Below are 57,671 nucleotides of genomic sequence, written 5' to 3' on the forward strand. Positions count from 1 at the left end.
TAACTTCATTTTCAGCATTTAAAGGCTTAACCTCTTTCTTATTTCTTTAGCAAACTTGTGCTTAAATTCATTTTTCAAGCGCGCTTCTCGTTTGAAGCGGGTGCAAAAGTGAGGGTTTTATTTGGACTGTGCAAATATTAAATGAATAAAATTTCACCCATAACATTTAACACACTGATATTAAGTGAGAAAAATTAACTTATTCTATAAACAGTATTTTTCATCGGAATAATTCAATTTGTAAAAAATAAAAAAGCTTGCCGTTTTTAACGACAAGCTCTTTTCAAATAATAGTTCGGAATCTTTTTTAGAAGCCTCTTAAAGCTAAATGCTTTTGCTCCGAAGTTCTCATTTCTAAAGCATCTTCCTCTGTTTTGTCTTTTAGACCACATAAATGAAGTACACCATGAATAATTACTCGATGCAATTCATCTTTGAAAGATGTTTCAAATTTGTTTGCATTATCTTTTATTCGATCGATGCTCACGAAGATATCTGAATCTACTTTATTTGAATCTGGTTCAGAATTATCAAAAGTAATGATATCTGTATATGTATCATGATTTAGATACTCTACATTAATATCGTATAGGTATTCGTCTGAACAGAATATGTAGTTTATCTCTCCAACTGCTTTGTCGTAAGCTTCAAAAGTTTGAGTTATCCACTCTACGACTTTCTCTTTATCTTCTAATTCAAAGTCTATTTGCTCTGTAAAGAAGTTTATTTCTGCCATTCTCTAACTATTCAGGTAAAATACTAAGGAAACTTTATTACCTGCATCTGAAAATTTAACCTCATCGGCCAAGTTCTTTATTAAAAAGATTCCTCTACCTCCTGGTTTTTCAAGATTTTCTGGTGCAGTAGGGTCTGGCAAGTTTTCGTAATCGAAACCTAGACCTTCATCTTCTACTACAAAAGAAAGGTTTTCCTCATTGAGTTCTACAGATAAATGGACATTTTTTTCTTTGTCACTTTTATTCCCGTGAACTATTGCATTGTTGACAGACTCTGTAACAGCAATCATGATGTTACCATATACGTCATCATTGAATTTGTAGTATTCACGAGCATGGTCTATAAAACTCTCTACTATGCGTATGTTATCAGTTAAAGACGGAATCTTGAGCTTTAATGGCTGTTGCATTACTTCGCTGCAATTATGGTTATTTTCTTATTTTCTTGAAATATTCATTAACCTCATTCTTGTAATACTGTTTCAAAGAGGTCGGTATTGTTCGGAGTAACTCAACTTGCATTTCTTTTTGCTTGAGGTACTCATCAAAGTTTGCATCTGGAGATTCACGATCTTTCTCTTTCGCAGTTTCTCCTTTGCGTTCTTTATCTAATTCTCTTTCTTTCTCAGATTTCTCTGACTCAAGTAATCGAGTTAGGATTTCTTTCTGGCGTCTGATGGTTTCTTCGGTTAGTTGTTTATTAACCAAATCTTCCTCAGTTTTCTCCATTTTCTGAAGGATTTCTTTGTAAGGATCTCCCTCTTCACCTTCAGCCTCTCCGTTACCAGATTTTTTTCCTTGCATTTGCTTACGGCCTTTCCCCATACTTTGTTTCAAAGCATTGCGAATCATTTCCTGTTCGGCAGCAAGTTTTGCTAATTGCTCGGATAATTGACGACCTGATTTCCCACTTTTTTTCAAATCTTGGATTTTCTGATTCAACTGTTTTTGCAAATCACTCATGCTCGGAGCTGATGAATTGTTTTTCTGATTCATTTGCTGCCCTGCCATAGACTGAGACATTTGCTGTTGCATCTGATCTAAGATATCATTGAGTAAAAGCGCAAGATTATTAACCGAAGTCATGGTAAACTGTTGCTTGCTCGATGCAATTTCTGGAATTCTTCTTCGGATAGCATCCAAAGATTCATCCATATACTTATTCATCTGAGTCACTTCACGAGTTACGAAAGATTGAATCTGAAAGACTCTTTTTGAAAGTGACATCAAACTGTCTTCAATAAAGCCTGCATCTCCTTTTAGCTTCAATTGTTCTTGAGAAAGCTTGACAAATTTAGGGTCTATTTTTCGAATATGACGAAATTCTTTCATCAATTCTTCTTGATTGAAGGAAAGCATCAACAAATTGTCAAGTATTTGACGAAGATCTTCGTAGTTTTCTTGCATCTGCATTTGCTGAGCTGACTGCATCATGCTTTGAAGCTGTTGTGACATCTGTTGCATTTTTTGTCCTGCTTTCTTCTGTGATTCTGATGCTTTCTGTTGTTGCTGCTGCTGAAGCTGCTCGCTGGCATTCTTTTGTTCTTCGGAAACTTCTTCGCGCTGCTCATCGAGATTATCCATGTTCTGAGAATTTTTCATTTCCTCATTCATCTGGTTCATCTCATCCATTTCTTTCTGAAGTTCCTCAAACTCCTTATTCAGTTCTTCTTGCTTTTCTTGAAGTGCTTTTTGTTCTTCTTCACTCAAACCTTCTTTATTCTCTCCCTCTTTGTTGTTTTCGCCACTTTCTTTATTACCGTCATTTCCGTCTTCGCTATTTTCACTATCCTTATTCTCTTTCCCCTCTTCCCCTTTTTCGTCTTTAGAAAGTTCTTCGGTTTCTTCTGCTAGCTCATTTTGTTTTTTTGCTAACTCTTCAAGCTCACTAGCCACTTCGTTAGCTTTGTTTTCAAATTTGAGTTTTTTGAAAAGCTCCAAAGCTCTATCCAACTCCTTTTGAAGGTTCTTTTGTTTGAACTCCATCTCATCCAAAGTCTCTTGCAGATTTTGGTTGATATAATTTTGTTCAAGGAGTTTATTTAGTTCATCGTAAAGCTTTTTGGTATCCTCATCCAAAAGTTCATCCATCAGCTTTTGTAACTGTTCTGCTTTTTGCTGAAGCTCTTTTTCTGAGTTACCAAATTTATTCTGTTTCTGATTGAGCTGTTCATTTTGCTCTTGAAGCTGTTGAATTGTTTTTGAAAGCTCTTCTTTATCCTTCAGTATCTTCTCTAATTCTTTTTTGTCTTGCCAAGAAAGCTGCTTTTTCCCTTTGAGTTTATTCTGAACATCTTCTAAACTCTTATTCAGCTCATCTGCTTGTTTAAGGGCTTTATCTATTTTGCTTTCTGTTTTTGTGGTTTCTGCTTTCAAGCTTTCTTTGAGTGCCTCTTTAGAAGGTAAGTCAAAACGATAAACTCCTGTCTTACTTCTTTTTCTCCCATTAAAACCATCATTGTCCCAAACTTCTACATAATATTCTAGTGTTTGCCCTGCCTTTAAATTGAGGCTAGCGACATCCATTTTGTAGAAATAACTCTGATTAATAGCTTGACGATTAAATGGTATTTTTATTGGTTTGAATTTTTCTTTAGAAGTTTGTCTTTCGTCCGTAACTCGATATTTAAGGTTCAATCCAGTAATTCCGTAATCATCACCGATATTTCCTCCAACAATCATATAATCAAACATGACTGTATCTCTATAATTCTGAAGATTGATGGAAGGGTGTTCGTCGGGAACAACATTCAAATAGTATTCTATTTTCTCTTTGTTCTGAGCAAACTCATTTTTCAAAGCAATTTCATAGTCTGTTGCAGCTTTAGCTGTTTTCTCAATCTCAAATAGATTTTCTTCATTTATTTGTGCTTCTTCTGCAGACGAATCATTTAAGAAAACCATTTTGACTTCATCAGCATGCTGAGTTTTGAATTGCCAAGCTACTTTCGTTCCCTCTGGTACGAGTAGGTTTCCTACATTACTCAGAGTCTCTGATTTTTTCCCTAAGTATTTCGGATAATCAAGTCTTACATTGAAGTTGGCTAGGTTGGGTCTATATCTGACAGCGATCAGGTTCGTTGAGGACTGATAGCCCGAACCATCGAAAAAGAAATTGACATCTTTCTGAATATTCTTGAAAGTATAAACAAACTCGCCTTCTCCTTCTTTGATCATTCGGAGCTTTCTACCTTCTGCCGTAACAATACTCACACTACTTGGTAATGCACTTCCTTGAGTTTTTAAGCGAAGCTCAAAATTGTCATTTCTGAAAGCTAATAATTCTTGATTCTGGATTTCGAAAGTAAAAGGGGCTGTAGGTATAAACTCTTTATCGTAGTTGATAATCTTATGTGTACTTTCTGTAAAGAAAGAAGGGGCTAAGAAAACTACTGCTAGAATAATAAGAATGGGAAAAACTAAATACCGTAGATAATGTAATGAGTTTCGATAGCTTATTGCTGTAGAAAAGTCCGTAGAAGAAAACTTAGCTGAATTTTGCTCAATACTTGCGCTAATTAGGTCACTACTCCCATAAGTTGACTTCTGAATCTGAAGTGTATTCAACAAACTATCCTTTACATCAGGAAAACTGCTTCCTATCTGCTTGGCTGCTTCTTCATCCGAAATTTGCTTTGAAGTTCTGAAGATATCAACAATTGGTTTGATGACTCCAAATACCAATGCCAATCCAAAAATCAGTACTGAACCAAAAAACAATATCCCTCTTGTTTGCTGATTGAATGATCCCCAATATTCGAGTCCATTGACAATGAGGAATACACTACAAATCAGTGTCACGGCAATGATACTGCTTTTTAATAGAATGTTTCGGTATAGCTTTTTCTTATATGCTCTGATTTTATCTTCTAGCATGATATTTCTTCTTGGTATCTGGGATAATTGAGCGTCTTAGTTTACTCTAAATTTTTCTACATAGAAAAATAGTATATCCAAACTAAGCAATGTTTAGCTTATAAGGTAGAGAAGACTAATAGGCTATCAAAATAATTTTAGTGCAATTTCAGTTGTAATCTATGATTCAAAAAACAGATTAAAACTAATGTCCTACTCGTTCTCTAAAACTTCCCTAAAGTACCGACAGATGTAAGCGATTGATTTAGTTCGATATTTTATAAACAAAAAAATAGGGCATTGTGGTATAATGCCCTATTCTTTTTAAGAAATTATAATGTAATAATATTTGTATTCGTCTTAAAATAAAAGAAGTACATAACCTAAGACAGCTCCTACAGCTACCGTAACCAATGCACTTTTCTTCCAATAGAAAGTCAAGACTGCGCCAACTGCTGCTACCACAAACGCTTGCCATTCTACCAAGGTATGAATACTTAAATCTACAGTCACAGCTAGCATCAAAGCAACAGCTCCTATATTTACACCATCTAAGAATAAACCTGCCAATGGATGTTTTCTGAGTTTTGGAACAATCGGATTTAAGAAATACACCAAAACAAATGATGGAAGAAACATTCCTAATGTTGCCCATAAAGCTCCCTGCCAAGACATCAATTGGTATCCGACAAAAGTAGCTGTTGTCAGAAGTGGCCCCGGCGTGAATTGTCCTATCGCAATAGCATCCAACAATTGAGACTTTGTCAACCAACCTAATCTTTCTACCAATTCTGCATCCAAATACGCAATCAGAAGGTACCCACTACCGTAAAGTACTAGGGCTATTTTTAGGAAAACTCCGAAAATACCCATTGCCGATATCGCTCCTCCAATCGACCCGATTCCATTTATAAATAAGAATGGTACAACTGACTTCAGATTTCCGCCTTCTTTTTTCTTCTGATTAAAAGAGAATAATAGAATACTTAAAAGTCCAGTTCCAAGAATTACGATAACCTCATTCAATCCAAACCAATACGCTCCGAATGCTAGTGCTCCCAAAATCCCTAGCTGATAATTTTTCAAGGCTTTCTTTCCTAGCTTAATTAAAGCTGAAACGATGATTGCTAAAACGGCAGGTTTAATTCCGTAGAAAAATTGAGCGACATCAGGTATGTCTCCAAATTCGATATACACCCAAGCAAAAGCAAGTGTCATAGCTGTGGCAGGTAAGATAAATGCCAAGCCTGCTACTGTCAGTCCTAAAAACCCAGCTCTTTCTTTTCCACAGTGCAGAACCATCTGTGTAGAGTTTGGTCCTGGTATAAGGTTAGTAGCCCCTACCAAGTCCAAAAAATGTTCGCGACTCATCCATTTTCTTTTCTCAATCACCTCATCTTCCAACATCGCGATGTGTGCTGCAGGTCCTCCAAACGCTAAACATCCTAGTTTGAAGCAGACTGCAAAAATCTCTTTAATTTGATCCATATATGTTTGTACAGTTATTCGCTCTTTAGTTGATACAAAGATACTTCGCCTAGATTACCTTTTTATGGTACCAATTTGAATATTTATGGTATAAATGAAATTCCTATACTTTTACTGAATCATGCTTGCTGCCATGTTATTTAAATCTACATAACAGCTAGCCTCTTTATATTTGACAATTGCCTATATTTAAGTCTTCACTTTTTATTTCTATCTATGAAAATCTATTTATTACTGATAAAAGCCTCCATCAGTGGATTCTTTCAAAAGAAAAAGCTGATTACGAGTATTCTTACTTTTATCTTATTTACTGCCCTTGCCGTTTTCTATGGGGGAATAGCAGGAGCACTTACCAATGAAGCCTTCTTATCCGAATGGCAAAATGATACAGAAGTTCAACAGCAAGGACGTTTTATGCTGATTTGGGCTAAATATGGAGAAGCAGGTTTTTTCCATGTTCTTGGTATTTTTATGGCGCTGACCTACTCACTCCGAATTCTTTTAAATCCTAATAGAAATCGGGTACAAATCACTCAAGTGTTTCAGCCTGTTTCAAAACTAAGAAGATACAGCCTACAGCTTACTATTGAACTTGCTGCTTTTGAGACTTGGTTACTGTTTCCATTTATCATCGGAATTTTTGTTGGGGGTTACTTCTTCAACATCGTCACAGATTCTCCTACTTACCTCAATTGGTATCATCCGTTGGAAATGACTTCTTGGCTACTTTTCGCTTTCTTCTTTAGACGATCTGTACTAAAACTTATCAACTTCGATTTGCCTAAAAGCAGTAAATGGAAAGTATTATTAGCTTTTGCCTTATTAATTGGTTCGGCTTTACTAGGGCTTAGCTTTGGTTTGCCTATTCAGTTTATCGGGCTTGTTCCTGTTTTAGGTTCTGCTCTATTTGTGGGTATCGATTATTTCTTACTTGAACCTAAGCAGTTGGAGAAAAAGAAAAATGCCGAATCGACGTTCAAACACCCAATTCTTCAACTTTACTTAAACAATAAGAAATTTAAGCGAATGGGATTGATGTCTATTTTTATGGGACCAGCTATGACATTATACTTTAGCTTTTTCCTTGATAGCAATCCTGCAGGAGAATATATTTCTTACCTGTTCCTTTCTTCCTTACTTGTATTCAACTATTGGGCAGCAAATATCTGGGCAATCTTCCCAAGCTATTGGTTGAGTTTACATCTGAGCTCTTCTCCGAATCGACTTTTAAGAGAATATGTAAAACTCATCTCGCCCATTCTACTGATGCAAGCAATTGTGATGGTGATCGCTATTTTCTCTTTAGATCTTATTCCTACAAAATATATTGGAGGATTTGTATGGTATTACATTCTTGGTTTGCTCCTCAATTTCTCGATAGGAACTTTAACCGCTGTCAGATTTGCTGTACAGATAAAGTCTAAGATGAAAATGAATAAAATGGTCAACCCTTGGGTTAGCATTTCTTTTATGTTGATGAACGGAGGACTTCTTTCTATCATTTTCTATCCTCTGATCCGAATCCCTGCCGTAATCTTGATCGGTCTCGGATTCATTATGGTTCTGACCAATTTCAGAAGTTTTTATCAGAAGGATAAATACAAGTTGTTTGAAGCAATTATGAAATCATAACCACCACTTTTTTAGTTAAAACAAGACATCATATGGCACTAGATATAAATTCAGTTTCTAAAAAATTTGATAAACAAATCGTCTTAGATAATATCAGTCTTCAAATTCCTGAAGGAAGCATTTTGGGCTTATTGGGAAGAAATGGAATCGGGAAATCAACACTCATCAATAGTATGATCGATTTACTACCACTGGATAGCGGAACGATTAGTTACGATGGGAAAAGTTTGATTGAAGATGAACTAGAAGTAAAAAGAAATCTAGGTATTGTAGGCGAACAGAATCAGTTGGTCGAAGAGTTTTCAGGAATCAACTACCTCAATTTTGTAGGAGAACTTTATAAAGTTCCTTCTTCAGAATTGAAATCAAGAATTGAGAGTTTGGTCAGCTTCTTTTTTACCGATAAAGATGTTCTGAAAAAACGCATTAGCTCTTATTCTACTGGGATGAAAAAGCTGATTGGTGTTTGTGCTGCTGTTTTGCATACCCCAAAATACCTTTTGATGGATGAGCCTTTCTCTGGGCTTGATGCTGTAGCGACACAGAAACTCGTGCAGTTTATCAAAAACTACCAGAATGGAGATCGTGTGATCTTGATTTCTTCTCACATCTTATACCATTTGGAGAAAGTAGCGACAGATATTGCGGTACTCAATGAAGGGAAAATCGTTTATCACAATAGCTTAGATGCCTTTACTTCTGAAGGAAAAGCCGAATTGGATAAAGCATTGCTTGATCTTTTAGTTGTAGAAGATGTGCAAATGGATGATCTTTCTTGGATTCAATAAACCTCAAAAACAAAATACCCTCTCCAAAAAATGAAGAGGGTATTTTTTCCTAACTATTAACTTTTTCCAATTATTTACCTAGTTATCTTACACGCTAGAACTCGGATAGAAGTTTCAGATTAGGTCTTATAAAAAGTTAAAGTCTATTGTTTTGTCTTCTCTTCTATATATTTCTCTATTTCCTCTAGCTGATCAGGGTGAAACCAAACTGTATCATGATTTCTTCTGAACCATGTAAGCTGACGTTTGGCGTATCTGCGAGAGTTTCTTTTTAGTAATCTGATAGCCTCTGTCTTATCGTGTACACCATCCCACCAATCAAAAATTTCTTTATAACCTACAGTCTGAAGTGCATTCAGGTGTTTGTATTCTTTTAGCGCCTCAACTTCTTTCTCCAATCCATTTTCAAGCATCAAGTCTACTCTCAAATTGATTCGATCATAGAGTTCTTCCCTGTCTCTGTTCAGACCAACTGTAATAATCTCAAACGGACGTTTAGCTTTTTGCCCAAGTCGCATTTCTGTAAATGTCTTCCCCGAAGTTCGGATGATCTCAATTGCCTTCTGAATTCGTTGAATATTCTGACGGTCTACAACCTCATAATATTCGGGATCTTTTTCTTTCAGTTCTTCTACCAAAGGTTCCAAGCCAGATTCATTGTACTCCGCTACAATCTGTGCTCTTATTTCTTGATCGGCAGGAATATCGTCCATGCCTTCACAAACTGCCTGAACATACAAACCCGAACCACCCGAAAGAATAAGGATATCGTGTTTCTCGAAAAGTTCATTGATTTTTTGGAGGGCATCACGTTCAAAATCGCCTGCACTATAATCGTCAGTGATTGAAAGGAAATCAACAAAATGATGCGGAATTCCATCCATCTCATCGGGAGTTGGCTTTGCCGTTCCTATTTCCATTTCTTTAAAAAACTGTCGGGAATCGGCATAAATAATTTCTGTATCGAAATGTTTTGCCACTTCCACACAAGTGCTTGTTTTTCCAACGGCTGTTGGCCCGACTATGACGATCAAATACTTCTTCTTCATCGCTTCTCCATGCTTATTCGTTTACAAAACAACATCATTCATCGAGAAGATGCCACAGTAAAGGAGATTTTTATGGGAAGACTCATGTTTTGGAAGAAAGAAAACCTAACTGACTTTGAAACCGATCTTCGAAAAATATATTCTCAACCGACTTCCAAATGATAAACACCTGCATTTTCTATATGGGCTGATTATCGTTTTACTTCCTTTTTGGACAGCTTGGTTCGGACTAGCTGTTTGCATCTGCCTTTCTGTTATCAAAGAAATCTATGACTATTATAAAGACAATGGCTGTTTTGACATCTATGATATTTTGGTGAGTGTAGGTGCTGGAGGGCTTGGTGTTCTACTGAGAATTTGGGCATAGAAAAAGCCACCCCATTTGGAGTAGCTTTTAGTTAGAAGAAATCTCACAATCTTCAACTTAATTATATACGACGTTCTTTTTCTCTTTTATTGCTCGTTTTTTGGCTTTAGGCTTTTTCAATAACATGATTAATCCTAAAAAGGCCACAAGGAAATTACCTAAGGCAAAAAATGACATGATACTATCTCTTGTTACTTTTCCCATAAAATCTAGGAAATGATATTTATGAAAATAAGCAAAAAGGAATCCTGAGAATGCTGCTGAATCTTCAATTTTAGCACCTAATCTTCCTGTGGCAGTTTCTACATATAGCCTTTCATTTCCAGTGCCCTTGTATTGTACTTTCTGAACAGGTAATAGCTTATTGATAAAACCGTATTCGTGTTCAAACTTAAAGATCGGATTTACAGAAACAACCTCCTTAGTCGTATGATTTCCGTAAGTATTGGCTAAGAAAACAGCATAAGCTTGATCGCCATTTTCTAGTTCCTTCTTTGTATTTATATTGAAGTATCTTTTTTCAACTTTTCTTCCCTTCTTCTCAAAACGTTGGAGGTAAGTTTCTCCATTAAATTCTGCCAAAGAAAGATTTGTAACTGCAATAGTAGAGTCTGATAATGCTTCTAGTACTGAAAAGTCAATGTTCTCACTCTGATAAGTCTGATGATTATTGAATTTTGATCGGTCAAACTCATTATATTTTGGGAGCATATGTGCTATGGCTGAGCATGCGAACATGAGTAGGGCAAAAGACATCAGTAAGCCAAGATTTCTGTGCCATTTTCGAGTAGCGGTTCCTCTACTTTTCTTAATGTTTTCCCACATTACACCATACACGAGTACTCCCGAAATAGAAGCCAATAATGCTGTGATGGCAAAGAAAATCATTACTGAAATTCGGAGCGGAACCGATACATTGAGAAATTCCCAACTATGCGCCCATTTGAATATTTTCTGGAAAGTAATTCTCAAATCATTGGTTGCAGAACCCAATCTGTCTGAAGAGGTATCCACAAAAACAATCAGTCCATCTGCTCTATTGAAAGCAATTCGGTAAGCGGGTAAAAGTCTAGAGATTTCTACATACTCATGATCGAAAGAAGTTACCACTGAAATATCTTTTACCTCTCCTGCATTTTCACCTGCAAAAGTATAAGCCAATTGTTTTGCATAAAGCTGATCACCATTTGGGAGAAATGCTCCTGTTTGGGCATGAAAATACATCAGCTCATGATTTCCTTCTATTCTTAACTGATAATAAAGCTGATTGTCATAATTGACGAATCGGAAGTTTTGAAAACTTTCAATATTATTCTGAGTCAAAACACTATCCAAATCCAATTGCACTTGAGCCGTATTCAGTGGTTTTGGAATCAGAAACTTCTTCGCTAATTCGGGTTTGAAGTTAGACATGAGTGGGTGCATTACACCACTCAACGTCCAAAGTAATACAGGTACTAAAGCGACAATGCTTAGCTTTCTGTGCCATTTATAGATATTCCTTCTGATCATGATCTTCTGTATTTTTGATTAGAAAGAATAACCTAAACCCACTTGGAATGTACGAGGCGCACCAACATTGTAAGCATAGCCCCACGATGTTCTGCTCGCACGAGTTGCATACATCGTATCACCTAAGTTCATCATGTTCAACCACAGATCGAAACCTTTGTAAGCATAACCCAATCGAAGATTCAGCAAGTCATAACCACTGTATGAAACGGTATTTGCCTGATCCATAAAATATGGGCTTACGTGTTGCCATTCCAATGCAATTCTAGCCCCTTTCAATTGTGATGGTCTATATGTAATTTCTGAGTTAGAAATAAACTTTGGAGCATAACTCATATCGTTTCCAGAAAAGTCTGTACCTTTTTCTACAAATTCTTCATAAACGTGCGTTGCACTTGTTCCTCCAAAACGTAGTTCCAAATCACGCACAGGGAAAATCTTCAAGGAATACTCGATTCCTTGGTGTAATGTTTCTCCAGCATTTTGATTGACTGCATTTCCTTCGGTATCAATCACAGACACAATTTCATCTTCGCCAATCATCTGATAAAGTGCCATTTCAAAATAACCTAAGTTATTCGGCAATTCGTACCAAGCTCCTACTTCATAATTTGAATAAGTTGCTGGATCTAATACAGGAACTTTCACTCCTCTATATAATTCTGAAACTTGCGGAGGAACAAAACCTACGCTGTAATTGGCATAAGCACCAATTCCTTTTCCAAAATCATAAGTCAAACCTAGCTTTGGCGTAAATGCTTCAAAAGTGTCCTTCGAGTCTGGCGCTCCTGAGAAAGCTTCTGCTGATAAATTATTTTTATAATCGTAAGTGAAATGATCATATCTGAGTCCTGCTACAATCTGTAGATTTTTCACAGGATTCATTTCATACTGAAGATAGGCAGCTTTGTTTGTTAGCTTGACATCATAATTGGTTAACTCAATGCCATTTTCTGAATAATCAATGTATCGACCACTTTCATCTCTAGTCACATCAATTTGATTTGCCCAAAATGTTGTCGGACTATAATCAAGACTCAAACCAGCTCTTAAAGTAGAATTTAAGAATGCTAGTTTTTGATTGTGTTGAACAATGGCACCGTAGCTTTCAAAAGCACTTTCATTTATTTCTCCTGTTGCGACAGTCAAATCTGACCAATTGTTCTTTACACGATAACTCGGAATCTGCCCCAATGTGTTACTTCTGTAAAAAGCCTTCGCAAAAGTATTGCTACTTTCTGACCAAGTATGTTTTAGGGTAGCTGAAGTTCTGAACACATCCAATACTCTTTCTGTAAAAGTATGAGAGGATTCATAATTTCGCTCATAGAAGTTGGTACTATCTACCGAAGACCCCATATCCGATCTGTAGTCAATATAAGTAGTATTCGTCTCCAGTACAGTTTGCTCACTGATTTGATAATCTAAAGCCAAAGAAACAGCCAGTTTATGAAAATCTGAATGATCTAAAAATCCATCATTTCTTTCAGCATAATAGGTTCCTAAGCTGTAGCCTAACTTTCCGTCTTTTGTCTTTCCGCTTACACGTCCATCTGTTCTCAAATAACCTTGATTATCTCCTCTCACTGAAAATGCACCTTCAAAATCGCTTGTCGGACGTTGAGAAATAAAGTTCATTGCTCCACCAATGGCTTCACTTCCATACATAGACGATGCAGGACCACGAATTACTTCTACTCGATCTAGCATTGCCATATTCATTTCGATAAGGGCATTATGGTTAAAAATACCATTCGGACGAACAGGTAATCCATCTTCCAGATACAAGAAAAGGCTTTTGGTAGAAATTGGCTGACGCACTGCCATCATGTGTTGTTCACTACCAAGGTCTACCATCAAAACGCCAGGCGTTTTACTCAATACTTGATCTAAAGAACTTGCTTTTGTCTCGTCTAATAATTGAGCTGAAACTGTAGAAATTGCGACAGGAATATCTTTACGCAATTGAGCATCTCTACTGGCAGAAACTACCACTGTATTCAACTCTCTTCGATCTTCTTCAAGTGTAATCGTTAGTTCTTTTCCGTTGAAAATTATTTTTTGAGCGATAAACCCTACTGAAGAAATCTGTAGTTCGTTTCCTTTTTCAACTTCTAGACTAAAAACACCATCAATATCTGTTGTTGTGCCTTTTTCTGTAGCCGAATTAATAATGGTTACTCCTACCAAAGGGTTATTTGATTGATCTGTAATTGTTCCTTTTACAAGCTCTTGAGCGAAAGAAATAATACTTGTAAAGACAAAGAGTATGATGAGATTTAGAGATTTCATAGTTGTGCTTAAATTTTGGCAATAGTCTTCCACCCTCACTTTAGATAGCTCAAAGTGAGAATAGGTTCTAGAAAAATTTTATTTGTACTATACCATGATACCGTCTCATAACCTAAAGCTCTATTTTGAGAAGGATATAAGTACTCACACTCCCTTTTCTTTTTGCACTTAACGGATTAAGGAACGACAATTATTTTCTGTAATAAAACCATAAGATATTACAGAGTTTCTCTAAGTTTTATAGAAAAACTAAGACATAAATCGTTTCCTTTTTTCAGAGGAGAAAAAGGGTACAATAAGACTTTGAAAAGTAAAATGGTATAAATTCGCTATAGAAACTAAGCGATCCGAGGAGGTTCTAGAATTCGGGCTTCGTAGGTAGAAAAGCCCAATTCATCATAAACAAAGAAGTGCTTTTTAGGATTGAATTCTGTTTGAGGTTTTGTACTTAACAACTCACTTCGTTCAACATACAGATCTAAAACAGGGCTTTCCTGCACATTTTCATCTGTATTTGTTTCTTGAGCTTGCTTCAAATTGTCTTTGAGCTGACAACTTCCCGCACAGGCCAATTCAATCTTATTTTTATTTATACAAAGCACTTCCGCATAATATTCTTTCCGAATCTGATAATCGGCAAAGATGATATGCGTAGCAAATGCATTCACTAGCATGACTAGTGTTAGCAGATACATTCCGTATGTCTGAACTTTAGTTTTCAAGAAGCTAAATGTGTGCTTTGTTTACAGGCACAAATATAGATGCATAACTTATATTTACAAAGAAATATTAATTGCATTCTTACAAAAAATAATTTTGTATTATTTCTACATTCTAAAAATCTACTTTCTACTTGCCCAAAAATAGGATTTGAAGCTGATGAATAATATTCAACTAAAATTTTTCAAGTTTCTCAATCTACGAATGAGTATATTTGAAATTCGTTTTGTTATCGAGGAGATCATTCTTCTTTAGGAATGCTCATCCTCAATTTGATAGAACTTTTACCTTTTAATTAAAAACACGAGAATATGTTCATTGAACCTAGGTTTGGAAATGCCTCTAAAGCGCATACAGGTTGGATTGAAGTTGTTTGTGGATCGATGTTTTCTGGTAAAACAGAAGAACTCATTCGTCGTATCCGTAGGGCAGAATATGCGAAGCAGAAAGTAAAAATTTTCAAGCCTGCCATTGATGTTCGTTACGACGAATCGGATGTGGTTTCTCACAATAAAAATGCAGTTGAATCTACGCCGGTGCAACATGCCATCGAGATTCTTCCTTTGGCTACTGACTTTGAAGTAATCGGAATTGATGAGGCTCAATTTTTTGATGAACAAATCGTAGAGGTTTGTAACACCCTTGCCGACCAAGGTAAAAGGGTTATTCTTAGCGGGCTTGATATGGATTTTCAACGCAATCCGTTTGGGCCAATGCCTGCCCTTATGGCTTCAGCTGAATATATCACGAAACTTCATGCGGTTTGTATGAGCTGTGGCGAACCTGCACAGTATTCTTACAGAACTGCAGCTTCAGAAGATAAAGTACTTTTGGGTGAGCAAGAAGCTTATGAAGCTCGCTGTAGAAAATGCTATTTGGAAGGAGAAGCTGAAAAGAAAGAGAAAGCAGAAAAAGCAAATAAATAAAGTAGAGTTTTCTACTTCAAAAAAGGAATTCAATCACTTAGGTTGGGTTCCTTTTTTGTGTTTATAAACTTACAGATTCCCTCAAAATCAGAACATATACTTATTCGAATAATTGACAGTGCTTTTTCACAGAAAATCAGCTACTTTTTAAAAGGATAAGCATCTTAAATCCAAAAACGAACTACCTTTTGCAATAATTTCGACATCTTAAAATCGAAAACCACTAATATCTCACAGACCTACCATTTATCCTTTTACTACCAAATAATTAACAGCCATGATACATGCAACCTCTAAACTTTGGTATTTAGAAAACTACTCTATTATCAAATCTCTACCAAAATCAGCTCAAACTGTACTCGAAGACATCTCTACCACATATTCGTTTAAGAAAAATGATTTCATTTATCTCAATGGAGACCAAACGGACACCATTTACTTTTTGAAAGAAGGCACTATCAAAATCAGCTCTATCACAGAAAATGAGACCGAACAAACAAAATCTATATTGAAAAAAGGTGCGCTCTTTGGAGAACTCAGAATAGCGAATATTCATGGTGATGGAGAGGACTTTGTAAGTGTAAAAAGTGAAAAGGCTATTTTATGCAAAATTGATTTTAGCGAAGTAGAAACGTTGCTAGAAATGTATCCAAACCTTTCCCTAAGTGTTAAAAAACTTCGCTCATTTCAATTTAAAACTTACAAAAACCCTTTGGAGCAAGTCATTTATAAAGACCCAAAAAGTAGAATTATTGACTTTATCCTAGACTTTTCAAAGGTCTATGGTCATCAAAGTAAAGATGAAGTATGGAGCTTTAAACTCATTTTTTCGAATAGTGAGCTAGCAAAACTGACAGCCAGCTCTCCTAAGGCTGTAAAAAGTATCCTCAAAGAATTACAAAACAACGGTCAAATTCGAATAGAAAAAGGCTATATCTACTTTGAAGAAAAACACTTACTGCTTCAAACCTTACTTTCTGAACTAATTCATTAATTCTTTACGCTTTTCTTAATTGCTTTATGTGTTGAGGTATAGAGGGAGGGGTTTAATATGTCTTATTTCTTATTAAATTTGCCCCGATAGTAACAGTACTTTGATAATCATGAAGCTACTAACAGTAACAAACAATGAACACATACGCCAATTTTTAGAATGTCCTGTACAACTCTACAAAGACGATCCGAATTACATCAGACCGTTTGATCATGATGTAGAGAATGTATTTGACCCTGCTAAAAATAAGTTATTCAAAAAAGGGGAAGCTTGCCGATGGATTTTAGTAGATAACCAAGGAAATACAATTGGTAGAGTTGCCGCTTTTATAAATCCGAGCACTGTTCATAAGGATAATAAACAACCAACAGGAGGAATGGGCTTTTTTGATTGTATCAACAATCAGGAAGCTGCAAATATGCTTTTCGATCAGTGCAAAACTTGGCTTACCGAAAGGGGAATGGAAGCCATGGACGGACCAATTAATTTTGGCGAACGTGACCGATGGTGGGGCTGTCTGGCTGAAGGCTATGACGAGCCTAACTATTGTATGCACTACAATGCACCATACTACAATGAGCTTTACCAAAATTATGGTTTCCAAGTTTATTTCAAGCAATACACCTATTACAGAGATGTCCGTACACCTCTTTCTCAGAAGTTGATGGATAAGGCGGCTAATGTTTGGAATGATCCTGACTATACTTTTGAGCATTACCAACATGACCAATTGGAAAAATATGCACTCGATTTTCACAAAGTGTACAACGCCGCTTGGGGTGGTCATGGAGGAGTAAAAGTAATGCCCGAAAAAGTAGCCATCAATATGTTCAAGTCCATGAAAATGGTTATTGATGCTGAAATGATGTGGTATGCCTATTACAAAGGTGAACCAGTAGCATTCTACCTTCAGATTCCAGAATTGAATCAGATTAAAAAGAAATTGAGCGGAGGTAGCTTTGGATGGTGGCAAAAACTAATGTTTATGTTCCACAGAAAAACAGGTGCAAGTAAAAAACTTTTTGCACTCGTTTTTGGAGTAGTTCCAAGTCAGCAAAGAAAAGGAGTGGAGTCTGCCATTGTAAAAGCATTCAACGAACATGTGCGTAAAAGTTTAGGAAATCCTCCAGAAGATCCTTTCAGAGATTTCAGATACGAATCTCTTGAGATGAACTGGATCGGAGATTTCAATCCTAAAATGATGCGTACTTGTGAGCTAATTGGCGGTGAGATTTCTAAGGTACATCATACCTACCGAAAATTATTTGACGAAAGCGTAGAATTTGAGCGAATGAAAATTATTCATTAAGCTAAAAGTCAATCTTATAGATCATATCAAACCTCATTACTATTTTTGTAGTGAGGTTTTATTCTTAAATCAAAAGTTTGGACGAATGTCTCTGAAAGAAAATATAGATCGATTCAATAATGAAGTAGAAAAATATAACTGCAAACTCGTAGCAGTAAGCAAAACCAAACCTGTAGAATTACTTCAGGAAGCTTACGATCATGGGGTTCGTATTTTTGGTGAAAACAAAGTTCAAGAGCTCGCTCAAAAATTTGAAGTTCTTCCAAAAGATATCGAATGGCATATGATTGGTCACTTGCAGTCCAACAAGGTAAAATATATTGCTCCTTTCGTGAGTCTGATTCATGCCGTTGACAGTCTCAAGCTTTTGAAAGAGATCAATAAAAGAGCTAAGCAAAATAATCGAGTGATCAATTGTCTGCTTCAAATGCACATTGCAGACGAAGAAACTAAGTTTGGTTTAGATAAAGCAGAACTTCTTGAATTGCTGAATAATGATGAATTTGCTCAGTTTGAAAATATCAAGATTGTAGGGCTAATGGGAATGGCGACCAATACGGATAATGAAGAACAGGTTCGTTCGGAATTTAGAGGACTGAAAAATTTGTTTGAAGAATTGAAAGCTCAAGAAAATAACTTCCCAAATTGTGCCTTCTCTGAAATCTCTATGGGAATGAGCGGAGACTATCAAATCGCGATGGAAGAGGGGAGTACCATGATCAGAGTTGGAAGTTCAATTTTTGGACATCGCAATTACCAAAGTCAGTAAGCAAGATGAGTACAGACAAAAATATCAAGGTCATAGAAACCAATGATGGCTCAAGTACACTCTTCAATGAAGAACTGAACGAGACTTATCATTCTTCTCATGGCGCACTTACCGAGTCGGAATATGTATTTATAAAAGCAGGAGTAGAGGCTATTTTACCTACCTGTGGCAATCATCTGAAAATTTTTGAAGTAGGTTTCGGAACAGGTCTGAATGCTATTTTGACCATCAAAGAAGCACTCAAACATCCCGATGTACAATTTCACTACGTGAGTGTAGAAGCATTTCCGCTAAAAGAAGAAATTGTAGCCCAACTCAATTATAAATCATTACTAGACGAAAGTTTACACAGCTATTTCGATCAGATACATCAAGTTGAATGGGGAAAAGATATTTCTATTTTACCCAACTTTGTTCTTCATAAAATTGATGGTAAACTAGAAGAGTTTGATTGGGAAGCAGAGTACTTCGATTTGATTTATTTTGATGCTTTTGCCCCAAGTAAACAAGCTGAGATGTGGGAAAAATCTAGTTTTGATATTTGCTACAAAGTCAGTGCTCCTCAGAGCATGTTGGTTACTTATTGTGCAAACGGACAATTCAAAAGAACATTGAAGTCTGCAAACTACATCATTGAAGCTTACCCAGGTCCTCCTGGTAAACGAGAAATGGTAAGAGGACTTAAAGGAATTACACCTACTTATCCACCAAAACTAAAGTATAAAAAGCCTGAATAATGCCATTTTTCGATGATTAAAATCAGAAAACTGTGACATTTACACGTATTAACACCTAATTGTAGAATTAGGTGTTTTTTTTTGACTTCTAAATGACTACCTTAATACAAGTAATATGAAAATGAAGGCGGGCTTTTTTCTTCCCAAATATTGACCATAAAAAATTAAGAGAAGATCACCTGCCATAACTAAGACCAAACCAACAATGAATATTAGGCAAAGACTTTTTGCGTCTATACTGACCTTATTATCTTTTTTGTTTTTGAATAATATTTTTGCGCAAAATTATTCAGTATCAACCTACGGAACTAAAACAGGTTTCCCTTCTGATATTTGTAAAAGTATTGTACAAGACGAGTGGGGCTTTGTATGGATTGCCACTGACGCAGGTATTGTCAGATTCGATGGTAAGAACATCAATGAATATAAAAAATCCCTTCCTAGTCCTTTCATAAAAGACCTTTATGTAGATAAGGGACAAATTTATGTTTCTCATGATTTAGGACTTTCTAAAGTCACTTCTTTTCCTGATTCTGTCTTCTTTGAAACAGTGATTGAAGGAGGACAAACAGGGACAGATTCTACCCTCATTTACCCTAAACGCATATTTAAGGACCAAAATCAGAACTTTTGGATTGCTGAAGGGCAAAGCATTGTAAGAAAATCTCCTGACGGAAAAATCAAACGTTTCGACTTTGGTAGTAGCGAACTGACTACCAGTTTTGAGGTGTCATTTTCATTTACAACCGATGCTAAAGGAAATCTGTACGCCACTTCATTTGTAGGTTCAGTATTCAAATGGAATGCTCAGAAAGAAAAATTTGATAAACTAGGGAAGCTACCCCACTATCATGCAGTCTATTCATTCTTGCATACGAAGGATAATCTTTTCTTAGTGGCTACTGACAAGGGTGTTTATCAGTTCGAGTTAGATGCAAGAAGTAAAATAACTAACTATAAGCATGTCGTTGGTTCATATATTTCTTCTTCACTGAAAAGAAGTAAAAACGGAGACATTTATGCAGGTTTCTTTAACCAAGGTGTTTATGCTTTACATCCTAAAGGAAAAACCTTTGAGCCAGAGCTAATTCCAAATACACTCAACAAGTCAATAAATAATATCACAGAATTGGCTGATGGATCTATTTGGTGTGCTTCATCTGAAGGAATTCTTCAAATTAAAAAGTCTATCTTCAAAACAGAATTTAAAAACTATTTACCAGGCTTTATTCAAACTATACATCCTTACAAGGGAGGGATTATTTACTCTCAATCGGGTGTTTCAATCTTGGAAAAAGTCGGTAAAGATCAATACACAGATAAACTTCTTTTCTTCTTAGATAATGAGTTTGCATCCAAAATTCTCACAAGCGGAGATATTATTTGGGCTGGTTCACAGTTTGGTCGAGTATATAGATTTGACAGCAAATCTAAAAAACTCACAAAGTATCTTCAGAATTCCGATGCAGGATTTGTAAAAGATATGGCTTTCGACCACGATGGAAATGTATGGGTTGCTAGAACACAAAATGGTGGCCTTACAAAAATCAGTGCCGATGGAAAGTTGGTCAAATCTTACCAGAATAACTTCAAAGCTATTCCTGCAAACATTATTGTTTCAAAAGATGGAGAAATCTACGTTCTACAAAATAGTAATGAAGACTATCTGAAAAAATACAATAAAGAAAAAGATACATTTGAGTCTATTTCCGATACAGTTCTACCTTCTGACCTTCCACTTCAATTCAATGACATCATAGAAAGTGAAAATGGAAATTTGATCTTTGCATCAAACATCGGGATACTCAAGTATGATTTTAATACAACTTCAATTCTTCCTTTAGCTGGTATTCCAAATAATTCAGAAGGATTAGCGCTATTGGAAAAAGATGGAAAACTATGGATCACTACTAAATATGGTGTTCTTCAGCGCATCAATGACGATGAACTCGTTATTTACGGAGAACAAAGTGGTATCCCTTCAAATACATATCCTAGAGGAGGTCTTATTGAAGACTCAAAAGGAGGAATTTGGATTGCGACTTCAAAAGGTTTTGCTTACCTAAAAGATGTCTTAGAACCAAGTCCTACGCCTAAAGCACATATCATTAATGCATCTAGCAATGGTGAAAATGAAGGTTCTCTATTTGGTAAACAGACCGTAGAAGTAGCTTACAATGCATATCTGAAATTAAAATTCATCAGCCCTAACTATCCTGCTAAAGGTATTTTATACAAAAGCAGATGGGGGAATGAAGAAGATATTGAGAATATAGAATGGTCTGAGCCAAACAATGAAAATGAGATTGTTCTTCCTCCGTTAAAACCAGGAAAATACATCTACCAATTAAAAGCAAAAGCGAAAGGTGGAAAGCTATGGAGTGAAAACACCAACTTACATTTTGAAGTGGTTACACCTTGGTTCTTCTCACCATTGGCCTTTATTTCTTATATCCTTCTGCTAGCAATTGTCATTTTCATTGGTATCCGAATTTATACTTGGAGACATCATTTGGAAAAGCAACGCCTCGAAAAAATTATTCTGAACAGAACGCAGCAATTGGAAAACAAGAACTACGAACTATCAGAAAAGCAAAGTGAAATTCTTGCACAAAACGAGGAGTTGATCCAGTTGAATGAAGAGGTAGTTTCGCAAAGAGATCATATTGAAGAAAAGAATACGACACTTGAAAATCAGCATCAGCATATCACAGACAGTTTGAGGTATGCTAAAAAGATTCAGTCAGCTATTTTGCCTAGCAATATCGATTTCAAGAATAAGTTTGATGACCATTTCATTCTATTCAAACCAAAAGATTTTGTTTCTGGAGATTATTACTGGACAAAATCAACTGAAGATGCGACTTACTGGGCTGTAGCAGACTGTACAGGACACGGTGTTCCGGGAGCATTTATGTCATTGATCGGAACAACACTTCTCAACCACTCTGTAGTAGAATTAAACATCAGAGAGCCTAAAGATATCCTAGAGAAAGTGCATCAAGGTATTCTGAGAGCTGTTTCTCATGAAGAAGATGCCAATGAAGAAGGGATGACAATGGGACTTTGTATGATCAAAGAAAATCCTGATGGAAACTTTACCGTTAAATTTGCAGGTGCACAGTCGCCACTTCTTTACATTGCTATAGATGGAAAACTTGAACGAATAAAAGGAAATAAGAAAGCTCTTGGTTTCTACAAGGCCAAAAAAGGAGAATTGAATTTAGAACAACATGAATTCATTGTTCCAAAAGGTTGTCAACTATACTTGTACTCTGATGGTTTCCAAGATCAATGTAATAGCGATAAAAAACGTATTGGTTCTACTCGCCTACGTTCAATGCTTATTGAGCTTCAAGGAAAACCAATGACATTCCAAGGAAAGGTTCTTGCTGAATATTTGGAAGAACATCAGGGAGATGAAATACAACGTGATGATATCACAATAGTAGGTGTGAGGCTATAAAATACCGAGCCCTAAATATATAAAGTCACTTCAATTCAGTTTGGAGTGACTTTTTTATTTTCTATTTAAATCACAAAAAGATAGTCTCAAGTATACTACAACTTTCTCCTTAAAGTTATATTATTAGTATTGTGGTCAGCATTTATTACAAATAACAAAAAGAGTATAAAGTATGAATATATAAAGAATTTAGTACTCAACTTTGTATGTAATAATCTTTATACTTGTCTATATTTCAATCAAAATCAAGTGTGTAATATATTCAAACGTCGATACACTTAAAGTAGTTAGGTATAAAATTTGTAACTATTTATAGAATCAACAGCTATCTAAAAAGAAGGTATTCTCTGTTTAATCACAAATTGATTGAATAATGAATGTCTCTATTTAATTTAACACACTTTCTGACCAAGGTACTCAGGAATATATATTTAACTAAAATCAATTCAGAACTCTTTTGTGTCATTTCATTCATGAATAGATTCTTCAAACTATCCTTTTTTATAATACTTAGTATTATTCATTATCAATCAATTGCACAGTATAATTATTATTCTTTAGACCAAAATGAAGCTCTTACATCATCAATCACTGATTTAGAAGCGCATGTAAGTGGGTCTAGCAATTGGGCTACGGTAAGCTCAAAAGCAAATTGGGATTTGGATGATGTTACTGCTAAGATTACAGTTCCTACTGATGATCAAAATGCTCTTGATACTTACCTTAATTCATGGGAAGGGGATATTCTCACTATAAAGGAGGGTATAGCTTTGACTTTTGGTGATGGTAATGGAAGTAGTGATGATTTCACTTATGATGGTCTTGACCCAGTTTTAATTATCATAGCAGGTTCTATTACTTTTGAAAACAAAGCCTCCTTGACATTACCTCCAGGCTCTTCATTAATTATTCTATCAACAGGCTCTCTAAACTCAAATAAATTAAATGGTGCTAATACACCTGAAATTGTAGTAGACACAGGTGGAGCTGGTACTCCTATTTGGGATGGTTCTGACCCAGCTTTAGGTGGTGATGGTTCAATTGATGGCTCAACAACTGGTTCACAAATTATTGATCAAGACAATCCCGCAGGAACTGACACTCCTCTTCCTGTCCAACTCATAAACTTCAATCTAAAACAAGAAGAAGGGAAAATCATACTTGACTGGACTACCGCTACAGAAATCAATACAAAGCGATTTGACGTTGAGCGTTCAATAGATGGGATAAACTTTGAAAGAGTTTCAGCCGTTGATGCAATCGGTGAAAGTCAGTCACTCGTAAACTATCAATATATTGATCAAAACGTTTTAACAGGATACGTATATTTCTATCGCTTGAATATGGTTGATAACGACTATTCAAATCAATATTCAAAAAGTCAAATGATTCAGCTTGATGCTTCTGATCTTAATATTAAGTTCTACCCTAATCCTGTTATAGATCAACTTTCTATTTCAGATATAAAAGGAGGTTTGTCTGAGGTCACGATATATTCTAAAGAAGGGCATAAAGTTTTCCACGCCAAAACTGATGACCATTTTAGAGAAACATTGGATCTTAGTGGTTTGAACACTGGTTTATATATTCTTTCAGTAAAAACAAGTACTGACCATCAGACTTACCGATTCATTAAGCAATAACTGATATTATTACAGATACTCGAACGCGTCTTTTCAACTGAATTGAGAAGACGCGTTTTTATTTTAAATACTATTCGAAGCCATTTTCTTCAAACTTGTATTAAAACTCGTTATCAAGTATATTGATTCAAATAACTAGTGTCAAATCATCTAAATAACTAAAACATGAAAACATTTTTTCTAATCACTTCCTTCCTTTTGGTAAGTGTAATTTCGTTTGCTCAAGAAAAGAAAGAAGAGAACAAAGACGATGTAAATATTCAGATCAATATCAATGAAGAAGATATTGAAAATTGGGTTGGTTCTTTTGCTTTGAGTATGGAAAACATGGGAAATGCCATTGAGAAAATGGTTGAAACAGAACTCAAGCAATTAAAAGAGCTTGAGAAGCTAAAGAACATTGAGATTGACATGAAGGATTTAGACTTAGAAATTGATGGTCTTAATCTTCAGATGAATGGCTTAGAAAATTTGCTCAATGGAACCGAAATGCATTTCACTTTTGAGGAAGATGATAATGTAAATCTGGATGATGATATTCTTGAAGCCATCAAAAAGAAATACGGTTCGGAAGTAGATCGGGTAAAGGAAATGGATATCCGATTTGAAGACTCAGAAGTCTATTTCAAAATTAAAGCGCTTCTGAAAAGCGGAGAAGAGGTCAAGCATAAGTTCCGCAAGAAAATAAATGAAGGTTGTTAATAGATCTTTACATTTTTATAAAAGCTATACTGAACTGTCAGTATAGCTTTTATTTTGCATTGCCTTTTGTTTACAAATGATCATTTGATCCTATGTTTGAAAATAAAAATTAAGAATATTCAATCTTTACATAACACAAATATTCATTGTGATTCCTTAACTAGGGCATGTAACTTTTTAAGATATTCTTTAACAAAACAGTCATTTTAAGGCAAGATTATTGAAATATGATTGATCATACTTCATGAACTAAACGATCTATATTAAAATGCTTCAACAATTAATCAACGGCTTTCGCAGAGAGCCTGTATTGTCATTCTTTATGGCAGTGCTATTTATTCCCTTTACAGTAAGTCTCCTTATCACTCTAATTTAGAATTTTAAGGAGAACACAGTCCCCTTACCATATTCAGATTTTACGCTAATTTCACCGTTGTGTAATTGCATAATCTGTTTAGAAAGATACAACCCGATACCCGATCCATCTTTTTTGGTGGAATAGAAAGGTAAAAACACTTTACTTATTGCTTCTTCTACAATACCACAACCATTGTCTTCTACTTCTATGAGCGGACGATTCATGGTATCAAAACCCAAAGTAAGTCGTACCTCTGCTTGTTCATTTCCTTTTACTGCTTGACGTGCATTTTTCAAAAGATTGATCAATACCATTTCAACTTTCTCTTGGTCAATATGGTGCTTCAGTTTAGGACTATCACATGTATAGATCAAGGATACTTTTGCCTCTTGCATCTCTGTTTTAACAAGCTGTACAATGTCTTGCAAAAGCGTATCCAAATAAGTCTCTTCAAATTCTGGTTTAGGTAAACTTGTATAATCTCGGTATTCATCCAAGAAATTGACCAGTCCTTTACTTCGTTTACTGATGATCGCTAAACTCTCATTCAAATCATCAAAAGTATCATCATCTATTTTTTTCCCATCTGCTAAAGGCTCGCTATCCAATTCCAGAATTTCGATAAGTGTATCTGAAAGTGACATAATTGGAGAAATAGAATTGATGATTTCATGACGTAAGACCGAAGTTAATTTCTGCCAAGACTCTATTTCTTTTTGCTGAAGCTCTGAGTATATATTCTGAATTACAACCAAATTCACCTTTTCTCCACGAAGACGAATTTCATTTTTCAGTACCGAATACCTTTGTTCGTGACTTTGGGTCAATAATACCTTTTTCCCAACAGGCGATTGTACTAGTGTATTCCACCACTGGTAATCCTGCTTTTCTAGTTCTAAGATCAGATGTAAATCTTTCACTTGGAGGTATTGCCCTGCCGCATGGTTTGATAAGATGATTTTCCCTTTTTCATCATAAACCAAAATCCCTGTTTGTATTTGATTCAGTATAAACTCAAGTGAAAGTTGATAAGCTTCTTGTTCAGCACGGTCATCTTTCAGCTTGAAAATGAAGTTTTCTAAGGTCTGCTGAAGTGCGACAAGTCCTGTATCCTTTTTATAATTAGATGAAAACTGAATCGCATAATCTTGGTATTTTACACTCTCAAAAAAGTCTTTCAAAAGCCTATTTGTTTTCTGACTGTATCTGAATAGTTCTATGACTATTCCAACAACAGCAAGTAGCCCTAAAGAAAGCGTGAGTGTTCTTTCTTCCCAATGAAATTGTACCCACATAGTTCCCCATATGGCTATCACCAAAAGTAAGATGCGAAGTAGCATCCCGATCTGAAACTTTCTATAAACCATATTTTTTGACTCTGCGGTATAAAGATGTACGGGTAAGTCCTAACTCATCGGCTGCATGCGTTAGATTTCCTTCGTGTTTTTCCAATGCCTTTTTGATCAATCGCTTTTCGGTATCTTCCAAATTCAAATTTAGGTCTTGTTCTTGAGCCGATGAACTTGTGCTTGTTCGTTCATAAAACTGAAAATCTTCGGCTTGTAGAATCGGTTCATTGGCCATAATTACAGCTCTCTCTATGGCATGTTGTAACTCTCTAACATTTCCGTGCCAATGGTATTTCTCCATTCTACGAAGTGCACCAATTCCAATTCCTGTTATTTCACGATTGTATTTTTGGGCATATATTTCTAAAAAGTATTCGGCTAACAAATGAATATCTTCTTCTCGCTCTCGGAGAGGAGGGAGGTCAATGGAAATCGTATTGATTCTGAATAAAAGATCTTGACGAAACGTTCCTTCTTCCACCATCTTGAACAAATCCATATTTGTTGCACAAATCAGTCTGATATCTATTGGTGTCTCTTTATTACTCCCGACTTTGGTTACTTCTCTTTTTTGGAGAACAGTCAGTAGTTTTTGTTGGAGAGGTAACGATAAATTCCCGATTTCATCTAAAAAAATTGTTCCTTTATCAGCCTCTTCAAAACGCCCAATACGATCTGTTTTTGCATCGGTAAAAGAGCCTTTGGTATGTCCGAAAAGCTCAGATTCAAAAAGTGTTTCTGTCACTGCACCAAGATCAACAGCTACAAAAGTCTCGTCTTTTCGTTCAGAAGCTTCATGAAGTGCTTTGGCTATAACTTCTTTCCCTGTTCCGTTTTCGCCCAAAAGTAAAACACTCGCATCGGTAGGAGCAACTCTTTGAATTTGGTCAAATACTTTTCGCATAGCATTACTCTGACCAATCACTTTCGTTTCCTCCAAATTGATTTCAAGCGTTCCACTCTGGCTTTTTACTTTTTTGAGTTCGATGGCCGTTTTTATAGTATTTAGCAAACGCTCATTGTCCCAAGGCTTGGTCAGAAAGTCAGTAGCACCAGATTTCACTGCTTTTACAGCCAAATCAATGTTTCCGTAGGCTGTGATCAGAATGATCGTGACAGAAGGGGCTAACTGTAAAATTTGATCCATCCAATAAAGTCCTTCCTGTCCACTGTCTACATCTTCAGTGAAGTTCATATCCAGCAAGACCACATCGTAGGCTTCATTGGCAAAACGTAAGGGAATTTTATGCGGATCAGGCTCTATATCTACTTGTACAACATGCCTTTTCAAATACAGTCGAGCTGCTTGAAGCAAATCTTCATTATCGTCAACAATGAGTACTTTACCTATGATCTTATTTCTGGCCATTCTCAAAAAAGTGTATTTCTATAAAAAGTACTTTCCTTCTAAATTCTTCTGTAGTAACCAATTCACAAACTTTCTCCTAATAGTTACCAACAGATGAAAAAGCATAGTTGTTTTTAGTCTTTACAATATAGCAAAGGATGAATTAAATCTTGGAGAGTTGCATCATTTCCAAAACAATTTGAAGCATATCAACTTTTCAATACCATTAATCTTTCTAAATTCGCAGCAAATTACAGAGAGGACACATCATTAAAGATAAACTCACGATGAACCAGAAATATACTACTCAAGGCTATCTGATGGCTATCGGAGCCTATATTATTTGGGGTTTTCTACCCTTGTATTGGAAAGGGCTTCATGAACTACCTGCCTTCGAAATTCTTTCTCATAGAGTGGTTTGGTCTTTCGCCCTATTACTATTGTTCAATTTGGTTATGGGACGAAAGGATATTTTTGCCTATTTCAAATCAGCCAAAACAAGACGTCCACTTTACATCACCTCAATTCTAATTTCACTGAACTGGGTGATCTATATTTTTGCGGTAAATACAGGGCATACAGTAGATGCAAGTTTGGGATATTACATCAATCCGCTTGTCAGTGTTATACTCGGTATGATTTTCTTTAAAGAGAAATTAACCAAAACGACAGCTGTAGCACTAGGACTTGCTACATTGGGTGTACTTTATCAGACTATCAGCTATGGTAAATTCCCTTGGGTAGCAATCAGTTTGGCACTTACTTTTGGTGTTTATGGTCTATTCAAGAAGAAATATGCGCTAGATTCGATTAATAGTCTTATGGTAGAAACCTTGATGGTTACACCTTTCTGTTTGGGCTATGTTATTTTCTTAGGAATAAAAGGAGAGGGGCATATCTATTCAGGAAACATACAACATGATGCCTTATTGATGTTGGCAGGGCTTGTAACCTCAATTCCGTTATACTTATTCGGAGAAGGAGCTAAGAGGATACCTCTATCTGCCATTGGGTTCTTGCAGTACATTGCTCCAACTATGATGCTCTTGATAGGCGTATTCTTTTTTGGAGAAGAATTTACCAACGCACATATCATCAGTTTTGCTTTGATCTGGTCTGGATTAGCGGTTTACACAGTATCGGCAATTCGGAAAATGAAGAAAAGGAAAAAAGAAGAAGTTCTAATCAAATCATAAAAGAAAGCCCTGTGATCAAAAGATGATGACAGGGCTTTTTTATCGAAACTCTAGTAAATTCTTATTTTCTAAAGAACTTACCTTTAATGTGATTTACAGTATCTTCAACTCTTTTAGTCTCAACTGGATTTCCTAAAGTTGTAAACTTCCATCCTTTTACATCACGGTCCAATACTCCCATCAGCATAGAGACATAGCCTTTGTAAGAAATGTCAGCAGACAGGTCAAATGTGGCTAAGACATCTCGAACCTCATGTGAATTACCCTCAAAAATTCGAATCTTAGAATAAGGAATATCAGCAAAATCATGTCCTTCATAAGAATTCAAAAAGAAAAAGATTCGACTCACCTTACTATCAATATCTGAAAGCTTTACTTGGATCACTTCATTATCAAATCCATCATCGCCACCTTCATCTCCAGAACGGTCATCACCACTATGGATAATTGCTAGATCATCTGATTTAAGTTTGTTGAAATAAACAACATCAAGTGCTTCTCCATTTTGATCAAACAATGCCGCAGATGCATCTAGGTCTACTTTTTCTTTTTCGTCGAATAAACCAAAGAATGCTTTCTTTTCAATCATACCCCAGTTCAATCCGATACAAACTTCTCTTAATTGGTTTCCTTCCTTTTCAAGAGAAATAGAACTTCCTTTTTTAAGGTTAATTCCTGTTTTTTTATTCAGTGAAATTGCCATATTTCCTTATGCATAAATGTCTACTAATCCTTGTAATCCTTTTCGATCTCCAAAACCAGAGGCTTTAAAAGTCCATCCATCAACACCTCGAATCAAACGTCCGAATTCTACATCGGTCGCGTCTGAGTATTCAGCATCCAGGTCATATCTAAGGATTTCTGTGTTATTTTCTACATCTACAATTCGAACATAAGCATCTTGTAAATCACCAAAACTAGCACCTACATGGTTGTCATGAACAGAAACTGTTATTAGTATCTCTTTTACCTGTGGGTTTATAAGGTCTAGATTAGCTAAGATCATTTCATCATCACCTTCTCCTGCTCCAGTTCTATTATCACCCGTGTGTTGAACTGATCCATCAGGAGACTTTAGGTTATTGTAGAAAACGAAATATTCGTCTGAAGGAAGCTTTCCATTTTCACCAATCATAAAAACAGATGCGTCTAGATCAAGAGAAGCGTTTGGTTTCAACTCCCATCCTAATCCAATCATAATTTTCTTAAGGGTAGGAGCTTTTTTGGTTAGGTTAATACTTCCTCCCTTTTTTAAAGAAATAGCCATAAAATACAGTTATATAAAAAATAAATAGTTAAGCATAAATATCAACAAGTCCTTGTAAACCTTTGCGTTCACCAATACCAGAAGCTACAAAAGTCCATCCACCATCTTCTCTTACAAGTTTTCCAAATTCTACATCTGTAGCTTCTGAAAACTCATTCCCAAGATTGTATCTTAATACTTCATTTCCAGTATCAACATTAACTAGTCGAATATAAGCATCACTTAATAAGCCAAAAGAATGGTTTCTCTGATCGCCATCATGAATAGTCACTGTAATGATTATTTCTTGAACTGATGGATTAATCAGGTCTAAATTTGCGAGAATCATTTCATCATCGCCTTCACCAGCTCCAGTTCTATTATCACCTGTATGCTGTACTGCTCCATCTGGTGATTTGAGATTATTGTAGAATACAAAGTACTCATCGGCAGGTAACTTTCCATTTGCACCGACCATAAATACCGATGCATCCAAATCAAGAGTAGCCCCAGCTTTTACTTCCCAACCGAGACCAATCATAATTTTCTTAAGAGTTGGTTCTTTTTTACTTAGATTAAATCTGCCACCTTTCTGTAATGATATTGCCATGTCTTATAAAAAATAATTGATAAAGATTTAATAATTAACTATACGACTACAATAGTTAAAAGGTTGATTAATTAGTGTAAATCTATAATTCTAAAAATGAAATATGAGCGGATAAAATCTAGGTGAATAAGCTTATTCATCCTCTGTATTAAAGAAATCATCTATTTTATTTTGTTGCTCACTTTGCTTAAAAAAGTCGTCCATTATTGATTTCTTATCTTTCTCAATTGAAGGATTTTCTTCAGGTTTTGCTGGTATTTTACTTTGTTTCTCGCTAAAAAAATCATTAATCAAATCTTTCTGAGATTTCTGATCAGAGTTCTTTCTGTCCTTTTCCCAAGAAGCTATTACCTCAGACTTTTTCTTGGCATTCTCTTCAAGTTTAGTTTTTAGAAGTTGTTGCTCTTTCTCAGGTGAAACACGCATTAATTGTTGTATTCTTTTCTGGAGGGCTATATCTTTTTTACGCTGTTCTTCTATCTGCAAAGTATTTAACTCTTCTTGAAGGCTATTTACATCGTCATTCAGTTCTATTTGGGCTATTTCATCATCCAATGAGAGTACTTCTTCAGCCATATCGGCTTGTATTTCCATTTTTAATACTTCTTCCTCAAAAAGCTCGATATGATTATCCTTATCCAATTCTGCTAAGTTCTCTTCAAGACTTCTTTGTGTATTGGCACTTTCTAATTTTGCTGAAAGGATAGCTTCTTTATTTTCAATTTCTTCTTTCTGAATTTTCAGTCTTACCAACTGCTTTTCTATTCGGCTTACAGTCAAGTTTATCTCCTTACACATTTCAGCCAACTTATTTTTATAAAGCTTTGTTGTATTTTCCTTTTCAAGATACATTTCAGCTAACCTTTCATGCTTATTCTTCACCGCATCCAATGCCTTCTGATGATGAAGGTTTTGTTCGTTTTCAGCTTCCTGTAACTTACTGATTAGCTCTTTTTGCTTTACAAGCGTATTTTTTAATACAGCATTATTCTTTTCTATTGCAACTTCAACCTCTTGAATAGCCAAACGAATGATTTTTTTAGAATCTTGATTTTCTTCCTTTGTCACGAGTTGCTGAACCTTACTATATAATTTTGCCCACATTTGATTCTTGTTTTAATCAGTAAATGATATAAATACAAAGTAGATAATTCAGTATGAAAAATAAAGATAGAACTAATACTATATGAGCATCTCATCAGATTAAAATAAAAAAGGACTACTTACAGAAGTAGTCCTTTTCATTTAACTATAAATAGCTTTTTATTGATACGTAGAAACGAGTCCTTCCAATCCTTTTGTTGCTCCTTTTCCTAAAGCCTCAAAAGACCATCCAGTTTCTGTTTTCAGAAGTCTTCCGAACTCAATATCTGTTGCATCTGAAAACTCTGAGCCTAAAGAATACCTCGCTACTTCTTTCCTAGTATCAATATTTACCAAGCGAATGTAGGCTTCATTCAAAAGTCCAAAGGATTGTTCCTTCTCAATGGCATTATGAATTGTAGCTGCAATAATCACTTCATGTACCTCTGGGTCTATACTCTCTAGATTTACCAGAAGCATTTCATCATCACCATCTCCAATCCCTGTACGATTGTCCCCTGTGTGCTGAATGGCTCCATCTGGTGATTTGAGGTTGTTGTAGAATACTAGGAATTCACTGGCAATTAACTTTCCGTCTTTTCCAAGCATAAAAGCGGAAGCATCTAGGTCTAGGCTTGCATTGGGCTTCAACTCCCAACCCAATCCAATCATTACTTTTTGAAGTGGTGGTGAGGTGTGAGAAAGATTACATCTTCCTCCTTTTTCAAGAGTGATAGTCATAATTAGGTCTTGTTACTTTTTATTCGGGCTACAATTTATTCGAAAATATTTATCGTAAAGAAGCTTTAACTTATTAATCAAAAATCTTCAAGGATGAAGTAATTCATAGCTTCCGAATGTACAATGTAGATAGGATGACTCTAAAAAACTAGGGTACAAAAAAAGCCCTTAGAACTAAATCTAAGAGCTTATTGTGACCTCCGCAGGATTCAAACCTGCAACCTTCTGAGCCGTAATCAGATGCTCTATTCAGTTGAGCTAGGAGGCCGTTTTTGTTTTAAAGCGTTGCAAAGGTAAGAAGGATTTCCATATCTGCAAACCTTAAATCCTAAATAAAATTTAAGCTAAGATTCTTCATCCACTTATTTCTCTGATTCTGTGAAATGTACATGAGTAACTTTTTTTTAATTTTTCTTCTACATTTTTTCTCCAGCTTTCAGAATTTAGTGAAAAAAGAAAAACATGGAAGTCATCTATAAAAGTAAGTACCACGTAATCGAGTATTCTCCAGAAACCCAAACTATGTCTAACTATTGGTTAGATGAAAGTAATAACCTTGATGCAGTAAGTTATAAACAGGAGGTTCTTGTTTGGTTAGATATGTACGCAAAGAAGAAACCTGAATTTCTGTTCACAGACCTTACCAACTTTACTTATACTATTTCTCCTGAAGAACAAGAGTGGGCTAGTATAGAAACACAGTTTTTCTACTCAGAGGACGAATGTAAAAAACATGCTTTCATTGTCAGTGATGATTTCTTTTCTCAGTTATCTGTAGAACAAGGAATAGAAAATACAATGGACAAAAGTATAGAGCTAAAAGTGCAGTATTTTCAGTCTAAAGAAAAAGCATGTATGTGGTTATACAATAAAACCCAAGTCAATTAAACACTGACTTGGGCTTTATTTATCTTTATATAGCTATTTATTAGTTCAATTCAACCAATTTGAAACCTTGACCGTGTACGTTCACAATCTTCAGTTTTTCATCTGGCTTCAAGAACTTTCTTAATTTCGTAATATAAACATCCATACTTCTAGAGTTGAAATAGTTATCGTCTAACCAAATCTTCTTCAGTGCCTCTGAACGATCCATTACTTCATTTTTATAAATGGCTAATAAACGTAGCAAAGCAGACTCTTTTGAAGTCAAGCGTTGCTCATCGCCATTTAGCGTATTGGTCAATAACTGTGCATTGAAGTCAAATGAGAAAATTCCTACTTCAAATATCGTTTGTGTCTCTTTAGAGGATGTATCTTTCTTCGATCTTCTAAGGATTGCTTGTATACGTGCCAAAAGCTCTTCCATACTGAAAGGCTTGGTCATATAATCATCACCACCTACGGCAAATCCTTGTAGCGTATCTTCTTTCAAAGACTTGGCTGTAAGGAAAAGAATAGGCGTTTCTGTATCTCTTTCACGGATTTTTTTCGCTAAGGTAAATCCATCTACCTTAGGCATCATCACGTCAAATATACAGATGTCATATGTATCTTCAGTATATGCATTGTAACCTTCTTCTCCGTCAGTACGGTGAGTTACATCATATCCTTTAACTTCAAGATATTCTTTTAGAAGCATTCCCAAGTTTGGGTCATCCTCAGCTAATAGCACCTTCGTTTTGTCCATGCTTATGCGGTAAATATATAATGAATGAGGTTCCTTTATTTAGTTCACTTTTTACTTTGATGTCTCCTTTATGTGCACTCACAATTCGTTTCACATAACTCAACCCGAGACCAAAGCCTTTGACATTATGTACGTTTCCTGTCGGAACTCTGTAAAATTTGTCAAAGATTTTATGTACTTGATCTTTTGCAATACCCTGTCCTTTATCAGAAACGATAATTCTTACTCCTTGGTTACTATCAACCGTACGAATTTCAATTTCTGGTTTTTCAGGAGAATACTTAATGGCATTATCCAAAAGGTTATATACTATATTGGTTAAATGCACTTCATCTCCTTCAATAATAGGATTTGTAGCCTGTAAATCAGCAGATAACTTCCCTTCTCTTTGCTCAATCTGAAGATGTGTATTCTCTAGTGCTTTTTCTACAACCTGATGTAGGTTAATAGGAACTACTTTAAGTTTAAAATCTTCTTTTTCTAAACGAGCAATCTGTAATACTTTCTCTACTTGTGTGGAAAGACGTTTATTTTCGTCTTTAATCACATTCAAATATCGATTCGAAATAGATGGAATCTTTTGAATATCTGGATCAAGCAGTGCTTCACAAGCCAATGAGACCGTTGAGATTGGCGTCTTAAGCTCGTGAGTCATATTACTGATGAAGTCATTTGTAATCTCAGATAGCTTTTTCTGTAAAATGATCGTTCTGATTGCAAATACAAATGAGAAGATTGTTAACAGTATGAATAAACAAGATGAAAGCAATACAATTCCCATTTTCTGAACAATGATTTTATATTCATCAGGAAATGTAACATAAAGCATATTTCTACTATCAAAGATATCTTTTGGAAAAAGCTTTATTCTGTGTTCTGACTCTAAAATACTGTTCTTCTTGGCTTCATTGCTACAAATCACAACTTCATTGTCATGTCCGTGATCGAGGTCTGTACTTCTTACAGCAAAATCATATTTTACCAATAAACCTCTATTCACTAACTCTTGAGTCAATAAAGAATCTAGCAATGATTGATCTATTCTATCTTTTATATCTTGTCCTTCACTACTCAGTACTAACTCTCTCAAAATATTTCGAATAAAGTCGGACTTCATTGCAATTTTAGCGATTCGCTCTTCTTGCTGTCCATCCACTGTATCCGAATCAATAAACATATTCGGGAAATCTCCTTTAGGGAGTTCTAACCGAACTTTTGAGTCCATATCAGTTAGACTTTTCTTCTTTACAACACCCGTTTGGAAGATTTTAGTCTTTTCCATGACTTCAAAGACAAATCCACTTTCTTCCAGACTCTTAGAACTAAATGTCTTAGTGACATCAAACTGATGTGCTTTAGTCCATGTTGCAGAAGAACTTGCAGTGTCAGCCTGTACCATAACATCGTCATTAGAAACATTGACCTGCTTCAACTCTTGCTTGGCAAGATAGATTGCTTCTCTTTGTTCCAAACGCGAGACCACAGCTGTCAATACTTCATTGACTTCTGATCGAAAATGATCTTTCTTCACTCTTATTGCTTCCTGAATCCAGTAGAACTGTAAGATCGTCAGTCCTAGCATAGCAATACTTGTGAGTGAGATAATCGATATTAACTTCTTCTTTGTCACAGTGCCTCCCTACTAAATGTATTATCGTTTCTACGTTCTGAGTTCTACGAATGTAAGGCTTGTTAATTTAAAATCGTTTTATTTGGCACATAAAATTTGCTAAACTTTGATAAGAAACCAAAAACCTATACTTCCTATAAGAGCTTCAAAATGTGCATATAACAAAGGCATAGCCTATTCAGCTATGCCTTCATTTTTAATTTAAAGCTATACTTATCTTGATTCTAGTACTCTGTTTATACCTTCTTCTAGTGGTAATAAATCTCGACCAAGTAAGTTTCGCATTTTTTCAATGTCTGGTTGACGGCGTGTCATATCACCTTCTTCCAATGGTGGTAGGTGTACAATCTTAGAGGTAGAACCTGTTAGTTTTACAATAGTCTCTGCTAGCTCTAAAATTGTTACAATTTTATCATTACCTAAGTTTACGACATCATTTACATGCTTATCTTCATAAAGGCATTTTACAGTAGCATCTAAATTATCATCGATAAAACAGAAGGTACGAGTCTGATTTCCTTCTCCGTAAACCGTAATATCTTTATTTTGCTTAGCAGCACTAATAAACTTAGACATTACAAAGTCTGTACTTTGCAATGGACCGTAAGTATTAAAGAATCTGAAGATTGTATATTCTAAACCATACTCTTGGTAGAATGATTTACAATATGCTTCTCCTAAGTTCTTTACGATAGCGTAAGGTAGTCTAGAGTTTAAAGGAGTTGTCACCTCATGCTGTGGTAAATGCACAGGCTCTCCATATACCTCTGAAGAAGATGAATAAAAGACTCTTTTTACACCTGTACTCTTAGACAGGTTAAGTATATTTTCAATTCCTTTGATATCATCCAGAACCATTACAGGGTTGTCTAGGGTACGTTTTACCCCAACAACAGCAGCATAATGGAAAACATAATCAAATTTATAAGCTGTCATAATTGGTGCGATATCATTATAGACATTCACATCACACTTTATAAACTTGACATTATCTCTTTGTGGAATATTCTCTTTTCTCCCAGTTAAAAAATTATCAACTAAGACAAGGAAGTTATCTGGGTCTTCTGCCAAACGCTCCGCAAGTGATGCTGGAATAAATCCTGCTCCACCTGTAATTAAAATATTTCTCCTGTAAGTACTCATTTGGGTAATTCTATTCTTTAGGACTATTGTACTGGATTGTACAATAATAATACCGTATCCTTTTCAAAAAGTACAAATTAAAAAAAGCCCTTTGGAAAACTTCTTTGAAATATTCCAAAGGACTCTATGTATTGTTACAATATTTTATTTGTCCCTAAATACCAATTTGATTGGAATTCCCTCGAATGGGAAGTGCTCACGCATCTTATTTTCCAGAAAACGTTTGTAAGGATCCTTAATATGTTTCGGGAAGTTACAGAAAAAGGCAAACGTTGGATTATGCGTAGGAAGTTGTGTGATATATTTAATCTTGATGTATTTACCACGGTATGCAGGTGGAGGATATCTTTCAATTTCTTTCTGCATAACTTCATTTAGCTTAGAAGTAGAAATCTTAGTGACTTTATTTTCATAAATTTCTACCGCTTTTTCCATTACTCTCAATACACGTTGTTTCGTGAGTACCGAAGTAAAAATGATTGGAATATAGCTGAATGAACCTAATCGATCTCTGATATCTTTTTCTACATTACGGGCTGTGTTGGTTTCTTTTTCCACCAAATCCCATTTGTTCATCATAATCACTACCCCTTTCTTATTCTTTTGAGCTAGGTTTACAATGTTGATATCTTGAGCTTCCAATCCACGTGTTGCATCTACTACCACTATACAGATATCTGAATCTTCAATAGCCCTCAATGCACGTAGAACAGAATAGAATTCGATATCTTCATGTACTTTAGATTTCTTACGAATACCTGCTGTATCTACCAATACAAAATCCTTTCCGAAAGCCGTATAATGAGAATCGACAGTATCACGAGTTGTTCCTGCAATATCAGTAACAATACTTCTTTCTTTATTTAGAAGTAAGTTTACCAATGAAGACTTACCCGCATTCGGACGTCCTACAATTGCAATTTTTGGAATGTGATCTTCTTCAACTTCTGGCTCTGGCTCAAAGTGTGAAGTAACCGCATCCAAAAGCTCACCTGTACCATAACCATTTGATGCCGATACAGGATAAACATCTCCCATACCTAAAGCATAAAAGTCTCCAGCCATTTGTACACGTTCTGTAGTATCAGCTTTGTTACATACTACATAAACAGGTTTCTTAGAACGGCGAAGAACCTTTGCAAAATCATTATCTAAACCTGTAAGTCCGTCATAAATATCTACAACGAACAAAATGACAGAGGCTTCTTCCAAAGCCATTTCTACTTGACTACGGATCGCTCCTTCGAAAATATCATCCGAACCATGAACGTACCCGCCTGTATCTATAACTGTAAAACGTTTATCAGTCCACTCACCTGTGCCATAATGACGATCTCGGGTCACGCCACTATGGTCATCCATAATTGCATCCCTTTTTCCTACAAGCCTATTGTAAAGGGTAGATTTCCCAACATTGGGTCTCCCTACAATTGCTACAATATTTGCCATATTATTTTCTTATAAATGATGCCCTATCTTTTCAGATCGGGTTACATACATATTTCGAGTAGTCTCCCGACTAGTCTTCATTGCTAGAAGAATGCTTGTTGTGGCAATCTCTAGCTATAAAAAAACGAGTAGAAAAGAGTTGGAGTTCTTTTGTAACCTACTCTGAACCTAAATTTTAGGAGGCTCTCTTTTAATTAAGCTGCAAATATCCGAATGATATTTGAAAAGGTCATAGCTTATTCCTTTTTATTCCAAGATTTGGCTAAACTTTTTGTTTTTAGATGCTATAATTATCTCAATATTTTATAACAGTATACTTATTTTAGTATAGTTTCTATTCCACTGAATCTTTAAACCAAAGAAATCATGAGCTTCAGCAGCAAAAGCAATTCACAGTACTTTTTCCTTCTTTTTGCCGCGCGATTTCGCCCACTTTCGTACCAAATCGAACTTCATAAATGAACACTTTCGAAAAAAACAGGCTTAAATAGCGTATTTGGAGCTATTCTTTTTTTTGGCACAGCCCTTGAAATTCTCTTTTTCGACTGATTAACTATTTCAATTTTTTATTCAAGGTTTTCATTATGGATAAAGTCATCAAGAAAAAAAATCCATTCAAAAAATATATTGCTACACTCGCTGTACTTGTAGTCATTGTTGCTTCTGCGGTTGCTGCTTTAGACTGGAAAGATAGCATTGGTGTAGAACGTGATCGATTGGCTATCGCTGAAGTAATCGAGGGACAGTTCGAAGACTTTATTTTGATTACAGGATATGTGCAGCCAATTCGTTCTGTTTTTATAGATGCCATTGAAGGTGGAATAATTCAAGAGGTACAGAAAACCTCAGGGGAACAAGTACAGGAAGGAGAAACGATCATTAGTCTGACTAATTCAAATTTGCAGTTGGATGTACTTAATCGGGAAGCACAGCTTTATGAGCAAATCAATAATGTAAAGAACACAAGACTTTTACTCGATCAGAATCTTTTGAACTTGAAAAATGAATTAGCTGAAATTGATTATCAACTCGAAATTCTAAAACCCGAACTAGAACGCAAGAAAGTATTCTTTGAGCGAAAGATGATTTCTCAAAAAGAGTTTGAAGATTTCAGAGCACAATTCAAGCTTTATCAACAAAAAAGAGAAAACACTGCATCCTCATACAAAAGAGACTCGGCTATGAAGCAACTTCAGATGCAGCAGTTGGATGAGTCGGAAAAAAGAATGTGGCAAAGCTTGAACTCTATTGGTAAGATTGCGGATAATCTGACGGTAAAAGCTCCGATCAAAGGACAGCTTTCAACTCCCGATTGGCAAGTTGGTCAGTCTATTGAAAGAGGCGAGCGCATCGGACAAATTGATATGGATGGAGGCTACAAAGTCAGAGCTAAAGTAGATGAGATTTACCTTCCAAAAACAGAAGTAGGGCAGAAGGCAAAACTTCATTTCGATCAGAATGATTATGTACTGACCGTCACCAAAATCTATCCGAGTATCAAACAAGGGACTTTTGAAGTAGATCTACTTTTTGAAAATAAAATCCCTGCAAATATCAAAAGAGGTTTGAGCCTACATATGCAATTGCAATACGAACAAACTAATAATAGTAAAATGCTTCAGATGGGCGGATTCTACCAATCTACAGGAGGAAACTACGTCTATGTATTGTCTGACGATGGACAAACAGCACAGAAACGAAAAATCAAATTAGGAAAACAAAACTCAAAATTCATTGAAGTGACTAGCGGACTTTCAGTAGGAGAGAAGGTCATTGTTTCAGGCTACGAAAACTTCGGGGATAAAGAAATCTTAGATATTCATTAATCATTCAGTGTCGACTAAAACACATTACTATGCTTACACTAGAGAAATTATCAAAAATCTACCGCACAGACGAATTAGAAACTACAGCTCTAAATCAAATTGATCTGAAAATTAAAGATAGCGAATTTGTAGCGATCATGGGACCATCGGGCTGTGGAAAATCAACACTACTTAATATTCTTGGTCTGATCGATGCCCCATCGGACGGCTCAATGATCTTCTTGGAAAATGAAATTGTAGGCTACAACGAAGAACAACGTTCAAAGATCAGAAAAGGAAATATCGGGTTCATTTTCCAGAGCTTTAACCTTATCGACGAGCTGACCGTTTTCGAAAATGTAGAACTAGCTTTGCTTTACTTAAAAGTCCCTGCCAAAGAACGAAAAGCTCGTGTTGATAAAGTCTTGGAAGAAATGAACATCATGCACCGCCGAAACCATTATCCACAACAGCTTTCGGGTGGTCAACAACAAAGAGTTGCGATTGCAAGAGCCGTAGTTACCAATCCACCACTAATTCTTGCCGATGAGCCTACAGGTAACTTGGATTCCAAAAATGGAGAAGAAGTGATGAACCTTCTTACCCAACTCAATGAAAAAGGCACAACCATCGTGATGGTAACACACTCATCTTACGATGCTAGTTTTGCACACCGTGTCATCGATTTATTAGATGGTGAAATAATCAGTGAAAGAGTCAATGACAAGAACACACTTGTGACTCCATAGAAAGTGAGTAAGTCTATTTCACTTCATACACATTTTTCTGTGTTACCTTTTCTTGAGGGGCATTTGCCTCAAAAGCGGAGGAAATAAGGGATGCGGGCTGTCCGTTTTTTATGAGGCTTGATTTTCTTTGGTTCGTTTCTTTGATCAAGCAAAGAAATGAACAACTCAGAGTGAACACCCCTAAATATCTCCACTGTGTATGAATGATACCTATGAAATACTCTCACTAAAGAAATATTTCTCTTTTGTGTCAAGACAAAAGAATAATACAACACTAAACACCATCTACTATGTGGAAGAATTACTTAAAAATTACGGTACGCCACCTACTCAAACATAAATTTTACACCTTCATCAATGTATTCGGACTATCTGTAGGTCTATCTGTTTGTCTGATGATCTTTTTCTATGTCCAAGACGAACTCTCATACGATAGACATCATGAGAATGTTGATCAGATTTATAGAGTCTATGGTGACCTAACATTTAATGAAAGTCGATTTGAAGGACCAATTACACCATATCCTGTAGTACAAAGTTACTTGGATAACTTCAACGAATTTGAAGCTGGAGTAAGGCTTAAGCACTATGGCGAGGAACTCATTCAATACAACAATAAGACCTTGAAGATTGATGAGATCATGCGTACAGAGCCAAGTATCTTTGATGTTTTTACCATTCCATTTATAAAAGGAGATCCTAAAACAGCTTTACAAGATGAAACTTCCATTGTATTGGATGAAGATCATGCTACCAAGATTTTTGGAGATGAAGACCCTATAGGAAAAACAATCCTGTTTGAAAACAAAAAAGCCTACACTGTTCGTGGAGTGATGAAAAACTTGCCTTCCAATTCTCATTTAGAATTTAAGGCAATGGTATTGATGGTCGCAAAAGATAACTTCAATTATCGCTCATGGCTATCTAACAACTACTATTCATATTTTAAAGTAAAAGAAGGTGTTGATATTGAAGAGCTAGGTGACCGCATATCTATGCATAGTGTTGAAAAAATGCTTCCAGAAATTGAGCAGTTTTTAGGAAAAGCAGCTGCAGACCCTGTATTAATGCGCCAGAGTGTACATTATAGTCTTCAGAAATTAGTTGATATTCATTTGTATTCGCATTCAGATTCAGAAATGAGTAACAACGGAAATATCAGCTATGTCTATATCTTTTCAGCAATTGCATTCTTTATTTTACTCATCGCATGTATCAACTACATCAACCTTGCGACAGCTCGCTCAGCAGATAGAGCTAAAGAAGTAGGTATCCGAAAAGTATTAGGAGCTGCTCGTAAGCAAGTCATCAAGCAGTTTCTATCAGAGTCATTCTTGTTGGCTGTCATTGCGATGATTTTTGCCTTATTGATTGTAGAAAACACATTACCTTACTTCAATACACTTGCCGGAAAAGAACTTGACCCGAGCTATTTCGGTAATCTCCCTGTATTTATCGTACTCATTGGTTTTATCCTTTTTGTAGGAGTATTGGCAGGGAGTTATCCTGCATTATTCCTTTCTTCATTTGTTCCTTCAAAAGTATTGAAAGGGAGTTTACGCACAGGAATGAAAGGAGGAAGCTTGAGAAGTATTTTGGTAATTGGGCAGTTCGCCATCTCTACATTCTTGATTGCTGCCACTCTGATTATTTTCAAACAGCTCAATTATATCCAAAACAAAGAATTGGGTTATGACAGAGAACATATCATCATTCTAGGTGATGCTCATATGCTAAAAGATCAGAAGAAAAGTTTCCGAAATGAACTCGCTAAACATAGCAGTATAAAATCTTCATCTTCGTCTAGTTATTTACCTGTTCCGAGCTGGAATAACAACACGATGTATTGGCCTACACCAAATGCAGACTTAAACACAGGTTTATTAATGGATGTCTTCAATATTGATGAAGATTATGTAGATGTACTCAATATTGAAATCATTAAAGGAAGAAACTTTGATCGAAAAATATTAACCGATTCCACTGCTATCATTTTGAATGAAAGTGCTGTTGAAGAAATGAATCTTGGAGAAAATCCTCTTGGTAAGTTTGTCTATACCTACAAAAGTCCAACAGAATTGCAGCCTTTAAAAATAATTGGTGTCGCCAAAAATTTCCATTACCGCTCACTTCATCATCAGATTGGAGAATTAGGTTTGAGAATGGGCAATTATTCACAAGATATAATCATCAAAACTCAAGCAAATCAACTCGATCAAGCGCTTGAGCATATTGAAAAGCAATGGTCGGCTACTACAGGAGGTTTACCTTTCAAATACCATTTCTTTGATGAGAAATTCAATAATATGTACAAGACAGAACAGCAAACAGGACAACTCTTTGCGGTATTGGCAGGGCTTTCTATCCTTATTGCTTGTCTCGGACTATTTGGGTTGGCAGCATTTACAGCCGAACAGAAAACAAAAGAAATCGGTGTAAGAAAAGTATTAGGGGCGAGTGTTATGCAGATTGTCATGATGATCTCTAAAGAATTCGGAAAGCTTGTCTTAATAGCCTTTGTGATTGCTGCTCCGCTTTCATGGTTTGTAATGAATGAATGGCTTACAACCTTCGAGTTCCGTACAGAAATAAATGTGAGTGTGCTTCTTTTTGCTGGCTTTATCTCTGCTCTGATTGCTTGGCTCACGATGAGCTATCACGCGATCAAAGCTGCTCGCACAAATCCTGCATTCTCTCTGAAATATGAATAGAATAAAAAACTCCATACAGTCACTTAAACTGTGTGGAGTTTTTTTTTATTCTAAAATGTATAACCAATTCTAAAATCAATACTCAAACCTAATTCATCTTTTCCTTTAGGTACAATCTCATAAGCTCCTCCTGCTGCAAATTCATAGCTAAAGTGCTCTCCAATTGTTCTGCGCATTCCCCACATCGGTAATAAATACATCCGATGTTTTCGTGAATCTTCATAGAACGGGTCTTTCCAATACATCGAACGTAAGCTCAAATAGTTTCCAGAATTCTTAGCAATGTTTTTGCCCTTCTCTTTTCGCTTTTTCAAATTGTAATAATACTTGGGTTCTAAAGCAATTGCAGGATTAATTTCAAATCCCAAAGATTTAGAATACCCCCAAGTTGTAAAAACTTCCGTCCGTAAAGCAAAACTATGATTTAACTTATGTTCATAATATGCCGAAATACCAGATGTCAATCCGAGTTGTAATCCAAAAATTCGATCTTCTACGCTTGCTTGTTGAGCAAATCCAGTAGTAGAAATAATTATAAAAATGAGGGTAGAAATGATAGCTTTCATCAATGCTTTAGTTTAAAGATTAATAGTTTCTCACAGCATTGACATCTCCCTCAAATCGAAAGACAATTCCTTTACATTATTTTACATGAAGTTAAACTTATTTCACAATCTTATACCTAAAGAACTAAGTTCTCTATTCTACATATTTGGAATAAGTCTTACACAACTGCCGAAACATCACATTCAATTTTAATCCCTCCCGATTATTTGTAATTTTGTTGTGATTAATTCATTCTGAATTCAACCTTCACGATATAAATATAATGGCAGATAATCAGCAGTTTGAAAGATATACCGTAACGGCAGCGCTTCCGTATGCCAATGGCCCCCTTCATATTGGTCATATAGCAGGAGCCTACTTGCCTGCGGATATCTATGTAAGATCTTTAAGACAGAGAGGAGAAGACGTCGTTTTTGTTTGTGGTAGCGACGAGCATGGTGCAGCCATCACCATCAGAGCAAAGAAAGAAGGTATCACACCTCAGGAAATTATTGACAAATACCACAACATCAATAAAACCGATTTCGAGAACTTCGGAATTAGCTTCGATATGTACCACCGTACTTCGGAGCCATTACATCACGAAACTGCCCAAGAGTTTTTCACGAAGCTAAACGATCAAGATAAGTTTACTTTGAAAGAAAGTGAGCAATATTATGATCCAAAAGCAGAACAATTCTTGGCTGATAGATACATTACAGGTACTTGTCCGAAATGTGGTAACGAGAATGCTTACGGAGATCAGTGTGAAAAATGTGGTACTTCTTTAAGTCCTACAGATTTGATCGATCCTAAATCTCAAATCACAGGAGAAACACCTATTCTTAAGACAACAAAACACTGGTACCTCCCAATGGAAAACCATGAGGATTGGTTACGTGAATGGATTGAGAATGGTAAACTAAACGGAGAACAACTTCATGATCCAAACGACTGGAAACGTACAGTATTTGGTCAGTGTAAATCTTGGTTAGACGGAGGTCTTCAAGCACGTGCCATGACTCGTGACCTTGACTGGGGAGTGAAAGTTCCTGTAGAAGGCGCCGACGGTAAAGTAATGTACGTTTGGTTAGATGCCCCAATCGGATATATTTCTGCAACCAAAGAATGGGCTTCTCAAAATAATAAGGACTGGGAAAAATATTGGAAAGACGATAAAACGAAACTTGTTCACTTTATCGGGAAAGATAATATCGTATTCCACTGTATCATTTTCCCAATCTTGTTGAATGCCGTAAATGACGGTTACATTTTGCCTAAAAACGTTCCTGCAAACGAGTTCTTGAACCTTGAAGGTGATAAACTTTCAACTTCTCGTAATTGGGCGGTTTGGTTGAACGAATACTTAGAAGCTTTCCCAGATAAACAAGATGTATTGCGTTATACGCTTACTTCAATTGCTCCAGAAGCAAAAGACTCTGAGTTTACATGGAAAGATTTCCAAGCGAAAAATAACAATGAGCTGGTAGCAATCTTGGGTAACTTCTTCAACCGTACAACTGTATTGACACACAAATACTTTGACGGAGAAATCCCGATGCGTGGAGAAATCACACCAATGGAAAAAGAAATCTTCCAAAAATTGGCTGAAGCTCCTGCTAAGATTCAGAACTTGATCGATCAATATAAATTTAAGGAAGCACAATTCGAATTGATGAACATTGCTCGTATGGGTAACAAATACCTTGCTGATACAGAGCCTTGGAAACTCATCAAAGACGATAAGGAGTTGGTAGCTACAATCTTGAACGTTGCGCTACAAATTTCAGCAAACCTTGCAATCATTATGGTTCCTTTCTTACCAAATACGGCTGAGAAAATCCGTCATATCTTGGGAATGAAAGAATTGAACTTCAAAGATGCAGGTAGCCCAGATATCCTTTATGCTTACGATAAATTGGCTCCAACTGAATTGTTGTTCGATAAGATCGATGACAAAGTAATTGAAGCACAAATCGAGAAATTGGAGAAAACAAAATTGGCTCAGACTCCAGCAGAACCTCAAAAGGATGAAGCTACTTTCGATGATTTCATGAAAATGGATATCCGTGTAGGTACAATCTTGAAAGCAGAGAAAGTAAAGAAAGCCAAAAAGTTACTTCAATTAACCGTAGATACAGGTCTTGACCAACGTACCATTGTAAGTGGTATAGCGGAATACTTCGAACCTGAAGATATCATCGGGAAACAAGTAAGTGTCTTGATCAACTTGGCTCCTCGTAAAATCAGAGGAATTGAGTCTCAAGGTATGATCTTGATGGCAGAAGATAAAGATGGATCATTGTCATTTGTATCACCTACAGCAGAAGTAACGCCAGGTAGCACAATCAGATAATTTTCCTTTCGAAATAGATTTCTATCCCTCTTTGGCATTGTGCTAGAGAGGGATTTTTATTTGTACGATCTCTAGTAATTTTGAAGCAAAGAATAGATTATCTTTCTTTGAATAGCACTAAACACTTATGAAAATGAAAGTAATTTTTAACCTAACACTTCTTTTTACATTTCTCTCATTCTTTGCATGTAGCAACCAACAAAATGCTGAAGAATCAAATAAAAAAGAGATCAGCTTCATCGTCACTTCTCCCGATTTGGACAGTGATACCGATGTTTACATTTCTGGAGGAGATCAGAAACTCGGAGCATGGCATCCGCAAAAAGTAGCCTTAGACAAACTCGGAGATCATAAATGGAAAATTGATCTCGAATTTGAAAAAGGACTAGCGCTCGAATATAAATTCACACTAGGTAGTTGGAGCAATGAAGCTGCAGATTCAACAGGAAATCCTCTTTCTAATTTCATTCTTAAAGTAACAGATAACGAGAATATCCATCATGAAATAAAGTATTGGAAAGAAGGAGGAGAAATGCCTATCAGAGGTCAGATTACAGGAAAAGTAGAATACCTCGAACAGCTAAAAGGAGAGGGGATACTTCCGCGTGATGTTATTGTTTGGTTACCTAAAGAATACGAAGCGAATCCCGATAAAAGATATCCTGTACTTTATATGCACGATGGTCAGAATATCATTGATCCGAAAACAGCATCTTTTGGAGTAGATTGGGCTATAGATGAAACGGCAACCGAACTTATCAACAATAAGGAAATCCAGCCATTCATCATTGTAGGCGCTTACTGCACCGAAAACAGAACTCCAGAATACAGCCCAGGAAAGGAGGGAAGTGCCTATATGGATTTTATGGTGAATACACTCAAATCAATAATCGATAAGAAATACAGAACCAAGACTGGCAGGGAACACACCATCGTTGGAGGCTCATCTTCGGGAGGAATCATCTCATTTATGCTCGCTTGGGAATATCCCCAAATCTACTCGGGAGCTATCTGTATGTCACCCGCCTTCAAAATTCAAGATATCGATTATGTAGACGATGTGCTTGCTTATACAGGAAAGAAAAAAGACTTAAAATTCTACATCGATAACGGTGGAATAGGACTCGAACAAAAGCTACAGCCGGGCATTGATGAAATGATTAAAGTTCTTCAAGAAAAAGGATATATCTTAAACCAAGATTTATTTTATGTGATTGATGAAAACGCACAGCACAACGAAGCCGCTTGGGCAAAACGGATGCCTAAAGCCTTGAAGTTATTTTTCTAGCCTTGTATCTTTTTGCATCAGTCAAATGTATGACTTTCATTATCACCAACAGATTGCTTTTCAAAAGGACTTCAACTTTATGTTTTTTCTATTAAATTTGTTCCTTTATAAATTGATCTTCACTGAGTAGGTATAAAAGCCTACTCATTGCATATAAATTCAAAAGAGCATGCTTGAGCAAATCGAAAAAATAGCAGAAGAAATTGCCCAATCTACGGCAGCCAATGCAGAAGAACTTGAAGCCTTCCGTATGCGCTTCATTAGCCGTAAGAGTGTTATTGGTGATATCTTCGGACAAATGAAAAACGTCGCTCCTGAAGAGCGTAAAGAATTTGGGCAGAAAGTAAACATGCTGAAAAATGCTGCTCAAGATAAATTCAAAGAATTAGTTGAAGCTTTGGAAAGTGCATCAGACAATTCTGCTGCAGAAGGACTTGACCTTACACTTCCAAATATTCCTCATGAGTTGGGTAGTGTTCATCCAATTACAAAAGTAAGAGCTGAAATCAACCAAATCTTTGAAAGAATTGGTTTCAATATTTCTGAAGGTCCAGAGATTGAAGATGATTGGCATAACTTCACTGCCTTGAACTTCCCTCCAAACCACCCAGCGAGAGAAATGCAAGATACTTTCTTCTTGGAGAAAGATCCTGATATTGCTTTGCGTACACACACTTCGTCTGTACAGGTTAGGGTTATGGAAAATCAAGAGCCTCCAATCCGTACACTTTCTCCAGGTCGTGTATATCGTAACGAAACAATTTCAGCAAGAGCACACTGTATCTTCCACCAAGTAGAAGGACTTTACATTGATAAAAATGTAAGTTTCAAAGACTTGAAAGATACTTTGTATTATTTCGCCAAAGAGCTTTTCGGACCAGACACAAAAATCCGTTTGCGTCCATCTTACTTCCCATTTACTGAACCAAGTGCAGAGCTTGACGTAAGCTGTAACATTTGTGGTGGTAAAGGCTGTAATATTTGTAAGTACACAGGATGGGTAGAAATTGGTGGTTGTGGTATGGTAGACCCTAATGTATTGGAAGCTTCAGGTATTGATCCTGACAAATACACAGGTTTTGCCTTCGGTATGGGTATCGAGCGTATCACGATGTTGAAATACCGCATCAACGATTTACGTCTTTTCACAGAAAATGATGTCCGCTTCTTAAGACAATTCAGTTCAATATAATTTCTGATTGGATTATCCATATAAAAGCTAAAAGCAGCCTGTCTGTTTTTAGCTTTTTTTATGCTTTCCTCTTTCGCGTAAGCTTCTTCACAAATAGCAAAAGAAGTCTTTCTTCTACTTCATTAGTTTTGAATCAATGATGAGTGAAACTATGGAAGTATTAAAAAACAAGTACTGCAGCCTATTCCACAATAAAGAAACTGAAACGCTTGATTGTATTTGGAATTCGCAGTCTTATTATATGCCAGAAGATGAATTCAAAAGATTTCTTCTTCAGGTAGTTGATATATCTACGCAAGAAGATGCTAATTATATCTTTTGTGATAATCGAGAATTTCTTTTCACAATGGATGATCACTTTCACCAATGGCATGATATCAATGTAGCCATTCCTTTATCTCAAAATATGAGAAAAATGGCCTTTGTACAATCGCCTGATTTCTTCACTCAGGTTTCTGTAGAACAAATTTTTGAGGAAGATCATGGTAAAAACATGCCTGTAAGACATTTTGAGGATAGCGAAGAGGCAAAAGCCTGGTTATTACAGAACTAACCACATTGTTTTTCTTTCAATGAATACCAGCTATATTTCATTTATATACTAACTGTTTAGGCGTGTCATTAAAAAAAATGCAAACAAATTTATACAAAGAAGAGTTTCAAGTGTATTGAATATTTATGTGAAGTTGAATTTGTATGGCACGCTTTAAACGACTGATATTTTCTGAAAAACCCGTATTACTATTTTTCTACGCCAATTGGTGTGAACCTTGTAAAGCATTTATCCCAAAACTCGATGCGATGATGGAAACCATAGATCTGCGTTGGGTAAAAGTAAATGTAGATATGCACAAACAAGCAGCACTACAATGTCAGATAAAAAGTATACCAACACTTATTCTTTTTCAAAAAGGACAAGAATTGTGGAGACATCAAGGAGAAATCACTTCTGAAGAACTTAAAGATATTTTAGTAGCCACAATTTAAGTCATCCCAAAAGAAATTTAGGATGACTTTTTTGAGAGAAATCAAATCAACTTAAATCCAATTTATTGCCCTTAAGCAGCCGCTATATCATCATAAATACGTACTGCACTTATCTTATTATCCTGATCCAACTCATAAATTGCCATACCTGCCTGAGGTTCTAATTTATTTCTTCCCCATTGATCACAGACATATTCTACAGCAAGTTGTTTTCCATCAAAAGTAGTCGTGCACTCTTTTAGCTGTACACCACCTTTGGCTAAAACATTCTGAAAATAAACCTCTCTTTCCTCTTTGCCCTGATGTACGAATGCATCACCAATAGGCTCTCTGATGTAAGCTTTTTCACTGAACAAGTTTAAAATTTCTTGTTCACTGCCATGTCTGAGCGACACAAAGTAATTCTGGATTACCTCTGGCTCTTCCAACTTCTCCTTAGTTCTTAAGATGGGTTTTCTGATATGATTAGTACCCGAAAGTGGCAATGTACTATGGTAGCTTCTCAAATACAGTATTTTGCCATCTCTGATATCTGCTGTTACAGATACAGGCAACTCAACCAAATCAGACTCTGTAGGTTCTTTCAGCGTTAGTAGCAACTTCACTTCTACCACTATTCTGTTCTCCGTTTCAATTACAGAAACAATATCACAACTTGAATTATGTGCATTCAACCACTGCTGACGATCTTTCACGTAGGCCATAAATGCTGCTCTACCTACTACTTCACCATGCTGAGGTGTATTAATTCTGGGTTCACTGTGAAAAAATTGTTCTAAAGACTGATAATCACCTTGAAGAATTAATGAATAGTACTGTTTAATTTTAGCTTTTATATTATCCATAACTACCCGATTGATTTGTTTTATCTTAGAACTTATTTACGTGTACAAATAGTTCTTTATACTGTCTGAGTAGATTTGAAAACTTATCTTCTACTATCTAGTTAATCCTATTTGGGATAGGAATTCCTAAATCGAAGTGTATTTTTGAGTATCAGAAGTCAATAATTAGAACAGAATGGAAGTGAACAAAACCGCAGAAAAAGACTGGTTTGCCGATTGGTTTAATACTCCTTACTACCATCTGCTTTATAGAAATAGAGATTTTTCTGAAGCAGAGTTTTTTATCAACAATCTCATTGAAAAATTGGAGGTTAAGCCCGAACACAAGGTCATGGATCTTGCCTGTGGTAAAGGACGTCATTCTATTTTTTTGTATAAAGCAGGACTTGATGTTACAGGTTTAGACCTTTCTATGGAGAGTATTCAATATGCTAAACAATTTGAAAATGAGCGACTTCATTTCGTACAACACGATATGAGAGAAGTCTATCAAACAAAAGGATTTGATTTCATATTCAATATGTTTACTAGTTTTGGCTATTTCATGGAAGATGAAGAAGATCAAAAAGCGATTTCTGCAGTTGCCCAAAATCTAAAAACAGGAGGGAAGTTAGTTATCGATTTTTTCAACACTTCAAAAGTAATCTCAACGCTCCCAAACAGAAATATTACGCCAAGAGATCATATCGATTTTCATATTCACAAATACCTACAAGACGAAAGGTATATCATAAAGGAAATTGCTTTTGAAGATAAAGGAAAGTCTCATTTTTATAGCGAACGTGTAAAAGCATTACACAAAGATGATTTTGTAAAGTATTTTGAGAAAGCTGGGCTAAGTTGTCAACAAATTTATGGCAGTTATTCACTTGATCCTTTCGATATAGAGAATTCTGACCGAATGATTCTTGTTGCAGAGAAGTTATAAACAAAAATCTGTTGATAAGTACTAGACTTGTCAACAGCTTTTCACTTTTTAAGCTATTTCTTACGTTTTTAGTTGATATTATCCCCACGTAATGTTCTGAATCGCTTACGGGCATCCACATTATAAACACTGCCTTTAAATTTCACGAGCTGATCTTTATAATATTCCATAGCCTTGTCATTATCTTTCAGATATTCCTCGTAAATCGTTCCAATCAAATAATTGGCATCATCTCCCCAGATATCTGTCGTATAGTTATCCACAATTTGTTGTAAAGCGTTGATAGATTCCTTGTATTTCCCTTGTTTTAGGTAAATCTGTCCCATTTGCCACAAAATCTCATCAGAAAGACTGTGATTCGGAAAATCTTTCAACATTTGTTGATAACCTTCGAGTGCTCCATCGTATTTGCCTTGAAATTCCAGTAGATCAATACTAGCATAGGTTTGCATAGTGGTCGCTGTGGTATCCAATTCCAAATTATCTTGTATCAGAAGAGAGAGCGCCATGGCATCATTGGAAATTTCGCGTGTAGTAGCCATTTTCAGAATATCTAAATGCGCTTTAGCTAGTTCAAAATTCCCAATGTAATAATTCAACTTCGCATTTTTGAGTTTTGCAGTATGTCCCAAAGGTGATTCTTTCTCACTTTTTTCAACTTGTGAATACAAAAGCGTGGACTCCCAGTGTGTCCCTTTCAAAAGATAAATATCTCCCAAATCAAGCTTTGCACGTGAGTGTACTTTCTGAGGGACTGAACGCTCTTTTATCAACTGATTAAGGATTTCTATAGCTTTATCTTTATTATCGAGATAGAAGGCCTCTAAGAGCGCCATATTTCGCATTACATCTGCAGTACTACTTCTTACCCCCATTTCATTTAACATCTCCTTATAGTCTTGTATAAGGGTTCTGATCGCTTCTTTATCCACAGGGTAAGTATGTTTTACCAATTCCTCTTTAGTATTTATCAACAATTTGCGAGAAACTGGATATACAGCCTTGTCTTTGTACTTATCAACAATGTATGTGAAAATCTTCTTGGAAGCTTTATAATCTTGGTTGTTCAATGCCATTTGCCCAAGCTCAAGTAATCCTTCACCTTCCATACCTCTACGTTTGTCAATTGCTTTGGCTTGAATAAAAGCTTTAGAAAAGGATTTTTCTTGCAAATAATACCATAAGAGTAATTCATTCAGAATAATCTGATTTGGCGATTTCTGAATTCTTCTGATCAGATTCAATTCCAAAGTATCAAAGTCTTCATCTTTCTTTATCCGATCTTGTAAGGCTACTTCTATAAACTCCAACTGACGTCCATCTTGCAATAACCACTCGATATAGGCATCTATCATTTTATCTGTTCTATCCCAAGCATAATAAAGCTCGGCATACTCTCTGTACAGATTTTGATTTTTATTGATTTTATCGGCTGTCTTGTAGCTTGTCTCTGCCCATTCAAATTTACCTGCATCTATAAAGTAAAGCGCAGTCATTCGTAGACGATCAGAATCCTTCTTTATTTCTTTAATATAATCTGTCCAATGGCTGTAAGCTTTTGAACTATCCTTCATGTTCAAATAGAGTAAGCCATAATCCACATTATAAACAGGACTCAAAGGATCTTTCCGAATCTGACGTTTGAGATACTTTTGTGCTTTCTTAAATTCTTTATTGTTGATAAGTGCACTCAAATATTTTTTATGTACTTCTGAAATGGATGTTTCATCTTCTTTTAAAGCTTTTTCATAATACTCGATAGCCTTCTCGTATTCTCCATTAAAATAATATTCGTTTGCTAATTCGATCTCTTGTGTTTGTGCATAAGAAAAAGTGGTAATAATGAATAAAAGGAAAAAGCTTAATCCAAATCTCTTTTTTTTCAAATGATCCATTCCTGATAGCCTTTTTTGTTTATCAACATCTATAATAAAAGAGTAAAGTAAAAATTAATTTCCTTATTCTATTATTATTATGCTGTGAATATGTTGATTACTTCTTTTATCAACAGCTTTTCACAGCTTATCAACATTCTATTCATAGCTTAAATAGCACGTAATGAGGGATTTATTTGAGTTATAAACAGTGTTTATATTGTTCTATAAGTGCTTATCAACTGTTTATATCTTGCTATTTTCTGTTGATTTCATCCACAATTTGCTTATCAACACACCTGTTAGTATTGTTGGTAAGTACTTATTGTGAATAGCTGTTGATAAAAAGGCTAGGTTACAAACACTAAATTCACATCAGCCATTTTCTGTGGATAATAGGGTGTTTATATGTTGGTAATAAGATTTATTTACAATTGTTGAAATACATAACTCTTTTTAAATACTGTTTTAGAGGCTTTTATGTAAATGATAGTAAAATTTTTCTGTGAATAATTCAATAAGTTATTCACATAGGATTTATCCAGTTTAAAATATGACAATAGTAAAATGATTTTTTAGAATTCAATTTTTACTTTTTGAGATTGTTTACATTTATTTTCAACATGCCTGATTTTTTATCCACTGAATATGTTGATAACTTTTACGGTTTATAATAAGTCGTGTTGATAAGAAATCGTATCTGCTGGAGTTATTCAGAACTTTATCAAATATTTTAGATTTATTCGAGGATTTATTGATTGATGATTTGTTGCTTTGTTTCATCTTATATAGTTTTGCCTTTCCTCATTTCCAACGCCAATTGTTGATAACTTTTTGATTTTTCAACTTTCCTGATTGAAAAATCGATTTTTCTATTTTTTATCCACTTTTCTGTGGATAAGTCCTATTTCAAGTATTTTCACCCCATTTTCTGAATAAATATGGCTTTATGCCTATGTGGAGGCTGTTTTCATATGAATATATTATCTTATTTTCATGTGAAAACAGCCTTTTTTCTTTCATTTATCCACAATTTCATGGTTGAAAAATCTATAAATGGCCTATTTATTTAAAAGTTATCAACAATTGTATAGGCTTATTTTAGATAAATGGATTTTTTTAGACTATAAACAAAAAAAGTGTTGATAACTTTTGACTAAATCAAAATTTATCAACACTATAATTTTATATAACTATCTATGAATCAGTAAAATAAATTGTGTTTATATACTTATTCACATATAGGTTCGAGTTATCAACATATATTGTGGATATATAATTATCTTTTTATGAAATTGAAGGATTTAAATATTTATTTCGGTGTGTGTGGATAAGTTATACCCTATTTTTTAGACTTATCAACATTTGAAAGATTTATTGTTGATAAATAGTAAAAATGTGCTTATAAATTAAATAAAGACACATTTTGTTTGTTGATAAGTACTTTGAAAAGTGAAAAAATAAGAACTTTGTCAACATCGGGAGAGAAATCTCTTTATATCTTGTGGATAAACATAAAAAGCCCGTACAAATATACACAATTTGTACGGGCTTCTTCATTAATATATGATTGATACGTTTAAAGTCTAAAATTCAATGACCGTATCAGAACGCATAATTTCCCAGTTTGCTTTGACCGTTATTTTCTTTTTGAATATGATCACAGGCTCTGGAGGAATTTTATCTTTATAAGATCCTTTTGACCATTCACCATCCTTATTTTCGTCTACTAAAATTCGGATAAAATAATCTCCAGGTTTTACATATTCAAATCTGAAGTATTCTTCATTTTCAATTTCATCGACAACTTCAAATTTGCTATCTAATAACTGTACGAAGAATGGCAGTTTATCTTTCGATTTTGCTTGCCCTTCAATTGCTCCAAATTTAGTTTCATCTTTGATAGAAAATTTGATTGTCTCTGTCTCACTACTATCTCCGAAAACAGAAATAAATGCTCCCGGATTGAAGACCAATGCAAAAGCAGAATCCGCGACAAAACCTGAGTAAGTATATTGAGAAAAATTGAAGTTTACTTCTGGAGCTTTATCCAATACCAAAGTGTCTTCACCATAAATTGCCCAAACACTGTCAGCTGTGTAATTCAATACAGGTTTTTCAAAGTCTAAAACAAGATCAAATTTTTCTGTAGGACGAAGATCGTTTTGTAATGGTTCACGCTGTGTAAACTTGAAAGTAGGTCCTCTTTTTTCGGTTTCATCTTCTTTACCTCTAAAGAGTCCACCAATACCACTATTTTTCTTTTCTTCAGCAACTCTTTTTTCTTTGATATCAGAAGTCAAGAATAATTTAGCTGTTGTGTCTAATTTTTGGAGTAAAGAATCTACAGCGAAAAGCTTTATGTCTAGAGAATCTTCAGGCATATCATCTTGACCTGTGTAGAAAAGTTGAAGTTCACCTTCGGCAGTTAATTTATGGAAAAGGCTGTCTTTATAGTTTTCATCTAGAATTTCAATTCCATATTCAATAAGACCTTTATTAAAATCTAGGAATGTTTTTCCTTTTTCTTTCTTGACTCTTTCATAAATGATAGTGTCATTATCATATTCAATTAGCTTGAATACAACATTTGCAGAGTCTTTATTGATGTCGAAGGTTTTGTTGAAAAATTGAATTTTCTCCTCTCTTTGGTCATATTTCAAATTTCCACCGTCTTTTCCTTCGTATAAACCGTAAGCTCTATACTCTCCCGATTTTATATTTGAAATAGAAAAACGTCCGTCTTCATCGGTATTCGCATAATAATAAGGAGCTACACTATCTATGACAGCGGTATCAACTTTTGCATCATACAAACTTATAACTGCATTTTCTAAAGGCTTATTATCCATTAAATTTAGAACTGTACCACTAATCTGAATTGTATCCAGTTCTGGTCCCGTACTAAATGCCACAATTGCATTTTCACTCGGATTACCTTCAGTTACGTCAATGACTGCATTTCTGAAATTGAAATTAAAAGTTGTACTGTCCTCTAAAGGTTCATTAAACTCTAAAATCAGTTTATTATTTCGAGTCTTGTATCTGTAAATACGTCTGTCTTTGTAAGGATTGATCTGAAGCTGTTTTGTGATCTTATCGACTTTTATAGCTTCATCAAATATGAAAGTAAGTTTGTCTTCCTGAAAATTCACCCCATTATTTAAAGGAACTGAAGCAACAAGATTTGGAGGATCTTCATCTTTAGGACCACCACCAGGTGAAACTACAGTTGCACAGGAATAGAAAAAAAACACAAATACGGCTAAGTATATAGCACGAATAAAAATATTCTTCATTTGTAATGTTCTAGTTATAGCCATAAAAATAAGGCATATCAGAGAAAAACTATTACTCTAATATGCCTTGAAATGGAATATATTCTTTTTTAACGATTTTCTAGATGTACCATCAAAATAGAAACATCGGCAGGACTTACACCACTAATTCTTGATGCTTGACCAAGTGTCATTGGTTTCATTCTATTCATCTTTTCTCTTGATTCAGCCGAAAGAGCTTTTAGAGAATGGAAATCGAAACCTTCAGGTATCTTATAGTTTTCTAAAGAAGTCAGCTTCTCAGCTAGTTTTTCTTCTTTTTCAATATACGTTTCATACTTCA

The 57,671-nt window shown here is 35.5% G+C and carries 46 protein-coding genes and 1 tRNA gene (1 of these 47 running past the window's edge); 22 read left to right on the forward strand and 25 right to left on the reverse strand.

Annotation, left to right across the window (positions count from 1 at the left end; all coding sequences use genetic code 11):
- Positions 1–307 precede the first annotated feature (307 nt).
- From ybeY to chrA, 4 genes are all read right to left on the reverse strand, one after another.
- Positions 308–736, reverse strand: a complete 429-nt coding sequence (gene ybeY, locus BC781_RS22640) for an rRNA maturation RNase YbeY (protein WP_109622293.1) — start codon at positions 734–736, stop codon at positions 308–310.
- Positions 737–739: 3 nt separating this feature from the next.
- Complete coding sequence (locus tag BC781_RS22645) at positions 740–1,147, reverse strand: ATP-binding protein (protein WP_109622295.1); 408 nt, start codon at positions 1,145–1,147, stop codon at positions 740–742.
- Positions 1,148–1,166: 19 nt separating this feature from the next.
- A complete protein-coding gene (locus tag BC781_RS22650; RefSeq protein ID WP_109622297.1) occupies positions 1,167–4,613 on the reverse strand; it encodes a DUF4175 family protein in 3,447 nt (1,148 codons plus the stop codon).
- A 339-nt stretch (positions 4,614–4,952) separates the two neighbouring features.
- On the reverse strand, positions 4,953–6,080 hold the full coding sequence (gene chrA, locus BC781_RS22655) for a chromate efflux transporter (protein WP_109622299.1): 1,128 nt from the start codon (positions 6,078–6,080) through the stop codon (positions 4,953–4,955).
- A gap of 216 nt (positions 6,081–6,296) precedes the next feature.
- Between chrA and BC781_RS22660 the strand changes: the two genes are divergently transcribed.
- A complete protein-coding gene (locus tag BC781_RS22660; RefSeq protein WP_109622301.1) occupies positions 6,297–7,712 on the forward strand; it encodes a hypothetical protein in 1,416 nt (471 codons plus the stop codon).
- A gap of 32 nt (positions 7,713–7,744) precedes the next feature.
- Positions 7,745–8,500, forward strand: coding sequence for an ABC transporter ATP-binding protein (locus tag BC781_RS22665; protein WP_109622303.1), 756 nt, complete (start codon positions 7,745–7,747; stop codon positions 8,498–8,500).
- Between the two features lie 143 nt (positions 8,501–8,643).
- On the opposite strand, the gene miaA is transcribed toward BC781_RS22665, so the two are convergent.
- A complete protein-coding gene (gene miaA / locus BC781_RS22670; protein WP_109622305.1) occupies positions 8,644–9,549 on the reverse strand; it encodes a tRNA (adenosine(37)-N6)-dimethylallyltransferase MiaA in 906 nt (301 codons plus the stop codon).
- Between the two features lie 115 nt (positions 9,550–9,664).
- Between miaA and BC781_RS22675 the strand changes: the two genes are divergently transcribed.
- The gene (locus tag BC781_RS22675) at positions 9,665–9,916 is read left to right on the forward strand and encodes a hypothetical protein (protein ID WP_109622307.1); all 252 of its coding nucleotides are present in this window, start codon (positions 9,665–9,667) and stop codon (positions 9,914–9,916) included.
- Positions 9,917–9,973: 57 nt separating this feature from the next.
- On the opposite strand, the gene BC781_RS22680 is transcribed toward BC781_RS22675, so the two are convergent.
- The 3 genes from BC781_RS22680 to BC781_RS22690 form a co-directional block, all read right to left on the reverse strand.
- Positions 9,974–11,428, reverse strand: a complete 1,455-nt coding sequence (locus BC781_RS22680) for a PepSY domain-containing protein (protein WP_109622309.1) — start codon at positions 11,426–11,428, stop codon at positions 9,974–9,976.
- A gap of 18 nt (positions 11,429–11,446) precedes the next feature.
- Positions 11,447–13,720: a TonB-dependent receptor gene (locus BC781_RS22685; RefSeq protein ID WP_109622311.1), complete on the reverse strand. Its 2,274-nt coding sequence runs from the start codon at positions 13,718–13,720 to the stop codon at positions 11,447–11,449.
- A 338-nt stretch (positions 13,721–14,058) separates the two neighbouring features.
- Positions 14,059–14,442, reverse strand: a complete 384-nt coding sequence (locus BC781_RS22690) for a hypothetical protein (RefSeq protein WP_146201760.1) — start codon at positions 14,440–14,442, stop codon at positions 14,059–14,061.
- Positions 14,443–14,751: 309 nt separating this feature from the next.
- Between BC781_RS22690 and BC781_RS22695 the strand changes: the two genes are divergently transcribed.
- From BC781_RS22695 to BC781_RS22730, 8 genes are all read left to right on the forward strand, one after another.
- Positions 14,752–15,366: a thymidine kinase gene (locus BC781_RS22695; RefSeq protein ID WP_109622316.1), complete on the forward strand. Its 615-nt coding sequence runs from the start codon at positions 14,752–14,754 to the stop codon at positions 15,364–15,366.
- Between the two features lie 277 nt (positions 15,367–15,643).
- Positions 15,644–16,360, forward strand: coding sequence for a Crp/Fnr family transcriptional regulator (locus tag BC781_RS22700; RefSeq protein ID WP_109622318.1), 717 nt, complete (start codon positions 15,644–15,646; stop codon positions 16,358–16,360).
- A 109-nt stretch (positions 16,361–16,469) separates the two neighbouring features.
- On the forward strand, positions 16,470–17,669 hold the full coding sequence (locus BC781_RS22705) for a hypothetical protein (RefSeq protein ID WP_109622320.1): 1,200 nt from the start codon (positions 16,470–16,472) through the stop codon (positions 17,667–17,669).
- An 85-nt stretch (positions 17,670–17,754) separates the two neighbouring features.
- Positions 17,755–18,438 (forward strand): YggS family pyridoxal phosphate-dependent enzyme, encoded by a 684-nt coding sequence (locus BC781_RS22710; protein WP_109622322.1) that lies wholly within the window; start codon positions 17,755–17,757, stop codon positions 18,436–18,438.
- A 5-nt stretch (positions 18,439–18,443) separates the two neighbouring features.
- Positions 18,444–19,175, forward strand: a complete 732-nt coding sequence (gene mnmD, locus BC781_RS22715; RefSeq protein ID WP_109622324.1) for a tRNA (5-methylaminomethyl-2-thiouridine)(34)-methyltransferase MnmD — start codon at positions 18,444–18,446, stop codon at positions 19,173–19,175.
- Positions 19,176–19,380: 205 nt separating this feature from the next.
- Complete coding sequence (locus tag BC781_RS22720) at positions 19,381–22,641, forward strand: SpoIIE family protein phosphatase (RefSeq protein WP_109622326.1); 3,261 nt, start codon at positions 19,381–19,383, stop codon at positions 22,639–22,641.
- Positions 22,642–23,114: 473 nt separating this feature from the next.
- Entirely contained in the window at positions 23,115–24,284 is a 1,170-nt protein-coding gene (locus BC781_RS22725) for a T9SS type A sorting domain-containing protein (RefSeq protein WP_158281562.1), read from the forward strand.
- A 165-nt stretch (positions 24,285–24,449) separates the two neighbouring features.
- Positions 24,450–24,986, forward strand: a complete 537-nt coding sequence (locus BC781_RS22730; protein ID WP_109622330.1) for a hypothetical protein — start codon at positions 24,450–24,452, stop codon at positions 24,984–24,986.
- Between the two features lie 372 nt (positions 24,987–25,358).
- Here BC781_RS22730 and BC781_RS22735 read toward each other — a convergent pair whose 3' ends face one another.
- Both BC781_RS22735 and BC781_RS22740 read right to left on the reverse strand, forming a co-directional pair.
- Positions 25,359–26,711 (reverse strand): sensor histidine kinase, encoded by a 1,353-nt coding sequence (locus tag BC781_RS22735; RefSeq protein WP_109622332.1) that lies wholly within the window; start codon positions 26,709–26,711, stop codon positions 25,359–25,361.
- On the reverse strand, positions 26,701–28,062 hold the full coding sequence (locus BC781_RS22740) for a sigma-54-dependent transcriptional regulator (protein ID WP_109622334.1): 1,362 nt from the start codon (positions 28,060–28,062) through the stop codon (positions 26,701–26,703). The genes BC781_RS22735 and BC781_RS22740 overlap by 11 nt, the downstream gene beginning before the upstream one ends.
- A gap of 266 nt (positions 28,063–28,328) precedes the next feature.
- Between BC781_RS22740 and rarD the strand changes: the two genes are divergently transcribed.
- Positions 28,329–29,237 carry an EamA family transporter RarD gene (rarD, locus tag BC781_RS22745; protein WP_109622337.1) on the forward strand — a complete coding sequence of 303 codons (909 nt, stop codon included), beginning with the start codon at positions 28,329–28,331 and terminating at the stop codon, positions 29,235–29,237.
- Between the two features lie 61 nt (positions 29,238–29,298).
- Here rarD and BC781_RS22750 read toward each other — a convergent pair whose 3' ends face one another.
- The 6 genes from BC781_RS22750 to BC781_RS22775 all read right to left on the reverse strand — a co-directional run bounded on the left by BC781_RS22750 (position 29,299) and on the right by BC781_RS22775 (position 33,185).
- Positions 29,299–29,940 carry a TerD family protein gene (locus BC781_RS22750; protein WP_109622339.1) on the reverse strand — a complete coding sequence of 214 codons (642 nt, stop codon included), beginning with the start codon at positions 29,938–29,940 and terminating at the stop codon, positions 29,299–29,301.
- Positions 29,941–29,946: 6 nt separating this feature from the next.
- Positions 29,947–30,504 (reverse strand): TerD family protein, encoded by a 558-nt coding sequence (locus BC781_RS22755; protein WP_109622341.1) that lies wholly within the window; start codon positions 30,502–30,504, stop codon positions 29,947–29,949.
- A gap of 28 nt (positions 30,505–30,532) precedes the next feature.
- The gene (locus tag BC781_RS22760) at positions 30,533–31,093 is read right to left on the reverse strand and encodes a TerD family protein (protein WP_109622343.1); all 561 of its coding nucleotides are present in this window, start codon (positions 31,091–31,093) and stop codon (positions 30,533–30,535) included.
- 132 nt (positions 31,094–31,225) lie between these two features.
- Complete coding sequence (locus BC781_RS22765) at positions 31,226–32,197, reverse strand: PspA/IM30 family protein (protein ID WP_109622345.1); 972 nt, start codon at positions 32,195–32,197, stop codon at positions 31,226–31,228.
- A gap of 159 nt (positions 32,198–32,356) precedes the next feature.
- Positions 32,357–32,917, reverse strand: coding sequence for a TerD family protein (locus tag BC781_RS22770; RefSeq protein ID WP_109622347.1), 561 nt, complete (start codon positions 32,915–32,917; stop codon positions 32,357–32,359).
- Between the two features lie 194 nt (positions 32,918–33,111).
- Positions 33,112–33,185: transfer RNA gene (locus BC781_RS22775), tRNA-Arg, on the reverse strand.
- Positions 33,186–33,379: 194 nt separating this feature from the next.
- Between BC781_RS22775 and BC781_RS22780 the strand changes: the two genes are divergently transcribed.
- On the forward strand, positions 33,380–33,805 hold the full coding sequence (locus tag BC781_RS22780) for a hypothetical protein (protein WP_109622349.1): 426 nt from the start codon (positions 33,380–33,382) through the stop codon (positions 33,803–33,805).
- Between the two features lie 40 nt (positions 33,806–33,845).
- Here BC781_RS22780 and BC781_RS22785 read toward each other — a convergent pair whose 3' ends face one another.
- The 4 genes from BC781_RS22785 to der form a co-directional block, all read right to left on the reverse strand.
- Positions 33,846–34,547: a response regulator transcription factor gene (locus BC781_RS22785; protein ID WP_109622351.1), complete on the reverse strand. Its 702-nt coding sequence runs from the start codon at positions 34,545–34,547 to the stop codon at positions 33,846–33,848.
- Positions 34,519–36,129, reverse strand: coding sequence for a sensor histidine kinase (locus BC781_RS22790; protein WP_109622353.1), 1,611 nt, complete (start codon positions 36,127–36,129; stop codon positions 34,519–34,521). The genes BC781_RS22785 and BC781_RS22790 overlap by 29 nt, the downstream gene beginning before the upstream one ends.
- A 261-nt stretch (positions 36,130–36,390) precedes the next feature.
- Complete coding sequence (locus BC781_RS22795; RefSeq protein ID WP_109622355.1) at positions 36,391–37,320, reverse strand: NAD-dependent epimerase/dehydratase family protein; 930 nt, start codon at positions 37,318–37,320, stop codon at positions 36,391–36,393.
- Between the two features lie 144 nt (positions 37,321–37,464).
- The gene (gene der, locus BC781_RS22800; protein WP_109622357.1) at positions 37,465–38,769 is read right to left on the reverse strand and encodes a ribosome biogenesis GTPase Der; all 1,305 of its coding nucleotides are present in this window, start codon (positions 38,767–38,769) and stop codon (positions 37,465–37,467) included.
- Between the two features lie 584 nt (positions 38,770–39,353).
- On the opposite strand from der, the gene BC781_RS22805 reads away from it, so the two are divergent.
- From BC781_RS22805 to BC781_RS22815, 3 genes are all read left to right on the forward strand, one after another.
- The gene (locus BC781_RS22805) at positions 39,354–40,595 is read left to right on the forward strand and encodes an efflux RND transporter periplasmic adaptor subunit (RefSeq protein ID WP_109622359.1); all 1,242 of its coding nucleotides are present in this window, start codon (positions 39,354–39,356) and stop codon (positions 40,593–40,595) included.
- Positions 40,596–40,624: 29 nt separating this feature from the next.
- Positions 40,625–41,323: an ABC transporter ATP-binding protein gene (locus BC781_RS22810; protein ID WP_109622361.1), complete on the forward strand. Its 699-nt coding sequence runs from the start codon at positions 40,625–40,627 to the stop codon at positions 41,321–41,323.
- 290 nt (positions 41,324–41,613) lie between these two features.
- Entirely contained in the window at positions 41,614–44,034 is a 2,421-nt protein-coding gene (locus tag BC781_RS22815; protein ID WP_109622363.1) for an ABC transporter permease, read from the forward strand.
- 50 nt (positions 44,035–44,084) lie between these two features.
- Here BC781_RS22815 and BC781_RS22820 read toward each other — a convergent pair whose 3' ends face one another.
- The gene (locus tag BC781_RS22820; protein WP_109622365.1) at positions 44,085–44,600 is read right to left on the reverse strand and encodes a hypothetical protein; all 516 of its coding nucleotides are present in this window, start codon (positions 44,598–44,600) and stop codon (positions 44,085–44,087) included.
- Positions 44,601–44,863: 263 nt separating this feature from the next.
- On the opposite strand from BC781_RS22820, the gene metG reads away from it, so the two are divergent.
- The 5 genes from metG (at position 44,864) to BC781_RS22845 (ending at position 50,403) form a co-directional block, all read left to right on the forward strand.
- Positions 44,864–46,936 carry a methionine--tRNA ligase gene (gene metG, locus BC781_RS22825; protein WP_109622367.1) on the forward strand — a complete coding sequence of 691 codons (2,073 nt, stop codon included), beginning with the start codon at positions 44,864–44,866 and terminating at the stop codon, positions 46,934–46,936.
- Positions 46,937–47,069: 133 nt separating this feature from the next.
- On the forward strand, positions 47,070–48,224 hold the full coding sequence (locus tag BC781_RS22830; protein WP_109622369.1) for an alpha/beta hydrolase-fold protein: 1,155 nt from the start codon (positions 47,070–47,072) through the stop codon (positions 48,222–48,224).
- A gap of 169 nt (positions 48,225–48,393) precedes the next feature.
- Positions 48,394–49,416, forward strand: a complete 1,023-nt coding sequence (pheS, locus tag BC781_RS22835) for a phenylalanine--tRNA ligase subunit alpha (protein WP_109622371.1) — start codon at positions 48,394–48,396, stop codon at positions 49,414–49,416.
- Between the two features lie 151 nt (positions 49,417–49,567).
- Complete coding sequence (locus BC781_RS22840; protein ID WP_158281563.1) at positions 49,568–49,969, forward strand: SpoIIAA family protein; 402 nt, start codon at positions 49,568–49,570, stop codon at positions 49,967–49,969.
- Positions 49,970–50,112: 143 nt separating this feature from the next.
- A complete protein-coding gene (locus tag BC781_RS22845) occupies positions 50,113–50,403 on the forward strand; it encodes a thioredoxin family protein (RefSeq protein ID WP_109622378.1) in 291 nt (96 codons plus the stop codon).
- A 71-nt stretch (positions 50,404–50,474) separates the two neighbouring features.
- On the opposite strand, the gene BC781_RS22850 is transcribed toward BC781_RS22845, so the two are convergent.
- Positions 50,475–51,248, reverse strand: a complete 774-nt coding sequence (locus tag BC781_RS22850; protein WP_109622379.1) for a nuclear transport factor 2 family protein — start codon at positions 51,246–51,248, stop codon at positions 50,475–50,477.
- A 175-nt stretch (positions 51,249–51,423) separates the two neighbouring features.
- Here BC781_RS22850 and BC781_RS22855 point away from each other — a divergent pair, with 175 nt between their 5' ends.
- Positions 51,424–52,176, forward strand: coding sequence for a class I SAM-dependent methyltransferase (locus BC781_RS22855; protein WP_109622381.1), 753 nt, complete (start codon positions 51,424–51,426; stop codon positions 52,174–52,176).
- A gap of 68 nt (positions 52,177–52,244) precedes the next feature.
- On the opposite strand, the gene BC781_RS22860 is transcribed toward BC781_RS22855, so the two are convergent.
- The 3 genes from BC781_RS22860 to mnmG form a co-directional block, all read right to left on the reverse strand.
- A complete protein-coding gene (locus BC781_RS22860) occupies positions 52,245–54,071 on the reverse strand; it encodes a tetratricopeptide repeat protein (protein WP_109622383.1) in 1,827 nt (608 codons plus the stop codon).
- A gap of 1,565 nt (positions 54,072–55,636) precedes the next feature.
- Positions 55,637–57,349: an Ig-like domain-containing domain gene (locus BC781_RS22865; RefSeq protein WP_158281564.1), complete on the reverse strand. Its 1,713-nt coding sequence runs from the start codon at positions 57,347–57,349 to the stop codon at positions 55,637–55,639.
- Between the two features lie 89 nt (positions 57,350–57,438).
- Positions 57,439–57,671: the 3' end of a tRNA uridine-5-carboxymethylaminomethyl(34) synthesis enzyme MnmG gene (gene mnmG / locus BC781_RS22870; protein ID WP_109622387.1), read on the reverse strand. The gene runs 1,642 nt beyond the window's last position; the window shows 233 of its 1,875 coding nt (coding positions 1,643–1,875); its start codon lies off the right edge, out of view; the stop codon is at positions 57,439–57,441.

The organism is Sediminitomix flava (genome assembly GCF_003149185.1).
Lineage (GTDB): Bacteria > Bacteroidota > Bacteroidia > Cytophagales > Flammeovirgaceae > Sediminitomix > Sediminitomix flava.

Coding starts and splice junctions, on each gene's coding strand:
- ybeY (WP_109622293.1), bottom strand. CDS start 736: ATGGCAGAAATAAACTTCTTTACAGAGCAAATAGACTTTGAATTAGAA.
- BC781_RS22645 (WP_109622295.1), bottom strand. CDS start 1,147: ATGCAACAGCCATTAAAGCTCAAGATTCCGTCTTTAACTGATAACATA.
- BC781_RS22650 (WP_109622297.1), bottom strand. CDS start 4,613: ATGCTAGAAGATAAAATCAGAGCATATAAGAAAAAGCTATACCGAAAC.
- chrA (WP_109622299.1), bottom strand. CDS start 6,080: ATGGATCAAATTAAAGAGATTTTTGCAGTCTGCTTCAAACTAGGATGT.
- BC781_RS22660 (WP_109622301.1), top strand. CDS start 6,297: ATGAAAATCTATTTATTACTGATAAAAGCCTCCATCAGTGGATTCTTT.
- BC781_RS22665 (WP_109622303.1), top strand. CDS start 7,745: ATGGCACTAGATATAAATTCAGTTTCTAAAAAATTTGATAAACAAATC.
- miaA (WP_109622305.1), bottom strand. CDS start 9,549: ATGAAGAAGAAGTATTTGATCGTCATAGTCGGGCCAACAGCCGTTGGA.
- BC781_RS22680 (WP_109622309.1), bottom strand. CDS start 11,428: ATGATCAGAAGGAATATCTATAAATGGCACAGAAAGCTAAGCATTGTC.
- BC781_RS22685 (WP_109622311.1), bottom strand. CDS start 13,720: ATGAAATCTCTAAATCTCATCATACTCTTTGTCTTTACAAGTATTATT.
- BC781_RS22695 (WP_109622316.1), top strand. CDS start 14,752: ATGTTCATTGAACCTAGGTTTGGAAATGCCTCTAAAGCGCATACAGGT.
- BC781_RS22700 (WP_109622318.1), top strand. CDS start 15,644: ATGATACATGCAACCTCTAAACTTTGGTATTTAGAAAACTACTCTATT.
- BC781_RS22705 (WP_109622320.1), top strand. CDS start 16,470: ATGAAGCTACTAACAGTAACAAACAATGAACACATACGCCAATTTTTA.
- BC781_RS22710 (WP_109622322.1), top strand. CDS start 17,755: ATGTCTCTGAAAGAAAATATAGATCGATTCAATAATGAAGTAGAAAAA.
- mnmD (WP_109622324.1), top strand. CDS start 18,444: ATGAGTACAGACAAAAATATCAAGGTCATAGAAACCAATGATGGCTCA.
- BC781_RS22720 (WP_109622326.1), top strand. CDS start 19,381: ATGAATATTAGGCAAAGACTTTTTGCGTCTATACTGACCTTATTATCT.
- BC781_RS22725 (WP_158281562.1), top strand. CDS start 23,115: ATGAATAGATTCTTCAAACTATCCTTTTTTATAATACTTAGTATTATT.
- BC781_RS22730 (WP_109622330.1), top strand. CDS start 24,450: ATGAAAACATTTTTTCTAATCACTTCCTTCCTTTTGGTAAGTGTAATT.
- BC781_RS22735 (WP_109622332.1), bottom strand. CDS start 26,711: ATGGTTTATAGAAAGTTTCAGATCGGGATGCTACTTCGCATCTTACTT.
- BC781_RS22740 (WP_109622334.1), bottom strand. CDS start 28,062: ATGGCCAGAAATAAGATCATAGGTAAAGTACTCATTGTTGACGATAAT.
- rarD (WP_109622337.1), top strand. CDS start 28,329: ATGAACCAGAAATATACTACTCAAGGCTATCTGATGGCTATCGGAGCC.
- BC781_RS22750 (WP_109622339.1), bottom strand. CDS start 29,940: ATGGCAATTTCACTGAATAAAAAAACAGGAATTAACCTTAAAAAAGGA.
- BC781_RS22755 (WP_109622341.1), bottom strand. CDS start 30,504: ATGGCTATTTCTTTAAAAAAGGGAGGAAGTATTAACCTAACCAAAAAA.
- BC781_RS22760 (WP_109622343.1), bottom strand. CDS start 31,093: ATGGCAATATCATTACAGAAAGGTGGCAGATTTAATCTAAGTAAAAAA.
- BC781_RS22765 (WP_109622345.1), bottom strand. CDS start 32,197: ATGTGGGCAAAATTATATAGTAAGGTTCAGCAACTCGTGACAAAGGAA.
- BC781_RS22770 (WP_109622347.1), bottom strand. CDS start 32,917: ATGACTATCACTCTTGAAAAAGGAGGAAGATGTAATCTTTCTCACACC.
- BC781_RS22780 (WP_109622349.1), top strand. CDS start 33,380: ATGGAAGTCATCTATAAAAGTAAGTACCACGTAATCGAGTATTCTCCA.
- BC781_RS22785 (WP_109622351.1), bottom strand. CDS start 34,547: ATGGACAAAACGAAGGTGCTATTAGCTGAGGATGACCCAAACTTGGGA.
- BC781_RS22790 (WP_109622353.1), bottom strand. CDS start 36,129: ATGCTAGGACTGACGATCTTACAGTTCTACTGGATTCAGGAAGCAATA.
- BC781_RS22795 (WP_109622355.1), bottom strand. CDS start 37,320: ATGAGTACTTACAGGAGAAATATTTTAATTACAGGTGGAGCAGGATTT.
- der (WP_109622357.1), bottom strand. CDS start 38,769: ATGGCAAATATTGTAGCAATTGTAGGGAGACCCAATGTTGGGAAATCT.
- BC781_RS22805 (WP_109622359.1), top strand. CDS start 39,354: ATGGATAAAGTCATCAAGAAAAAAAATCCATTCAAAAAATATATTGCT.
- BC781_RS22810 (WP_109622361.1), top strand. CDS start 40,625: ATGCTTACACTAGAGAAATTATCAAAAATCTACCGCACAGACGAATTA.
- BC781_RS22815 (WP_109622363.1), top strand. CDS start 41,614: ATGTGGAAGAATTACTTAAAAATTACGGTACGCCACCTACTCAAACAT.
- BC781_RS22820 (WP_109622365.1), bottom strand. CDS start 44,600: ATGAAAGCTATCATTTCTACCCTCATTTTTATAATTATTTCTACTACT.
- metG (WP_109622367.1), top strand. CDS start 44,864: ATGGCAGATAATCAGCAGTTTGAAAGATATACCGTAACGGCAGCGCTT.
- BC781_RS22830 (WP_109622369.1), top strand. CDS start 47,070: ATGAAAGTAATTTTTAACCTAACACTTCTTTTTACATTTCTCTCATTC.
- pheS (WP_109622371.1), top strand. CDS start 48,394: ATGCTTGAGCAAATCGAAAAAATAGCAGAAGAAATTGCCCAATCTACG.
- BC781_RS22840 (WP_158281563.1), top strand. CDS start 49,568: ATGGAAGTATTAAAAAACAAGTACTGCAGCCTATTCCACAATAAAGAA.
- BC781_RS22845 (WP_109622378.1), top strand. CDS start 50,113: ATGGCACGCTTTAAACGACTGATATTTTCTGAAAAACCCGTATTACTA.
- BC781_RS22850 (WP_109622379.1), bottom strand. CDS start 51,248: ATGGATAATATAAAAGCTAAAATTAAACAGTACTATTCATTAATTCTT.
- BC781_RS22855 (WP_109622381.1), top strand. CDS start 51,424: ATGGAAGTGAACAAAACCGCAGAAAAAGACTGGTTTGCCGATTGGTTT.
- BC781_RS22860 (WP_109622383.1), bottom strand. CDS start 54,071: ATGGATCATTTGAAAAAAAAGAGATTTGGATTAAGCTTTTTCCTTTTA.
- BC781_RS22865 (WP_158281564.1), bottom strand. CDS start 57,349: ATGAAGAATATTTTTATTCGTGCTATATACTTAGCCGTATTTGTGTTT.